The organism is Magnetovibrio sp. PR-2, from assembly GCF_036689815.1.
Taxonomy (GTDB): domain Bacteria; phylum Pseudomonadota; class Alphaproteobacteria; order Rhodospirillales; family Magnetovibrionaceae; genus Magnetovibrio.
On sequence record NZ_JBAHUR010000014.1, the window covers coordinates 1 to 57,671 of the forward strand.

Sequence of the window (57,671 nt, forward strand, 5' to 3'; positions counted from 1 at the left end):
CCAAGCCGAAGCGCAAACGGCGGCGCAACAAGCGCAACAAGCGCAACAGTTCAGTTCGCTTGCAAACACAGCCGCTGTTGCGCAAGAGCAGACTTTTCAAGAGGTCCAACAACAATCCGGCAACGCTGACAACGCCGATAATGCCGATACGGCAGATACAGCCGATACGACAGATGAGGGCCAAGACGACGGTCAAGACGACGGCCAGGGCGATAACCAGGGCGATGGACAAGGTGACGGCCAGGGCGACGGCTTAGGAGACGGCCTCGGAGATGGTCAGGGCGACGGCCTCGGAGATGGCCAGGGCGATGGCCTCGGTGATGGCCAAGGTGACGGCCTCGGAGATGGCCAGGGCGATGGCCTCGGTGATGGCCCCGGAGATGGCCAAGGCGAGGGTGATTTCGAATTTGACACAGGATTTGGCACGGACACCGATTACGGTCCGGACACTGGAACCGGCACGGATACTGGGGCAGACACGGGTACCGACACCGACACCGACACAGGTGGTGATGACGACGGTGGCGGAACCGACGATGACGATGGTGATGCACCGAACCAAGCGCCGACGGTGAATAGCGAAATCTTGTCTGATATTTTGGAAGATGCAGCGGCTTTCACGGGGACCGTGACGGGGTCGGACCCGGATAATAGTCCACAAGCTCTGACCTATGCCTTGGGGACTGTCACCGGCGGCAGTGTCACGTTGGATACAACAACGGGCGATTACACCTTTACCCCGACAGCAAACTACAACGGTTCAGCAGGGTTTTCATATACGGCATCGGATGGTGCAGCAACGTCTGATGAGGGCGATGTCAGCTTCAACATCACGGCCGTCAACGATGCACCGGACGTGGCGATGTCTTTTGTAGCGCCCTCGCCAGCCCCGCCCGGCAGTAGCGGGTTGGCCTTTGACGGGTCGAACGATTACGTTGAAATCTCTGACACCAACTACAACAATTTATCTTCCGGTACTGTCGAGGCCTGGGTTTATCTTGATGATTTCGACACCGCCAACATCGTCATGGCGAAGCAAGATGATAACGTCAATACCATGGGTGTGTTGGGTGTTGGCGGGACAGCCGGCAGTTCGTTTTCAAGCACGAGCCAAGGCGCAGTTACTTGGCATGGGCACAATACTGTTGCGGTGGCGGAAAGCACGACAGCCTTGACGGCGGGGCAATGGCATCACATTGCCGTGGTGTACAGCAATACAGAAGCTAGTTTCTATGTCGATGGTTCATGGTCGAACACGGTGAACGGCGACTATTCCATACCCGACGATACGAGCGCCAGCGTGACGACAGCCTTTGGCGGCATTATCGAAAGCGGAAACACACAGCGCGGCACCGAAGCCTTTAAGGGCTGGATGGCCGATGTGCGCATGTGGGATGTGGCACGCACAGCTGCGGAAATCTCCACCAATTACAGCTCGGCTTTAACGGGAAGCGAAAGCGGACTGATCGGCTATTGGAAGATGGACAGTGTGTCCAATGGTTTGATCACGGATTCCAGCACCAACGCCGACGATGGTGTCTTGGGCGGCGCGACGGTGGGCGACAGCGCGGAACCTTCGACGGACGGCATCTATAACGATAGCGTCAGCGAATCGGGCTCATTTACGTTTAATGGTGGGGTGACACATCTGAGTGCGACGGATGTGGATAGTACGGGCACCATAACTTATACGCTTACAGCGACCCCCTCATACGGAACCTTGACCCTCAATAACGTTACATTGAATGTGAGCGATACGTTCACACAGTCGGATTTGGGTTCTAATCTCGTCGCGTATGCTCACTCCGGTGGTTCAACGGCAGATGATTCGTTTAGCTTCACGGCCTCAGACTCAGAAGCCTCTCCGGCAACAAGCGGCACGTATACATTTACCATTGACGTCAATTCATTGGGGACGGGCACATATACGATTGCTTCGGGCGAGGTGTTGAGTATTGCGGGGAATATTACGCCGACAACTGTTGTTAATAACGGAACCTTTGAAGTAACAGCTGGCACAATCACGACACCTTCAACCGTAACCAACAATTCAACGTTGAATATAACGGGCGGGAATTTGAACTCGGCTATCACGAACAGTTCCGGTGGTGTTATCAACATTGATGCTGGTGCTCAATTTGGTTTATTCGGCACGAACATTTCCAATAGCGGCATTATCTATGCAACTGGGGCGGGGCAGGTCACATCACAAAATATTGCCAACAATTCTGGTGGTATCATTGATGTTGCTTCCGGTACGACGTGGCGCGTTGGAAATAACCTTGACCCAATCTTTAGCACAGGCAGCATTGTTCAAGGTCATGGGACCTTTTCCTTGGCAACGTTCAATGGTGCATCCACGACCTATAATGGGATTTGGAATCCGGGAACGGATGGAACCGTTGGCACGCTCAGCATGAGTTCTGTGGATACCTGGAATAACCGTGGCTTTCTCATGAGTTCCAGCACGGTTCTCAATATTGATGTTACCAGTGCTGATAGTGTGGCAGGGACTCAAGGAGGGGGTAACTACGATATCTTGGACTTTACAGTTAGTAATCCTGTTGTCGTAGATGGCACCTTAAATCTCAAGTCTGTTGGGTATACCCCAACCGCGGGAGATACTTTCCATGTCGTGGAATTTCCTACAAATGGTTACGGTAGCGGCACCTTTAGTTCGATCACCCACGATTTCACGACGGGTTATGGATTGGTCGCGACATACAATACAAATAACGTCATGTTGACCGTAGCCACTTCAATCGGCACAGCTGCCAATGATTCATTACATTCGTTTGCAGGCAACGACACCATTGATGGCGGTGCGGGCACGGATAACCTGACGGTTTTGGGGGCTGAGGCCAACTATACATACGGCTTTGATGCCGACGGGGTTTTGACCCTGACGAACTCAGGCGATTCCGACGGTGTGGATACGGTTTCGAATGTGGAAAGCTTGACCTTCACCGATGGCGGTGTCTCCATCACCACTGAAAACGATGAGTTTACCGTCAGCACCAACAACACGGGCCAGCAAGGCGGTTCGGCGATTGCGTTCTTGAATAACGGTGGTCATGTTGTGGTTTGGTATTCCAACCATATGGGGTCCAACGAAATTTACGGACAGCTCTACGATGCTGGCGGTGACACTGTCGGTTCTGAATTCCAAATCAACACAGCCGCCACCGGCAATCAGTTTATGGACGTGCCGAAGGTTCTGGGGCTGCATGATGGCGGGTTTGTCGTGTCTTGGAACGATGACACGATTGATGGCAGCGGCTGGGGCGTTGTGTCCCGGGTATATGATGAGACGGGGATGGGAGGCACCCAATATGTGGTGAACTCCACCACGACGGGGTCTCAGGAACATCCCGCCGTTGCACAAGTCGGCACGAATGAACTGGTTTACGTTTGGGCGGATGGCAACACGGCAACCGATGGCAGCGGTTCGGCAATTGTGGCCCAGCGTTACGATTTATCCGGCAATAAAACCGGCGGTGAGTACGTCATCAATAACGATGTAACAAGCTCTCAAGGCGCGCCGGAAATCACGGATTTGGACAATGGCGGTTATGTCGTGACTTGGCATGACGATAATGCTCTAGACGGCGATTCCTATTCTATCAGAGGGCGGATTTACGACAATTCCCACAACCCCTTGAACACAGGCTTCCAGGTCAACACCCACAGCACTCTGGATCAAACTTATCCCGATGTGGTGGAGCTGGAAAACGGCAACTTCGTGATTGCGTATACCTCCAATAACGTGGATGGAGCTGGGTCCGGGACTTACGGCATCGGCGCGCAAATCTTCACCAATGCCGGAGCGACGGTCGGCTCTGAACTCATTCTCAATTCTACAACGGCAGGAAACCAAGCCACACCGCGCCTTGCTGCGTTGGAAGGCGGCGGGTTCGTCGCCACGTGGGAAGACGGGACGTCCGGCAACGTTTATGCACGCATCTTTGATGCTGCGGGTGCTGGGCAAGGCAACGATTTCCAAGTCAACACCACGACCACCAACACGCAATCGCGCCCCAACGTTGCAGAAACGGCGGACGGTGGCTTTATCGTCACATGGCACACCGGAACCGATGGCGATGTTATGGCGCAGCGTTATGACGAAACGGGCAATAAGGTCGGTCATGCCACATTGACCGGCGATGCGGGTGACAACACGTTCCACATTGCTGCAGGGCAGCTCGGCCTGTCGGTGATTGGCAATGGCGGCAATGACGTTGTGAGCCTGAGCGGGACAGCTGCGGATACGAACATGGTCAAAGTGACGGATGCTGTTGTTTCAGGCGGTGACGCAGACGACATCGTTCTGTTTGGTTCCGCGCTCAGCACCGCGAACACAGATCTGGGCGCTGGCAAGGATACGGTCAAGTTAGGCGACTTCGCCAACACCGAAACCTTCCACAATGTCGAAGAGATCATTGGCGGTACGGCAAGCGATACCATCACCACTGCGACGGCGTGGGCCGTCGGGGACAACGCTGAAGTCGATGGCGGCTCGGGCGTAGATAGTCTCACCATGTCCACCGCGTCCGACAACACCGTTAAGGTCAGGGGTATGGAGTCCATCACCGGCGGCAGCGGCACGGATACGGTTACGTTGGAAGATGGCTCGGACACATTGTCATTGACCAATGTCGAAAATGTTTCAACCAGTGACGGTGATGACAGTCTGACGATCACCAATGCACAATCGGGCCTGTCCATCGATACGAAATTGGGCACCGACAGCGTGACCTTGGGCGATGGCGGGAACACCGTCACCATATCCAATGCCGAAAGCATTACGGGTGGCACCGGGGCCGACAACGTGACTTTGGGTGCTGCGATGAACGGCACGGTCGATTTAGGGGATGGGGCCGATACGTTGAACCTCTTTTCTGCGACCAACAGCATCACGATCACCAGTGTTGAAACCGTCAACGGTGCGGCTGGGCAAGACACGATTGTTGGCGATGCAAATGCCAACGTCATTTCGACCAATGCAGGCAACGACACCATTACCGGCGGTGGCGGTGCGGATAGTTTGACAGGTGGTATTGGGGCGGATGTGTTTAGGTATACAGCGGTTTCAGATTCCGTTGTTGGCAGCGGTGACAGCATTACGGATTTTGCCACGACCGAGGATAAAATTGATATTTCCTCGATTTCTAGCGGTTCGTTTACCCTTGGTACGATCACCAACGCAAGTGGGTTTACCGTTCAGGCGCAACAGACTGGATCTGTAGTCCAATTTGACATTGACGACGATGGTGTTGCTGACATGGAAGTTGATGTTGGCGCCACCACGCTCGCCGTTGGTGACTTCGTGGCTTAATCTTGGGTTGTCCCAAGAATGCTCGTGATTGTATTTCCATTGAGAAATCTTTCATTTCCTTTAAAATCTCCGCAATATGTGATGAAAATCACTTCGTGGTGGGGATGTGCTGCGTATGATCGAAAACATCGCAAGAGAAGCGATACGGTAGAACGCAGACGAATGGAGATGAGTTATGGACGGTTTAACGGATCAGAAAAATCTGGACGCCCGCCTAGAGGGTCATTTGGACACAAGTGTCGAAAACTTGAAATTGGTCAAGCTCGACGATGCCCAGGACGGTCAACTGGTTTTGCCCGGTGACGAAGCGTTTCTGGCGGCTGACTTCGTGCGCGATGGCTATGACTTGATTTTGGACGGCGGTTCCGACGTTGGCCTCATCTTTATCCCCGAATACTTTTCCAGCGATACACCCCCGGCCCTAAATTTGGGCGATGCGGGCATGATTTCTGCGGATTTGGCCGGAAAACTGGCCGGTCCCATGGCGCCTGCGCAAACCGCTCAGATCGGGATTGGGGCTCAACCGACGGTCACAACGGACACCATTGGTGAATCAATCGGCTCCGTCAACGATATTACCGGGACGGTCAACGCCACCCGCGTCGACGGCACCCAAGTGACCTTGGGCCAGGGCGATCCGATTTTTCAAGGCGATGTCATCGAAACGGCGGATGCCAGCAACGTCGGTATTGTGTTTGCGGATGACACGCTGTTCTCGCTCGAAGCGGGCGGACGCATGGTCATGGATGAAATGGTCTATGACCCGGACACGCAAACGGGGGTGTTTGAAACCACCGTGGTCAAGGGCGTGTTCTCGTTTGTCAGCGGCCAATCGGCTAAGGTCGACCCCGACGCTATGGTCATCAACACCCCAAAAACCACCATCGGTATTCGCGGCACGTCCGGCATCGGCAAAACCGGTGTCGAAGAAGAAACGGCCGACGCCGAAGGTCTTGCCGTTTTTGCCGCCGGTACGACGACAGGTGATGGGGCTGAACTGGCCCAAGCGCCCGGCCCGGTGGACTCGTTCGTTTTGATGCCCGATCCCGGCTCCAAATTCGTTGGTGAAGTGGTTATTGGCGGCAAAACTGTGAACACGCCGTTTGGCTCTGTGAACATCGGTGACGGCTTTGTGAGTGATCCTGTGCCGTTGAGCCCGGCGGAAGTGTTGAGCACCTTCGGCGGTGCCATGGTGAACCTGACCAACATTGCAACCAAGCATGCCGAAAACAAAACGCAGCAAGCTGAAAACGAAGCCCGCGAAGCTCAAGACCAAGCCGAGCAACAAAAACAAGAAGCCGAACAAGTCGAAGAACAAGCAGCTGACGCCGAAGCCGAAGCTGCCCAAGCCGAAGCAGATGCCGAGGCTGCTCAGGCCGAGGCCGAAGCCGCCCAAGCCGAAGCCGAAGCCCTAAAAGCCGCGGCAGAAGCCGAACAAGACGCCGCCGCAAAAGCTGAAGCCGAAGCCGCCGCCGCCGAAGCCGAAGCCCGCGCAGCCGAAGCCGAAGTCCAAGCCCAAGCCGAAGCCGAAGCCGCGCAACAAAAGGCGCAAGAAGCCGAAGCCTTGAAAGCCGAAGCCCAGGCGAAATTCGAACAAGCTCAACTGGCTGAACAGCAGGCACAAGAAGCGTTCCAACAACAAGCCCAGGCCAAATCGTTTCAAGAAGCTGTGGTCAAAGATGCTGCACTGCAAAAGCAGATGTTTACGCAGTTTGAACAAACAGGTGAAATTGCCCCCGAACTTGAACAACAGTTTGTGGAACCCGCTGAAGCCTCAGGCGAACAAGACGGGCCAAACAACCCACAAGATGGCGGTCCCGATGCTGGCGACCAAGCCGCTCAGGGGGCATTTGAAGAGGCCATAGCGTCTGGCGGTTCTGAGGAAGATGCCTTTGAAGCCGCAGCCCGTGCCGCTATGGAGGCGGGAGGCGACGAATACGACCCCAACGACCCTGCTGTTCTGGCGGCCCGCGCGGCTTACGAAGAAGCACTAGCCAATGGCGCAACCCCGGAAGAAGCTATGCTGGCTGCGCAAAAAGCGGTTGATCAATTCGAGGTTGAACAACAGCTTCAGGCCAACGCGACAGCTTCTGAGGCGGACAAAACATCTGAAGAGGATGAGGAAAAGACAGAAGAAGACGGTGAAAACGCGGGCCAAAATGAAGGTGATACCGGTTCTGACAGCAATTCAGATTTCTTCTCGAGCTTTGGTGAAACGGAATCTGAAACTGAAGAAAACACCTTTGCCAGCGGAACGCAATCGAGTGGAAGTAGCGCAGGGGCAAACTCCAGTTCAGCTGAGGAGGACACCACAAACAAAACCAAAGTCTCCACGGATGACGATTATGTGGAAACCGACTTCGACCAAACCTATACGATGCCCGATGGCGGCCACTACCAAAAAGGCGGGGACGCCAACACCAACTATTATTTCCACTGGGAAGGTTATTCTGCAGGTGGCGATTACACCATTGAAGACGATGCTGGGGGCTCAAACCAGATGTCGCTCGACACCATGGTGGATATGAAGTTTAAGATTACTGCGGACACGACAACGTCCGGTTCTATGATCGTGTGGGGAAACTATTCTGGCAGTGGGAACAGTTTTGCGGAAATTTCCTACACCGGCATTTCAAAATTCTTGTTGTCCAACGTCACCGTGAACAGTTTCGGCACCAATACGTACGCAACTGAAGAAGGCGGAGACATTCTTAAGCTTTCTGCCCTTTCTGCGGGACAAACCGCTTATGGCATTGCTTTAACGGATGGCGCTGAATCCTACACGATCACTGCGGGGGACCAAATCCTCTTTGCCAACGGGGGTGACGATGATCTGACGTTTGCTCAGACGGGCGATGGCGGCAAAATTTTGGGGAATGGCGGCGCGGATGACTTTTTCATCAACGAATTCACGGATGGGTGGGAGTTTTTAGGCGGATCGGATTCGTCGAATGACACGTTTACATACTCACACGCCTCTACCAACGTGACCGATTCTCTGTATGTCTACTTCGACGATGAAGAGGTCTATGTTCGCGACAGCGGATCCACCAAGCACAATAAACTTGAAATTGACAAGTACGACGACTTCACGGCGTCGAACCAAGCCGATCAAATCCATGTTTATGGCGGGTCCTACAACAAAATCTATGGCGGCACCGGTGATGACACCTTCAAAGCTGATGCGGACATGTTTACGTCCTCTAGCTTCAGCTTGTTAGATGGGGGGGCTGGCGGCGCAGATTCCTTGTCTGTCCAAGTCGCGAGCTCGACCGCTTTTGATCTTTCGGACTACGATGCAAAATTCACCAATTTCGAAACCGTGACCATCACGGGAAGCAGTGCCACGAACAGTATTAGCGTAACGGGTCAAACTTCAACGGCAACGACGTTTGTCGGCAGTAATTATGCCGATACCATGGTGGGTGGTTCTGCTGTGGATACGTTTGTCGGTGGGGCTGGCTTTGACACCTTAACCGGTAATGGTGGGGCCGATATCTTCAGCTACAGTGGTACAAGCCACGGCCAAGATACGATCACGGATTTCACCTCGGGAGCGGATAAGTTCAGTTTTGATAGCACCGCCTTTAGCGGATCGAATAACGCCGGCACGTTGGATAGCATTCACTTTGTATCGGGTTCGGGCGCTGTCGCTGCAGCTAGTAACGATTATTATATCTTCGATACCTCGACCCATATTTTGTATTACGATGCCGATGGCAACGGCACCGGCGCACAAATCGGAATCGCGGATCTTTCATCGAACGGCGGTTCCGTTGCCGCAACGGATATCGTGATGTCTGCTTAGGCCCAGACCGTTCGCTGGTTTCTGATGCGAATCCACTCTGAAAATGCATAGCTAGGCTGCACAAAACTCAAAAAAACCGAGTTTCTATAATTAGTTACACTTTGTTAGGGATTGTTCTTTATTAACGGAAGGTAACTGAATATATTGAGGCCAAGAGTGCCTCATTGGTGTGGTTAGGGTCTGTCGTGAATACCTTGAAATTGTTCAAAAGAACGCTGCTGGGCAGTGTCTTCGTTCTTGGGCTATCTGCACACGCAGAAGCCGGGCCGCTTTTGGACCAAATTACGGATTTAATGGCGACGCACGAACGTATTCGTGCGGCTGAAGCCGATGTCGCACAGGCGCGCTCCAACTTGGAAGTGTCAAAGGGGGATTACTTCCCAACTTTGAGCACCACGGCCCTTTGGGGCAGCGAGAAAATCGCCACCCGCAACAAAGGCAGCACCCAAACTGAAACATCGATGATGGCGAAAGAAGTCGATCTGACTTTGACCCAAAAGGTGTTTGATTTCGGCGTGACCGACGCCGCTGTGAACAGCTCAAAGCTCACGGTGGACCAAACCCTCGCGACATTGGAACAGACTCGTCAGGCATTGCTGCTTGAAGCGTTGAGTGCTCAACTCAACCTCGCCAGTGCCAAACGCGTCCTGGACCATCAGGAAAGTTCCGAAAGCTCCATCAAGCGTCAAACCGAACTGGAAGACGCGCGTGTGCAGCGCGGTTCCGGTTTTTCGACAGACGTCTTGCAAGCCAAAACGCAATTGGCCGGTGCCCAAGCCGCCCGCGTGCGTGCCCAAGGTGCTTTGAAGCAGGCTTTCAACCGCTATCGCGCGGTCTTCGGTTTCATCCCCGATAGTGTGGATGATTTGGAAATTCCGAATTTGGCTGGATTATCGCTGCCCCAAACGGAAGGTGAGATCGTGGATTTGGCCTTGAAAAACAATCCGCAGGTGTTGGTTCAAGCCATTGCTGCCGACATCGCGGATGCTGACGTGAGCAGCAGCTTTGCCAGCGGTTATCGTCCGGCGGTTGAGGCCATTGCCGAAACCAAGAAGAAAAAAGACGTGTCCGGCACGGCAGGGAATAAAACCGAGCATATGCTTAAGCTTGAAGCGACTTTTGACTTCAACTTTGGCTGGACCGCTTCAAACACCTTGCAGGCTGCCAAACACGGCCACTCGGCTGCGGCTAGCCGTTTGAAAGATACCCGCGACACCATCGAAGAGCAGGCCCGCAACGCTTGGCAAGCATTGGAAACGGCGATCGATAACGCTGACTTCTTGCGTAACCAAGCGAACATCGCTGGAGAATTCCTGGAATTGGCCCGTAAAGAACGCACTTTGGGCCAGCGCTCCTTGATTGACGTGCTGTCTGGCGAAACGGCTCACATCAACGCATTGGCTGCGGCGGATCGGGCGGAAACCGATGTTGCCATTGCCAAACTCACCTTGATGAATGTGATGGGCCATTTGGACACTTCCGTGATCCAGTAAGCATGCTAAAGTATGTCCCCTAAGGCGGTTTTTTCTTTTACTTAGCGGGAGTTGTCGTGCGCGAACTCTTCATCCGTTTGAAAGCTTACCCCTCCGTTACCGTTGAGTTGGCTGCGGCTTCGCTGTTCGCCAATCTGTTGGCATTGGCCTCGCCGCTGTTTGTTATTCAAGTGCTTAACCGGTATGTCGCCCATGGGGTGGATTCCACCCTGTTTACGTTGACGGCCGGCGTGTTGATTGCCATCGCCTTCGAAGTTGCCTTTCGCCAAATCCGCCTCACCATCGCAAACGCCTTGTCGCAACCCTTCGACCGCAGCAATGCCGAAGCCGCCTATGACAGCCTGACGCAAGCCCAGGCGGATGTTATGGCGAGGATGAGCGCGGGGCAAAAGCGTCAAGCCGCGGGGGCCGTTGACGCCGTTCAACAGGCTTACAGCGCGCCCAACATGGCGGCGTACTTGGATTTGCCGTTCTCTCTGGTCTTTTTGTTGGCCTTGGCTTTGTTAAGCCCGCCTTTGGCAGGGGTTGCGGTGATCTTCGTCATATTGGTAATTGTGCTGGGGTGGTTAAGCTTAGGGGCAATGAAATCTCCGACCGAAGCGTTGCAGGGCCAAATGAGCACGCGTCAGGGCCTGTTGGATTCAGCCATTATGGACGTCGACACGGTGCGTGCATTTAATGGCGCAGGTTTTTTGACCAAACGCTGGCGTCAAACACAAGACGCTTTGGCTGAAATTCGCGCCACAATTGCGACGCGCCAGGGGCGCTCTCAAAACTTCACCCAAGGAATCCAGGCACTGATGTCCACGTCCATCATTGCCACGGGGGGGATGTTGGTGGTGTCGGGAAACTTGGACGTTGGTTTGTTGATCGGAGCAAATATTTTGGCGGCCAGAACGTTGGCGCCGATTATCCGTGTCACACAAACAGCCAGCGTCATGGCCACCGCGAACACGGCCCGCACCACATTGGAAAATTTAATTAAGCTTCCGCGAGAATCTAAGCAGGGCTCGGCCCTGGGCAATTACAAAGGCGGCATGGAGTTCAAGGATGTGGCCTTCGTTTATGCGGGGCAGCCGACCCCCTTGTTTGAATCGCTCAACCTGCGATTAGAACCCGGTGCGCTGTTTGTCGTCTCGGGGACCAACGGGGCGGGGAAAACGACCTTGTCGCGCCTGCTGGCGGGTTTGTTGATCCCATCGCGCGGGCAAATTTTGGTTGATGGCGTGGATTTGGCACAGGTCGCACCGGAATGGTGGCGCCGTCAGATCATTTATTTACCGCAAGAGCCCAGCTTTTTCTCCGGCACGGTGCGAGAAAACATCTTGGCGTTCAACCCGGATTTAAGCGAGGCAGACCTCAATTCCGTTATCCGCGATGCGGGCTTGGAAAAGTTCTTCGCTGCGTCGCGCGAAGGTTTCGAAATGGCCTTGCGCGGTGGTGGCAAGAATCTCCCCGTGGGGATTCGTCGGCGATTGGCCTTGGCCCGTGCCATGGCCGTTGACGGCCGTTTGGTGATTTTGGATGAGCCATTAGAGGGCCTCGATAGTGAAGGCGCCCAGCAAATTGGACAGTTGATGAGTACCCTGTCGAAAAAAGGCTGCACGATTATTGCGTTTTCACACGATCCGAACATCATCAAAGGTGCGAAGTATATTTTGGATCTGAACTCCAAGCCTGTGCCGCGGGTGCTTCAACGCAATGAACAAAACGGCACGCCTTCCCCCACGACGAGTGCGCAACCCGCAGGGCAGGAGAGCGCTTAACATGAAAAAACCGGAATTGGACATCAGCCGCGAAACGCACTTGTTTTTGATCACCATGATTGGTGCGTTTTTCCTGTTTTTCATATGGTCGTTTGTCGGCCGCTTGGATGTGGTCAGCTTTGCCCAAGGCGAAGTCGTGCCATCGTCCCAAGTTAAAACCGTGCAGCACTTGGAAGGTGGCATCATCGCCGATATTTTGGTGCGTGAAGGCGACCGGGTGAAGGCCGGACAGCCTTTGGTCGCCTTGGAAGCCACAGCCAGCGGTGCCGACGTGCAAGAGTTGAGCGTACGCATGACGGCTCTCATCGCCGATATTGCCCGCCTGCAGGCCGAAGTGGACAATACCGAGATTGTCTTTCCCGAAGGTTTTGAAGCCGAACATTCTATCGCCGCACGTCAAGCCGTTGCCATGTATGACAACCGCAAGCGTCAGTTTGAAAACGATCTGGCGGGTCAGGTCGCTTTGATCGAACAGCGTTTGAACGAAAGCGGTGAAATTCAGGCGCGCCTGGCCAACACGCGCGAAAAGCTCACGTTGCTGCAAGAACAGGTCGCCATCAGTGAAGACTTGCTCAAAGACGACCTCACCAACCGCATGCTCCACCTGAACTTGCTCAAAGAAGTCGCAAACCTAGAAGGCATGATTTCTGAAGACACTTCGGCAGAAAAACGCCTGGCTGCGGCTATTGAGCAAGAGCGTCTGAGCAAGGAAGGTATCGAAAACCGTTTTCGGATTGAGGCGCGCCAGGAACTGGATGATAAAAAACGGTCTTTGGAAGAGTTCACTAACCGTGTGCGCAAGTTCGAAGACAGTTTCCAGCGCTCCGTCCTCACATCACCGGTCGAAGGTGTGGTGATGACCCTTCATGTTGTGACCAGGGGCGGTGTGATCCAGCCGGGTGGTGCCGTCGTTGATGTGGTGCCGATGGGAGACGCCATGGTGGTTGAGGCTCAGCTTCCCCCCCAAGACGTGGGCTACGTCCATGTGGGTCAGCCTGCGCGCGTGCAGCTGGCTTCGGCGGATGGTGGGCGCTTTGATCACTTGAACGGTACAGTGTCCCATATCAGTCCCGACACAGTCGAAACACAAGACGGCAGCACCTACTACAAGGTTCGCATCAAGACGGATCGTGATCACTTCCGCTCGGGTGGCGAAACCTATCGTTTGGTGCCCGGGGTCCAGGTGATGTGTTCCATCGTCACGGGCTCTCGCTCGGTGATGGACTATATGGCATCGCCTTTTATTGGGTCGTTCTCGACGGCGATGCAGGAACGCTAAAGCGCACTTTCCCCAAGGCCCACCAGAGCGCGATTGTCGAAAGGGCCGACACGTAACCGTCCAACGCATAGTGCCAACCCAAATGTACCGACCCGACGATGATCAGGCCGGCGTACCCCCAGGCCAGAAGGCCAAAGACACGGTGATAGGACTTTGCCAGCAGAGCCAACAAAACGACTTGCGCCACATGTAAGGACGGCATGGCCGACAAACCCTCAAATTGACCGTTGATGCCCTGGAAGGCTTGTAACAGGCTTTCTTGCAGCACAATTGCGGTCAGGGGCTCTTTGGCATGGAGCGCGTAGAGACGCTCCATCAAAGGGGCGAGGCCAAAATCATCGTCGTGGATGGCTTCGACATAACAAGGCCCTGCCGAAGCCAATGCAGCGGCAAGAAATGCGCCCAAGACAATCCACAACAAAGCATGCGCCACAATAAAACGCATGCGGCGTTCAGGGTTGGGGTCGAAATACAAGCACGCAAACGGTGCGGAGAAGATCACCACAAACCAGGTGCCGTAAACCCAGTCGATGAACGCCGTGCCCGTGTCAGAACCGAAAACTGCCCACGTGATGCGCCAAGGGTCAATGCCTCCATGAAGGGTTCTGTCCCAGGCGGCAAAAGTGCTATCCCACGAAAAGGGGTCGATAAACGGGATAATGGATTTGAACGAAACGAAGGCGGTCATGAACGGGACGAACAAAACGACAAACAGGCTTAGGCGCACGATCCGGCCGGGCTCAATCAAGGTTTTGAGCGCGCGCACCACTTGGGCGCTGAGCGGGTCTAAAGGATTGTGCCAAAACACGTTGCGCACCACCAACCAGATCGATCCGACCATGAACGTCAACGTGAAAAAGGCACCGACCCGATGAATCAGGTAAGGCACATAATGTGCGTTCACCAAGCTGTTGAAGTTGGCGTATCCGCTGAGCATGGCTGACGGCCGGTCCGTTAACGCTTGCACGGTGATTTCCGCGATGACGATGAAACTGGGGACCAAGATCAGCAGCGGTAGAAATTCCCGCATGGTGGCCCTAAGCCTCAACACATCAAAGTGCGCAAGCCATGTTTTTGAAAGGGTTGGTGTGTGTGTTTGTGGATCAGACATATCGCAGTTTGAATAAGGAATGGACGTCCGCACGTTAGCATTTCTGTGCGATTAACGACAGCTTGGTTCTCCTGCAAGAACGCGTCGGTAGACATCCCACTTGGCACCGGCAATGCCCCAGGGCTCAAACGCGCCTAAAAGCTGGTAGAGATGCTTTGGCGGCCCGTCGGAACTGTCTAAACAATAGGATTGGCGGGGAGACGCATCTGTGCGGGTGACCCGAACAAGCCAGTTGGGCGCGTCGGTGGAGATGTGGTCGAAACGGATATATTCGAATGTATGGTCTTGGTCGTGACGGTTGAGGTAATCCAGAACCATCTGGACACGGTAGGGATGATCGCTCGCGATGCGCACGGTGGAGGACGGCTCTGCGTTCAAAATCAGCGCATTCGCTTGGCTATATAGCCCGCGCCGTGTGTCTTGAAATTGAATGACGGACCACGCGTTTGCGCCGATGAAGGTTAAGAGAATGAGGCCGAACACCGCACTGGCCAGTGTGGACGCCCGGCGCAGTTCCGCCCCAACATCCGCACCAAACAGGCAGATGAACGCAAATTGCGGCAATACGTAACGGGCGAACGGAACGTCCGGTTGGTTGAGGGCTAAATAAAGTGCGGAAACCCCGCCCCATAGGGACAGATAAAGCCAAACGCGCGGGTTCGCGCGTATAAACAACCACAACAGACCGCCGACGATAAAGATCAGCAAAAGTCCGGAATGCAGCCGGGCCATGTCCGTGCCGAAACCGCCTGCGGAATAACTGACGATGTTGTCCCATGCCCCAATAAAGCAGCCCTGGTCCGGACAGAACCAGGCCCGTCCACCGAACCAATCGACGCTGGCCTTTTGTTTCATGCCGTATATGACCAAGCCGAAGATCAGGCCTAAGACACCTGCGGACGGTGCGCCGAAACGCAGGGTTTGGTGCAGCGATAAAAAAAAGCCGTTGCCTGCCTGCATGCGCCCCAAGCCGAAGGCGACGGTCATGAAAAAGACGATGGGCAGAATGGCGAAATGCGACAGGGTCCCCAGCCCCACGGCCAGGGCAAACAGCCAGCGATACGGGCTGGTTTCATGTTCGGCGCGATCGACGGCGCCAAAGGCGATGAAGCTGAACAGAACCATCAGACCGTAGCCCCGGGCTTCTGATCCAAAATGGACTAAGGGATACAGAACGGCGGCTAGCAACATGGCCGTTAACACCCGTCCAGGGCCGCCACGCGCAACCGCCCACCCGGCGGCGATGATGGATAGCGTCCCGCCCACGACCGACAACAGGCGGTACTGCCAAGGTTCGCGGTCCGGTCCCGCCAGGTAAAGATAGAGGGTGTTCAGCGGGTGATTGTTGTCGTGGATGACGGCCCAAAAGGCTTCGTGCCACGCGGACATGGTGGCGGCTAGGTTCAGGGACCAAATCTCGTCTTGCCACAAATCACCGCCGGCACTTTGCAACCGAAGGGCAAAGCCCATGAGAACGATCAGCACCGCTAAAAGAGCGTGCTTGGCCGTAAATGGGTCTTGCAGGTGTTTTGGGCGATGCGACGCCATGTGTGTCCCTTCCTCTCCACCTTCGATAGAGAAGCGGAAGGACTACGGAATTGCAAGTGTTGATAGCTTTTGCTGCGGCTTAACCGACCACATCGTCTCCAACGAACGGGTTGGTCGCGCGTTCTTCGCCGAACGTACCTGCGGGACCGTGGCCGGGAATGAACGTGATGTCGTCCCCCAGCGGCCAAAGCTTGGTGGTAATGGACGCAATCAAGTCCTGGTGGTTGGAGCGATCAAAGTCTGTGCGGCCGATGGAGCCTTTAAATAAGACATCACCAACTTGAGCGATTTTTTCGTTCTTGTGGACGAAGATAATGTGCCCCGGTGTATGGCCTGGGGTGTGGTACACGTCGAGCGTCTCAGCACCAAACGTGATTTGATCGCCTTCCGCAAGCCAGGCGTTGCCGGAGATGTTCTCCCCGTCCGTGATGCCGAACTGGGGGCCGCGCTCGGTCACGGCTGTGGTGAGGTATTCGTCGTCGTGGTGCGGGCCGATGATGGGCGCTTCGGTGTGTTCCGCCAACTTCATGGCACCACCCACATGATCGAAGTGCCCGTGGGTGAGCAAAATCTTTTCGATCTTGATGCCTAAGCCTTCCACCGCGTCTTTCAGCGCGTCGACATCCCCACCGGGATCAATGACGACGCCAACCATGGTGTCTTCGTCCCACATAACGGTGCAATTTTGTTCAAGAGGGGTCACGGGGATGACGGCGACTTTGAGGGTCATGACAGGGAAACTCCAGATATCCGAACGACGAGCAGGTCATATTAGCCACTATATAGCGGTCTTATGGCGCGGCGGCTATTGGATTTTCATGTGAACAACGCTTACAAAAATTCTTTGAGCAAGTTGTCGAGATCTTTTAGGCTAAAGGGCTTTTGCAGGACTTTGGTCCCGCCGGCTTTTTTTGCCACTTCCAGATAATCATGGGTCAGTGTGCGCCCGCTCCGACCTCTTTGGTGGTGTAGAACGGATCGAAGATGTGATCAACGGTTGTTTTGCTCATGCCGACGCCTTGGTCTTGAACGGTGAGCTTGGCATAGGGTTCGGATGCTTTGAGATCAAAGATAGGGTTGCAGACCTCAGATCCATCAACATCGGACAGAGAAATCGACATTTTTCCCTTTCCATCAATCATGGCGTCGCGGGCATTTGTCGCCAAATTCATCATGACAGAAGTCATAGCCGATTCATCAATCATGGCATCGGCGCTTATGTTCGAAAAGTTGTATTCCAAGCGAAGCGTAGAGGGCAGGGCCGGGCGGACGACGTCTAGGATGCGCTCCATCATGTCTTTAACATTGACCTGCTTGCGGTTGGGTTCGGCTTCGCGCGCGAAACTGACCAGGGGTTGCAGGACATCTCGGGCGCGCTCGGCGGCTTCGATGACCTTCTCGAACCGCTTGGCTTGTCGGCTGCCTGGCTCTAAATCCTTTTGGATCACTTCAGAAAGCCCAAGCACAGGCATGAGCATGTTGTTGATGTCGTGGGCAATGCCACTGGCCAGCTGACCGATGGCGGCGACCTTTTGGGCTTGGAACAGCTGGTTTTCGATTTGTACTTTTTCTGTGATGTCGACTATCGACACAGGGATGGAGCGAAACCCTTCAATGGTTTTGGGAATTCGGTAGGTGATAATGGCGTCAATGGAGGCGCCGTCTAGGGTTTTGAAATTGGCCTGAGCTTTAAATTCATCGTCTTCATCCCAGATGGCTTGCAAAGACTGTTGAAAGACCTGAATGGCGTTGTCACCAAACGTCTTGTGAGCGGTCGACCAGTTGTTGCTTTAACTGCTCGCGTTCTTGAGCCTCCAGAGGCATCCAGCGCCTGATGAGAATAAAGAGGACAAGGATGCCCGCCGCCACGTTTACCATTTTGGGTAAAATGATCAGTTCAGGCTGGCCCAGGAGCTCATGAATGGAGGCCGGTAAAAGACCAAATAAGGAGTTGAAAAACAATCCGAAGTAGACGCTTTCAAATACGGTGCGAAAGGCGTCGATGGACAGAATGAACAATAGCAGAATAAGCAACTTATTGGTCGAGGGAACTTTTCTCAACCGAATGAGGTAAATGCTCAAAATCACGAACCAAAGGATCGTGAGAACCCAGTATGACATAGGCGTAATGAGCTCAAACATGATCCCTCTCGACAATGTTTGAAAGTCGGCTGTGTGCTTCCCCTTTTCAAATGATATGATTAATTTGAGCGTTCTGCAAATTCAATCGCGGGCCCTAGTGCTTGAGGACCGCTGCGTTCTTGCCCTGACAGCTGAGGGAAGAAAAGTAAGTCGTGACATCATCGATGTCTTGCTCGTTCAGCTGAAAGGTTTGATTTTGCATAATCGGGTGTGTTCGTTTAGCTTCGGTCGCGTGGATTTGGTCGTTCATGGCGCTCATGCGGAACAGTTTGATCTGTTTCTTTAGGTATGTCTTATCCTGTCTGGCCAAGTTAGGGATGTAAGCACTTGCGCTGACGCCGTCTGTTTCATGACAACCAAAACAGCGCGATGCAATTTTGGGTGCTTCTGCCTGAGTTATCTTGGATGAGCGATTGCTCTGATCAGAAGGTTGGCATGGCATCCGAGTGAGGCTGTCCACCAGCAATCCGATGTCGTCATCGCTTAACGTAACGGCAACCAAAGACATTTTGGGGTCGCGGCGTGCGGGGAACTTTTCGCGCAGGTTTGCGAACTGGGCATTCTTCAGGTGAGAGGATGCGCCTTGGAGGGTGTGCTTAAAATTGCGCAATTGACGGCGCAGATATTCGGACTTTTGTCCTGCGATGGTGGGGAAGCCTGGCTCTTTGCTGATGCCACCTGCCCCATGGCAGTGAAAACAGTCTTGAAGGATTTTTGATATGCCCGCTTGGCCGGTTTGAAGGTCCTCTGCGTGTGCCGTCATGACGAGGCTCGAGAGGGCTAATCCAATGACAATAATGACAATTTTTCGCATGTGCTTCTCAACATCCTAGAGTCGAAAGGCAACGATACCTCCCCCCTTGGATTCGCGCAAATCTGTTGAAGTTTGCTGTCCGTGGAGCTTAACGCATTGATCTTAAAATACGCTATGTCTGTTTATATGATGTATGGCGATTGTGTTGGGGGGCGTTGTCGTGGCAATTCTTACCAGCTGGCATCTTCGACAATGGAAGAAATCAGGGCTTGGATTTCTTCGACGGCTTGCTCGGACCCTGGTTTTCCCGTGGGGATTTTATAGGTGATGTGAACCTCACCTGGGTTCTCAGGTAAGGTGTAAACCCCGATGGTGAAGGGGCACAAAACGATGTTCGCGGGATCAATGCGGGCCAATTTTTGTGAGATGGCGGCAGAGCAGAATTCGTAAATCTCAGCTTTGTCGTACACGCCTTTCGTATAGCCAAAAGCAGGTCCGGTTCGGTTCAGCATATCGCTGGCGGGCAGGACGTGGGCAATGTTGATGCCTTTGCCAATGATGGCTTCCTTCACCGCAGAAGAGGTGTCCTCAAACGTGCCCTCAACCGTCGTCGAGACGATGGTCGTTTCACCGGCGTGGGCCATGGGAGAAACGACAAAAAGGGCGAGTGCTAAAATAATACATACGGATTTCGTCATGACGTTTCCCAGTCAAACCATGGATTGAATGCTCGAAGGTGCTACTATCTGTGCACATGTGATAGTGTAATTCCGCTTAGAGATCTTTAGCAACATTGCAAGGCCCCAAACATGGAACTCGCCCCCTTTACGCCCTACATGAGCAAGCCCACACCCGAAAGCCGTCAGGCGCTTTCGCGCCAGCTCATGAACCCGGCCGACGACTTGACCGACCAGATTATCCAAGGTCTGGTTGAGATCATCGCCATGGAAGGCCCGACATTGTCGCTGCGCGCGTTCACGCTGTACGCCAAAAAAGGCGGCTTGAGCAAACTGAGTGGGGAAGCGGTGCGCCGCTTCATGATAGCGTTGAAAAAGGGTGTCAAAGACAAAAAGATCCTCATGGAACTCGACACCAATACGCAAAACCCGCAAGCCCTGTTGTGGCTGCCTTCTATGAAGCGCGTCGTCCTGCGCGAATACGCCAACCGTGGGTTCGACGAGATTCCGGCATCGGAATTGGCAGAGGTCATGGTTGAAGTCGCGGCGGAAGTCGGCGAAGACAAGGCGAAGCTCTACGACGCCATGGCAAAATTCTATGGCCTCAACCATCTGCCCAAAAGTGCGCCAGCGCGTCTGGATGTTGTTTTCAAAGAATACCTGACCTGATGGCCGTTAGGGCTTTTGGGTGACTTCAGCCCACAAATCATACGCCCCCGATTTCGTGATGGTGGCTTCGACCATGTCGCCGGGTTTGAGGTCCGTTGCGCCATCCAAAAACACTTGGCCGTCAATCTCGGGGCTATCGGCGTATGAGCGTCCGACCGCGCCGTCTTCGGTGATGTCATCAATCAAGACCTCCATGGTCTGGCCGAGGCGATCCAAAAGTTTGCGCTCCGAAATCTCTTGGCTGAGCTCCATCACGCGTTCCCAGCGGCTGAGTTTGTCGTCCGCGTCCACGTGATCGGGCAGGTCGTTGGCTTGTGCACCTTCGACGTTTTCGTATTGGAAGCACCCAACCCGGTCCAGCTGGGCGTCTTCTAAGAAATCCAGCAGGGTTTCGACGTCTTCCTCGGTTTCGCCGGGGTAGCCGACGATGAAGGTCGAACGGATGGCGATGTCGGGGCAGATGGTGCGCCAGTCCTCAATGCGTTCTAAGACTTTTTCCGCATGCGCCGGGCGGGCCATGGATTTTAAGACGTTGGGGCTTGCGTGTTGGAAGGGGATGTCCAGATACGGCAAGATTTTACCGTCCGCCATCAGCTCAATCACGTTGTCCACGTTGGGATAGGGATAGACGTAGTGCAAACGCACCCACACGCCCAATTCGCCCAAAGCTTCGGCCAAGTTGAACATGTCCGCCGTCACACCGCGTCCGCGCCAATCGCTTTGGGCGTAACCCAGATCAAGGCCATAGGCGCTGGTGTCTTGGGAAATGACCAGCAGTTCTTTGACGCCGCTGTCAACCAGACGTTCAGCTTCCGCCAGGACGTCGCCCACCGGGCGGCTGACGAGCGGCCCGCGGATGTCGGGGATGATGCAGAATTTGCAGTGGTGATTGCAGCCTTCTGAAATTTTCAGATAGGAATAATGGCGCGGCGTCAGCTTCATGCCTTCGGGCCCGACCAAGTCCACAAACGGATCGTGCAGGGGCGGCACGGCGTCGTGCACGGCTTCGACCACCTGTTCGTATTGGTGTGGGCCGGTGACCGACAAAACATTGGGGGCGACTTCGCGAATGGCGTTTTCGTTGTTGCCCAAACACCCGGTCACAATCACGCGCCCGTTTTCGGCCATGGCTTCGCGGATGGCTTCCAGGCTTTCTTCGCGGGCACTGTCGATGAAGCCGCAGGTGTTGACCAAAACCACGTTGGCGTCTTCGTAAGCCTCCGTGATTTCATAGCCTTCGGCCCCCAGCTTGGTGAGGATGCGTTCCGAATCGACCAAGGCTTTGGGGCAACCCAGCGAGATGATTCCAACTTTTGGCGGCGTTTTCTGATCCATCAAGACTATATATGACCTCTGTTGAGGGCTGTAAATAGCCGCTTTTTTGGTTTTTGATTGACCGAAGCCGTGAATACGGGCGTAATTTTTCCTTCATCATAGTCCGAGTTGTGGTCCTGGGGGGATCCGGGCTGAAAAGATTTCGACATTGAGGGAAGGAGCGCCCCGAACATGCAATGGCTTGATGACTACTTTGGCGTAACCGCCAGGGGCAGCACAATTCGCACGGAAGTCCTGGCGGGTCTCGCCACGTTTTTGACCATGGCTTACATCATCGTCGTCAATCCGGCGATTTTGTCCGACGGCGGGCTTGATTTTGGGGCGGTTTTTGTCGCCACCATCATTGCCGCCATCGTCGGCACCACCATTATGGGGGCTTGGGCCAATTGGCCGGTGGCCTTGGCGCCCGGCATGGGGCTCAACGCCTTTTTCACCTACGGCATTGTGCTGGGCATGGGACAAACTTGGTCCGTGGCTTTGGGCGCCGTGTTCGTCAGTGGTGTGCTGTTCTTGATCCTTTCGCTGACGGGGTTGCGCGAATGGGTGATCAACTCAATTCCGAAATCCTTGAAGCTCGGCATTGGGGCGGGCATCGGCATGTTCTTGGCGATTATCGGCTTGAAAAACGCCGGGGTTGTTGTGGCCAACGATGCGACCTTGGTGGGCTTGGGTGATTTTGTCAGTTATCCGGTGCAGCTGTTCTTGCTGGGCTTTGTGATCATGACGGTGTTGGATCGTCTGCGGATTCCAGGCGGCATTGTCATTGGCATCATTGTTGTGTCTGTCATCGGCTGGGTCACGGGAACGTCCGATCTGGCGGGCATTGTCGGTCCGGTGCCAAGCCTTGAGCCCACCATGTTCAAGCTCGACATCACAGGCGCGCTAACGGCAGGCATGATCGGTGTGGTCTTTGCGTTGCTGTTTGTCGACTTTTTCGACACGGCCGGAACACTGACCTCGGTCGCCAACATTGCCGGAAAAATCGGTGAAGATGGCAAGATTGAAAACATCGGCAAAGCCGTGATCAGTGATTCCGTCGCCACCTGCGTCGGCGCGCTGTTCGGCACGTCCAACACCACGTCCTATATCGAAAGCGCTGCGGGCATCAAAGAAGGCGGGCGCACGGGGCTCACGGCCATTGTGGTCGCGATCTTCTTCTTGCTGTGCTTGGGCTTTGCGCCTCTGGCCAAAAGCATTCCGGCCTATGCGACGGGTGCGGCGTTGGTGTTTGTGGCCACGCACTTCATGCGCAACGTTTTGGACATCGATTGGGATGATGTGACGGAATACGCACCGGCTGTTCTGGCTGCGATTTTGATGCCGCTAACGTTCTCCATCGCCAACGGCATCGCCATCGGCTTTATCGTCTACGCCATCGCCAAAATCGCTTCGGGCCGCACGGCGGACGCCAATCCGGCGGTTTTGCTGGTCGCTGCTCTTGGTGCTGCGCACTATATCTTTGGGTAATGGAAATGACAGAGAAGTACTTCATTTCTGCCAATGAGCTTTTGGAAGATTCCTTCAAGCTCGGCCACCAGATTTTCGACGATGGGTTTCGGCCCGATTACATCGTCGGGATCTGGCGGGGTGGCACGCCGGTGGGCATCGCGGTGCAAGAGCTGTTGGAATATCGCGGTGCCCCGTCGGACCACATCTCCATTCGTACCTCCTCGTACACAGGCATCGAACAGCAATCGGATGACATCCGCGTGCACGGTTTGCACTACATCATCGAAAACGCCAATGCCGAAGACAGCATGCTGATCATCGACGATGTGTTTGACAGTGGACGCAGCATCGATGCGGTGATTAAGACCATTCACAAGCTGTCACGGGCCAACACGCCCAGCGTGATAAAGACCGCAACGGTGTACTACAAACCGACCAAGCGCAAAGTCGATATCACGCCCGATTACTATGTGCACGAAACGGACAAGTGGTTGGTGTTTCCCCACGAGCTTGACGGTTTGACGGACGCAGAAATCATGGCGAACAAACCAGCCGCAAAGGGCTAATCCCCCCGCTCAGAAGTGTGCTAAAATACGCACATGGGACAGATGCTGAGCTTGCTCAAGGAAGGAGACCGCCGCACCACGGGCCGTGTGATGGACGCCGTTCGTCTGGCCGTGGGCAAATCCGAATACGTGGATGAACTGGTGGACCTTCTGGCCCATTCCAACCCAGCCGTGCGCATGCGTGCGGCGGATGCGCTGGAAAAGTCCACGGTTCAGCATGCTGATTTGTTGGCAAAGCACAAAGACCACCTGTTGGAGGTGGCGGAAATCGCCACCCAAAACGAAATCCGTTGGCATTTGGCGCAAATTCTCACGCGCTTGGATTTGCACGCTGAAGAAATGACGGACTTGGCAGAGGTCTTCGGTCGCTGGTATCGCCGCGCCGACAGCCGCATCGTCAAGGCCTCCGCCCTCCAGGGGCTGGTTGATTTGGCGGTGCGCGATCAGATGTTTTTGGACGAAGCGTTGCAGATGGTGGACGAAGCCTTAAAAAGCCCCATCCCTGCGTTGAGTGCCCGGGCGAGAAAGCTCATTGGCACATTGCACCGGCTCAAAGCCGATTAACCCTTGATTGGCGCGCCCTTTGGGCTACAAATAGCGCCTCAATTTCAAAAGATGGACGAACATTATGAGCTCCAAAGGCGATAAAAAAAGCATCTACAAACCGCGCCCCATTTCCGGCTTCCTGGAATGGCTGCCTGAAGTGCGTCTGGTGGAGCAACGCTGGCTGGATGAAATCCGCGATGCGTTCGAAAGCTATGGGTTTAGCTCCATCGAAACCCCGTCCGTCGAAGAAGTCGAAGTTCTGGCTGCCAAAGGGGGCGACGCAGACAAAGAAATCTACGGCCTGCGCCGCTTGGCCGCCGAGCCGGGCGAAGAAGACGGTGGCCGTCTGGCCCTGCACTACGACCTGACCGTGCCCATGGCGCGTTATGTGGCCCAGCACTTCGGCGATTTGGTGTTCCCGTTCAAACGCTATCAGATGCAGCGCTGCTGGCGCGGCGAACGCCCCCAAGAAGGCCGCCTGCGTGAATTTTATCAGTGCGACATCGACGTCGTCGACATGGACGAAGTCTCGTTGCACTTCGATGCTGAAATTCCGGAAATGACCTTGGACGTCTTGCGCCGTTTGGACGTCGGGCCGGTGCACTTGCACATCAACAACCGCAAAATCTTGCAAGGCTTATACCAAGGCCTGGGCATCGAAGACGTGGTGAACGCCATTCGCATCGCCGACAAAATGGACAAAATCGGCCCCGAAGGTGTTCTTGACGGTTTGATTGAAGAATTGGGCCTCGCCGAAGACGTTGCGCAAAAGTGCGTCGATTTGGCTGAGATCAAAACCGACGACACCAGCTTCGCCGATCAAGTCCGTGCCTTTGGCATTGATAACGAACAGTTGGAAGCGGGCCTTGAAGAGCTCACGTTTGTGATGCTTGAACTGGCTCACCTGGAAAAAGGCACGGTGATCGCCGATATGTCCATCGCGCGCGGCTTTGATTACTACACCGGCACGGTTTACGAAGGCAAACTGGCGAACTACCCAGACTTCCCCACCGTATGTGCGGGCGGGCGGTACGACAACTTGGTGGGTTCGTATTCGCGTCAGAAATTGCCGGGCGTTGGGATTTCCATCGGCTTCTCGCGCATTTTCTCCAAGCTGGTCAAAGAAGGCCACATCGACATCGGCGCCAAGTGCCCGACCGACATCATGGTCGCGTGCTTGTCGGGAACGTCACGCACGGAACTGGGCAACACGGCACGGAAACTCAGGGACCGCGGCTACAAGGTCGAGATGTATCACGAAGCGAAATCCTTGAAGGCACAAATGAAATACGCCTCGCGCAAAGGCATCCCGTTTGTGTGGTTCCCAGCGAATGCTGAGCAGCCCAAACACGAAGTCAAAGACATGGAAACCGGCGAACAAACCACCGCCGATATCGAGAGCTGGATTCCTTAAACCAAGACAGCCTTTAAGCTTTCTTCACTGGGTGCAAACCAGTAGCTGCCCGTCTGCGGGGTTGAGAAGCTCAAAAGGTGGTCGGTGACGCCGCCGTGGTCCATGCCCCACATGCTGGCGAGCACGTTGTCAAAGCGGGACTGCTCGCAGCAAAAGGCTAAGAAATAGAGACCGTGTTCGCTGGCTGTCCCGTAGGGGAAGCTGCGGCGATACATTTTTTGGGCGATGCCGCCCACTTTTAAATCTGTGCGCGACACGTGGGAATCTTCGGGTTGGGCGTCGCCTTCGAGCTCGATGCTGTCGGGTTTGGTGCGGCCGATGACGCGTTCTTGATCCCCTACCTCCAGCGCATTGAACTTCGCTAAATCGTGTGCCCACTTTTGGGAAAAGACGATGGCACCGCCCGCGCCCGGTTCACCTTCGGGGACCAGGGCGGCTTCGCGTTTGGCCGCATCGTCTTTGGGGTTGGCGCTGCCGTCCACAAAGCCCGTCAAATCGCGGCTGTCGTGATAGACAAAGCCCGGCACGTCCAGTTCGCGGGCGGCCTCAGCGCTCAACACGGCATCGATGGCGAGCACAGCGTCCAAGACCTGATCGCGTTCTGGTGCATGGACCCAAACGAGAATGTCGCGCTGGGTGGCAGGGGCTTGAGCCTTGGGGCCGTTTAGCGGTTGAAAGTCTGTGAAGCCAGACGGCATATGGTCGCGTCCCATTTGCGCCCACAACTGTGGCCCGAAGGCAAAGACAGCCTCGGCGTCAGCTCTCTTGGCGGCGTTGATGGCGCGGGTTAAAGTCGTTGGCGAAAGGGAGCCGCTGACAGCGTATTCCAGCGCGTGAAGATAGCGGTGGCCTTCAACAAAAATTCCGTTTTGTGGTGTGCTCATATTTTTTGGGCCCTTATTGACTGGGGATGATTTTTCCGGGATTGAGAATGTTGTTGGGATCCAACGCGCGTTTGATCTCGACCATCATATCGACGGCGTTTTGGCCCAGCTCTTCTTGTAAGAATTTGGTCTTGCCCATGCCGATGCCATGCTCGCCCGTGCACGTCCCACCCAAAGCTAAGGCCTGGCGGACGATGGTCGCATTGATGTTTTGTGCTTCATCGGCTGCGGCACCGTCTTCGGGGTCGAACAGCAACAAGGTGTGGAAGTTGCCGTCACCCACGTGGCCCAAGATCAAACCTGTGATGGAGCTTGTGGACAAGGTCTCTTGCGTTTGATGAATGCAGGCGGCCAAGTTTGAAATCGGCACACACACATCGGTGGTGAGTGACGTGGCGTTGGGCACGATCTGCAGGCCTGCGTAATACATGTTGTGGCGGGCGGTCCACAGTTTGGTGCGCTCTTCGGGCTTTTGGGCCCATTGAAATTGTGAGGCGCCTAAGTCTTCTGAAATGGATTTAAGCGTTTCAACCTGTTCTTGAACGGCTGTATGTGAGCCTTCGCCTTTGCCGTGGGTTTCTAAAACGGTTTTGTTGTCCGATAGCCTTTCACCGAACAGCTGGTCCAGCTCGGCGCGAATGTCTGTAATCGGGGAAGGGGAGGTCGTATCCATCAGCTCAATTTCTCAGCGTGAAGGTGTTGCGGTCAACAGTCCGGTTAAATCTTGAATGCGCCCGTTGGCCCAGTCGTTTTTGCGTTTGAGGTCTTCGACTTGATAAGCCTGTTCGCTCAGCGTGCGCATCATGCGGTCGTATTCGTCGAAGGGAACTTCTTGTGTAGAGAAGTGTCCCCGGCTGAACACCACCGGGGCATCGGTGCGGGGGATGATGCTGATCACATAGGGGGTGTTGATAACTTGAGCATGCATTTGGCGCACATCGGGCGGGATTTCGATGTAGGTGACCTCAACCGTCCAGTCGGTGCGCCGGATTTCAGAAATCTTCGCATGAGTTCCGGCAGAATTGTGCGTGCCCAAAAACACAGCGATGATCATATCGCGGTTGAAATCGATGTCTGCATCCCAGCTCAATTTTCTTTTGTGGGTGAATTCACGCCACTCGTGACCTGTGCGGATCACGTACACCCCCGGGGTGCCAGGCGTGTTCAGTCGCCCTTCAACCGTTTTTGTGGGCTGAAGGGTTTGGGAGGTGTTGGTGGGCCCTGCGGCCAAAGAGGTTGTCGCGCAAGCCAGAACAAACACACTGAGAAGTGCCGAAATCAATCGCAACAAGACCAGGTTCCCCCCTCAATTTGGGTCGTCGCGCAGCCACCGCCGGATGACGCGTACACTTTTGTTTGGATGATCTTTGACGATGGTAGCAATCTTTTCCTTCAGCTCCAATTCTCGCTTTAGGCGTGTAGGATGGCGTTCCAACACGTTGGACAACTTCTCGCTATTGAGTTTAGGAGGCTCGATCATAAATATGTATGTTTGCGTTTGGGTGATATCGTCCTTTTCACCATCATGCAGCTTTCTAGCTTGGAGTCCAAGCGGTTGGTTCTGTTGTTTGAGAAAAAGGGCCTTTTGGCTTGTTTTGAAAGGAGTTGAGGGGGGCAGAATCTTCCGATGTTACAATCTAGTTGCATCATCTACAGGAAATGCATGTCGAAAAATCTGATAATTCAAGCAATAAAGGGTTGTAATTGTTGAGGGTTTGAACGGGGCGTATTTTTTTGAGGACAAACAGTTGGATTCACCCCTATGATTGCAAATGTTAAAGGGTACTTGTTAATCATGGAAGGTTCTTAAAAATGAGTGCAGTCGCAAACAAAAAAGCAGCTCCGCGTAAAACTAAAGATGGACCGACACCCATTGATGCGCATGTGGGAGGTCGTATTCGTGCTCGTCGCGGTCTCTTGGGCATGAGCCAAAAAGACCTGGGACAAAAAGTAGGTTTGACGTTTCAGCAAATTCAAAAATACGAACGTGGCGCCAACCGTATCGGTTCTGGCCGCTTGTTTGAGTTCAGCCGTATTCTGGGTGTTCCCATTTCTTATTTCTTCGACGAAATGAGCACCGAGCTCAAAGCTTACGCAGAAAAAGGTGCCAAAAAAGGCAAAGCGATTCCTGCGAACGCTCCAGATGCTGAAATTCTGGACCGTCGCGAAACTTTGGAATTGGTGCGCACCTTCTATCAAATCGAAGACACCGTTGTGCGTCAGCGCTTCTTGGATTTGATGCGTGAAGCCGCACGCGTCTGCCGCAAAGCTTAAATAACGCTTCGCGTTTCTAACGATTTGAAGGCCGCTGGGGGAAATCCCGGCGGCCTTTGTCGTTTGCACTTGGGGCTCATTCGCGGTTTAATTTTGAGGTGTTAGGCCTGAGAAAAAGGACGCGCCATGAACGACCTGGATATCGCCCGCAAAGCCCAGCCGAAGCCCATCGAAGATATCGCGGCCAAGCTTTCCATCCCCGATGACGCATTGCTGCGCTATGGGCGTGACAAAGCCAAAATCGATTTGGACTGGGTTGCCCAGACCAACGGCCAACAAGACGGGCGTTTGGTGTTGGTCACGGCCATCACGCCAACGCCTGCGGGGGAGGGGAAAACCACCACCACCGTGGGGCTTGGCGATGCGTTGTCCAGGCTCGGCCACAATACAGCCATTTGCCTGCGCGAGCCCAGCCTTGGTCCATGCTTTGGCATGAAGGGCGGTGCGGCTGGTGGCGGCTATGCCCAAGTCATTCCCATGGAAGACATCAACCTGCACTTCACCGGGGATTTTCACGCCATCGCGGCCGCCAACAACTTGCTGGCCGCAATGATCGACAATGCGGTGTATTGGCGTAAAGACTTGGGGCTGGATAACCGCCGCATCAGTTGGCGGCGATCGGTGGACATGAACGACCGCTCGCTGCGCCAAATGGTCACCAGTTTGGGCGGTGTGCCCAACGGGGCCCCGCGTGAAGGTGGCTTTGACATTACGGCGGCGTCGGAAATCATGGCGATCTTGTGTTTGGCGACGGATTTGGCCGATTTACAGCGCAGGCTCGGCAACATCATCATCGGCCAGGATATGGAACAGCGCCGTTTTGTGCGAGCGTCCGAAATCAATGCCCAAGGGGCCATGACGGCGCTTTTGAAAGACGCGCTGAAGCCCAACCTAGTGCAAACTTTGGAAGGCACACCTGCGTTTGTGCACGGCGGCCCGTTCGCCAACATTGCGCACGGGTGCAATTCTTTGATGGCGACCAAGACGGCACTGAAGTGTGCCGACTTCGTGGTGACGGAGGCCGGCTTTGGCGCGGACTTAGGGGCAGAGAAGTTTTTTGACATCAAATGCCGCAAAGGAAACCTCAGTCCCGATGCCGTGGTCTTGGTGGCGACGTTGCGCGCGCTGAAGATGCAAGGCGGCGCGAAAAAGGGTGCGTATGCCCAGCCCAATGAAGAGGCCTTGCTGAAAGGCTTTGAGAACCTATCGCGTCACGTGGAAAACCTGCAACACTTTGGCGTGCCCTTAGTCGTGGCGCTCAATCAGTTTGCAGAGGACGCGGACGACGAAATCGATCTGCTGCGCCAGCACTGTGCGGAGCTGAGCGTCGGGGCGGTCGCGTGCACCCACCACGCCGACGGCGGCGCGGGGGCGGAGGCTTTAGCCAAAAGTGTTGCGGAGTTGGCGGGGTCGGATACGTCTGAGTTTCGCACCATCTATCCCGACAACATGCCGCTGTGGGACAAAACCCGCACCATCGCGCGCATGATGTACGGTGCACAAGGCGTCATCGCGGACAAAAAAATCCGCGCCAAATTCAAGATGTTTCAAGACGACGGCTTTGGCGATTTGCCCGTGTGCATCGCCAAAACCCAATACAGCTTTTCCACCGACCCAGACCTTTTGGGCGCGCCCTCCAATCACGTGGTGCCCGTGCGCGATGTGCGTTTGTCGGCGGGGGCGGAGTTCGTCGTGGTCATCTGCGGCGACATCATGACCATGCCCGGCCTGCCCAAACGCCCGTCAGCGGAAGACATCCAGGTCAATGCGGATGGGGAGATTGAGGGGTTGTTTTAATGCATCTATATGTTGTGAGATTCGAGGGCTGTCCAAAGGCAGGCCAAACCGGGTTTTAGTCCAAAAACATCAAAATATTCGTCCCGCGCATGTTATTTACCCTTTGCTACCCTCTGTAAGAACTGACTTTTTCAGTTGAATATCAATTAAGGCAAGTTGAGTTGTCTTAATTGACTTTTTTGAGTAGGGGGCTCGGAGTTTTGTTGTGAGGTGTTGGTGTTTTTTTTAAGTACATCCTATAGTAGTTTTTTCTTAATGACTGGTGGGCTTTCAGAGGGTGTTGAAAAATGGTTGGTAAGAAAGATGGTGGGTGGGCTGCTGTTTCAGCAGTAATTACACATGGAACCGCAAAACAGGTGTTGAGGCCTCGTGTGGTGCCTACAGGAAAACAAGAAAAAGAAATTTTTTGGGCAGAGCAACTACTAAAGAAACTTTGCCCAGAAAAAACATCCTATGAAATACGCGTAAACGATGATGATTCTCATGGGCAATCAGATGCCATTGTGAGGATTCGAGACCATGAGATCGGTATTCAAGTAACAGAACTTACGTCGCAGAATGTGAAACGCCTACAAGCTATCAAGGCAGGATTTATCTCAGGGGTTTACTGTTATTTGCAAAAAAATGATCTTAAAGCAGATACTCCAACACTTCTGAACTGTCATTTTAACTTGTCTCAATCTGAATTTTCGATCTTTACCCCTGGTAAGGCTGATACATTTGTTGAGGGTGTTTTAAAGCAGGCTCTAAATGACGATCTCAGCTTTAATGAGATTGGACCCGTTAAATTGTCTAAAGTGGGCATTGGATCGGCCCCGTCTTATGTGGGGGCGGTCAACAATATTTCTGTCAGTGTTGATTTTGATAATTTGCCAATTTCAGAAGAATTAGACCGAGAGCTCATAGACGGCATTGTCGAGAAAAAGGCGAGCTCAAAGTCTGAAGTTTTGCTGGTATGGAGTGTTGAATTTTGGCGGCGTAAAAAAACATGGGACGAAGCGATTCTTGAATATATGAAAGAACGTTTTAAAACGACGGACTTCGAGTATGTCTATTTTATTGAAAGCATGGATATCGATGGGCCTTTTGAGGTTAATTTGCATGCATCTCAATTATCCGAAAAATCTTTGGATCAAGTTATCTGTAGAAGATAATGGCATCAGATAGAAATCTCTTTTGTCTTCTCTGCATTAATGAAGCTGGGGGCACTTCTAAGCGGAAAGAGAAGGCGATAGCTAAATTGTTTCTGGTTCATGCGTTCTGGATTTCTTCGCTTCGCTCGCAATGATGAATAATGACTGTCATGCGCGGGCTTGACCCGCGTATCCACGTCTGACCCCCCAGAGTTTGTGGTGGGCAAAGACGTGGATGGCCGGATCAAAGTCCGGCCATGACACATTTACTTTTGTCACGAACTTCGAAATTGAGTTGATGCCGGGTGGTTAGAGAACGATGTCAGCTGCGACGTAATCCACCCCCTGCGCCACCGCCACCGCTTCACACGTCACCTGCCCAGCCATAACATTCAAACCGTTCCTCAAGTGTTCATCATCGCGCATGGCTTGCTCCGCCCCCTTGTCCGCAATGTTCAGGATGAAGGGCAGGGTGGCGTTGTTGAGGGCATAGGTTGACGTGTGCGGAACCGCGCCGGGCATATTGGTGACACAATAATGCACCACGTCGTGCAGCACATACGTGGGCTCCGCGTGGGTGGTGCCGTGGGACGTTTCGAAACAGCCGCCTTGGTCAATAGCGACATCGACGACGACCGAGCCTGGGCGCATGGCTTTGATCATGGCCTCAGATACCAGCTTCGGTGCCGCCGCACCGGGGATCAACACACCGCCCACCACCACGTCGGCGCTGAGCACGTGCTCTTCCAAGGTTTCGCGATTGGAATAGAGCGTTTTGATGCGCGCGCCAAACCGCGCGTTGAGGGCACGTAAGGTTTCGTTGTTTTTGTCCAAGACCACGACCTCCGCACCCGTGCCGATGGCCATGAGAACCGCGTTGGCACCGACCGTGCCGCCGCCGATGACCGTGACTTTGGCTGGCGCAACCCCAGGCACGCCGCCCAAGAGCACACCGCGCCCGCCCGCTGCGCGCTCCAAAGCATGGGCGGCGACTTGGATGGACATGCGGCCCGCCACCTCACTCATGGGGTGGAGCAGGGGCAAATCGCCGCTGGGTGCGGTGACGGTTTCGTAAGCGATGCACGTTGCGCCACTGGTGATCAGGTCGTTGGTTTGCTCAATGTCGGGGGCCAAGTGCAGATAGGTGAACAGGGTTTGCTCAGCGCTCAACTGTTTGCGCTCGACCGCCTGGGGTTCTTTGACTTTGACGATTAGCTCCGCTTTGTCCCAGACTGTGGCCGCGTTGGGCGCAATGTCGGCGCCCGCGTCCACGTAGTTTTGATCCGATGCGCCAACGCCGAGCCCGGCGTGGGTTTCGATCAAGACGCGGTGGCCCAAGTGTAGGGCTTCGCGCACGCTGGCGGGCGTCATGCCGACGCGGAACTCGCCCATTTTGATTTCTTTGGGGACGCCGATGAGCATGGATGTCTCTCCCAAATGTCACGGATTGCCTCTTTTAAGTATGAACTCATGTGGGGTGGTTTCAAGGACTACCGACCAAAATCCGACAACTTTGGGTCTGTCTTGCGCTTGTCAAATGTTCATGTTATGTTCTTTTTTATCGGAGCAAATCGGTTCAGAGGAAAAGTGTCATGTTATCCCATCTTTTTGGTCCCAATACGTCTCGTGCGCGCCGGGCCTATGCGCCCTCGACCTGCGGCTCAGAACGTGGCCCCAACGTCAGCTTGCAAGAGGAGCCCATGGTGGCCCCCGCAGGCGGTGAGGGGGCGCGCTGGGTGTCTTTGGGCGACGGTCAGGTGTGGCAAACCAACACGCGGACCAAGCGTGACTTGCCCATTGTCGCAAGCCCCGTACATGCGGGCTTCCCGTCCCCGGCGGAGGATTACATCGAAGGCTCGTTGGATCTGAACCGCCATTTGGTGCGCCACCCCGCAGCGACGTTCATCGTGCGGGTGCAAGGGGAATCCATGACGGGCGCAGGTATATATCCGGGCGACTTGTTGGTGGTGGATCGCAGTCTTGAGCCCCGGGACGGTCATGTGGTCATTGCCGTGGTGGACGGCGACTTGACGGTGAAGCGCCTGAAGGGCCGTCCAGGCCTTTGGCATTTGGAGGCCGAGCATCCGGATTTCCCCACCATCCCCATGCCCACAGGCGAAGATGGGGACGGGGAGACCTCTGCCATTTGGGGCGTGGTCACCAATGCGGTACGAGACTTGGTGGCGTGAGGAAAAGGTTCTGACGTGTGTATTGAGCAGATGCCCCCCTCACCCCGACCCTCTCCCCCCTATGGGTGGAGAGGGGGATATGGCTGGGGTGCGAACAAAGACCCTCTCCCAGCGGGAGAGGGAGGGACCCGACGTGTTAACGGCGGGAGGGTGAGGGAGAGTTGGATATGACAAAGCTCTTCGCCTTAATCGACTGCAACAACTTCTATGCGTCCTGTGCCTTAGCGAAGCGGCGTAGCCGCGTGCGTTTTTTTATGCGTGAGCAGGGGAACAGGCCATGACCAAGCTGTTTGCCCTCATTGACTGCAACAACTTCTATGCGTCCTGTGCCTTAGCGAAGCGGCGTAGCCGCGTGCGTTTTTTTATGCGTGAGCAGGGGAACAGGCCATGACCAAGCTGTTTGCCCTCATTGACTGCAACAACTTCTATGCGTCCTGCGAACGCGTATTTCGCCCCGACCTGGAAGGCAAACCCGTGGCCGTGCTGTCCAACAACGACGGCTGCGTGGTGGCGCGTTCGGCGGAGATCAAAACCATCGGCATTCCCATGGGGGCGCCGTATTTTAAAGTGCGCCGGGTTTTAGACGACCACAAGGCGTTCGTGTTTTCGTCGAACTATGAGCTTTACGGCGATATGTCGTCGCGTGTCATGTCGGTGCTCAGCCGCTTTAGCCCAGACGTGGAAATCTATTCCATCGATGAAGCGTTTTTGGGTCTCGACGGGTTCGAAGATTGGGACTTGGAAACGTATGCCCGCGAACTGCGCGAAAAGGTGAAAAAATGGACCGGCATTCCCGTGTCCGTCGGCATCGCACCCACCAAGACGCTGGCCAAGATTGCCGCCGAGCGGGTGAAGAAGGACAAACTGCCCGGCGGCGTCAATGTCTTGCGCACCCGCGATACGATTGTAGACGCACTGGCCAATACGCCCGTGGGCGACATTTGGGGTGTCGGGCGGCGCTGGGGCAAGCGCTTCCCGTCGTTGGGGGTATACACGGCACTCGATTTCGCCAACCAGTCCGAACACTGGGTGCGCAAAAAAATGGGTGTGACCGGCGCACGCACGCAGCTGGAGCTGCAAGGCCAGGTGTGTTTCGATATCGACAATCAACCGACGGACAGAAAATCGTGTGTGTCGTCCCGGTCGTTCGCCAAAACGGTGGAGGATTTGGATCAGTTGAAAGACGCGGTGGCGACTTTTGCAGCGCGCGCGGGTGAACGCTTGCGCCAAGGCGGTTTGGTGGCGGCGCAACTGAACGCGTTTGCGGTCACCGACAGGCACAACCCCCACGCCGCCCAATATCACGCCAGCGCGACAGTGGCGCTGCCCAATCCGTCGAACCTGACACTCGATTTGACCCGGGCGGCGTTGCAGGCCTTTGTGAAGGCTTACCGTCCGGGCTTTCGTTATAAAAAAGCGGGGGTGATGTTGCTCGAGCTCGCACCTGCAGGGGAAATGCAGCCGACTTTGTTTGCGCGCTCAGAAATGGATCAGGAAAAGGCCCTGCGCCTGCAAGATGCGCTGGACCATCTGAACGGCGCGCAAAGGGGTGGGCGCGATCTGGTGCGCGTCGGCGCGGGCGGCATTGAGCCTGAAACCAAAACTGGGGCGAAAAAAGGCTGGCATTTGCGCCGCAATTACAAATCGCCGCGCTACACCACCCAGTGGAGCGAGCTGGCAACCGTTCAAGCTTGTTAAATGGAATTAGCGACCAACATTGGTCTTGTAGATCTTGGTCATGGTGATGGCCAGGTGATCTTCGACCACGACCACTTCGCCGCGTGCGATCAGGTTGCCATTGGCTTTGATTTCAATGTCTTCGCCGACGGTGCGTTCCAGTTGCACCACAGCGCCACGACCCATCTTCAACAGCTGGCTTACCTTCATATTGGTGGTGCCCAAAACTGCTGTGACTTCGAGAGGCACATCTAAAAGTGCCTTATCTTCGTCTTCTTCGTTGATGCCGTCTGCCATAGTCCGCGAACCTGCGAATCGTTTCCAAGAGCCTCAGTATAGCTCCAGAAGTCTTAAACGACCATGAATCGGGTGAAAGAGGTGGTTTGGTGCGATCACGCTTTGGTGAACAAGTTGACGCGCATGGGCTGATCGAAGGTCGAGCCCTTGTCCGTCGGCTCACCTAAACGTTCGAAATTACTGCGCAGTTGAGCATCAAAATCTTGAACAGCTTGTTCGTGTTCGGGATTGATGCGCAGCATGCGTTCGACGAAGCTGTCGTAATCTTTGTGAAAGGCGGGATGAATGTAAGTGAATTCATCGTCTTGGCTCAGCGCAAAGGTTTCCGACTTTTGCAGAGTCTCATAGGCTTTTGCGCGCACCACGGTTTCATCGTGGACAGGTTGCATCAGTTCAAAGTGCGGGCCGTCGGCGACAGGCTCGCAGACATAGAGCTTGCCGGACGATTTCAGCACCCGCGCAGCCTCGCTCAAAGCTTGGTCCATGCTGTCCATGGGCACGTGGTGAAGCGAGTTAAAAAACACTACAATGTCGATGGAGCCGTCCGAAAACGGCAAGTCTTCGGCACGCCCGTCATGAAACACTTCATCGCCCACGGGTTTTTCTGCGTGCGCTTTTTCCAGCATTTCTGAACTGCATTCGACACCAATGACTTTGGCGCCATGACGCGTCATCAAACGCACCAAATGGCCTTCACCACAACCGATGTCGATGATTTTCTGACCTTGAAGTTCAAGGGTTGCGGTCAAAGCTTCAGAGTTTGAACGGCGGTGAGCGGTCATGGGGAGTTGGTCCGTAGGGATAAAGATGTCTGGAAAATATGGGGCCTAGATGCCCGAGCGCAATAGGCCATAGGTAGGAGGCGAAATATTTAGCGAGGATGTGAGCCAAAAGCAACGTAGATCGTCAATTGACACCGTTTTTCGCGTGGCGCAAACGCCAGGAGGCCAATTGCTCTTGGCGGCGCTGGGCAAACAGCTCTTCGCGGCTTTGCCCCTGAGGCTGCATCAGGTGCGCGCCGGGTTTCAAAGCGTTAAGACGGTTGGCGATTTCTTGGCCCGGGCGCATGCCATTGCGGCGGATTTTGAACGAGCGGTTGATGCGCTTGCTGGCGTCAAGCTGAGGTTTGCCAGACGCCGTGACGATGCTGTCCAGCGTGCCGGGTTCGGGTGCACGAACAGGTGCAGGTTCAACGGTTTTAGGTTCGGCGATGGCGGTGCGAAATTCTGCCGATGTGGTTTTGTGCCACAGGGCCGTGACCTTTTTGATGTATTTTTGATTGAGTTCCGGCGTGAACGAATGGTAATCCCCTGCGGCCTGCATCCAAGAATGAGATAGCGCCTTGCGCTCGCTGAGGAACTTGGCCGCGTAGGCGGCGTTTTTGCGGGCGTCAAAGGCTTGTTCGACACTGCCGAACGCCTTGGGGTGATATTTCAGGTTGATCTGCATACAGCCGACATCAATGTTTTCGACTCCGTCGGCCTGCAATGATTTCACGAACGCAATAGCGTCCAAGCGATTGGGCAGAAAATACCCCTTGCCCCCGGTCGTAACCGTCCACGGCCAGGCAATATTTTCCCCCTGTCCGGTGGTTGGGTTTTTCATCCAACGGCCACTTTCCGCTAAGGAAATGGCGTGCAGCAGACCTGTTGGAATATCTTGCTTGCGCTCTTGGCTTTGCACCACGATAGAACATGTTTTACTGTATTTATCAAAGGTCTGCGGGGCATCCGTCAAAGGTGCGGAAAAGGCCTGATCCGCCAACAGCAAGACCATGCCAGCAACCAAACCGGCCTGAATGGGGCGGTTCAGCGCGAACGAAAAGAGGGGTGTAGCTTTGATCATCATACCCAAAATACTGCAATGGGCATGCCAGCTTCAGGCAACCTTTGAGGGGCCTATTCGGTGGGGCCGCTGTTGTCGGGCAGGGTGTCGCTGCCAAAGCCCAAGGGGCGCTGCATGATAATGGTGTCAACCCAGTCGCCGAACTTGAAGCCGGTGGATTTTAAGTGTCCGACTTCTTCAAAGCCTTGGCGTTTGTGCAGGTTGATGGATGCGAGATTATCTGCGCCACCAATCACCGCGACCATTTGGCGATAGCCCAACTGGGTGCAGCGCTCGATCAAGCCGCTCAACAAGGCCGAGCCAATGCCTTTGCCGGTGGCGGCAGGATCGACATAGATGGAATCTTCCACCGTATGGCGATAGGCCGAACGGGGGCGGAAGCTTCCGGCATAGGCAAAGCCGTGAACTGTGCCGTTCCATTCCGCCACAATGTAGGGCGCGCCGGCGTTGATGATTTTTTGGCGGCGTTCCGTAATCTCTTCGACGCTGGGGGCCATTTCTTCGAAGCTGGCTTTACCGGTTTCAACGTGGTGGGCATAAATGCGGTGAACGGCTTTGGCGTCTTCGGGTCGGGCGTTGCGGATGGTGATGTTGCTCATCTGGGCCTCACCGGGTCAACGTTGCAGGGTCAACGCTACACAGAGCTTCGACCATATGGGTGAGGTTGTCGGCCAGTTGTTCGAAGCCCTGGCTGCGCGAAATGGTGAGTTCGTCCATATACAAGGCCCGATTGACCTCGATTTGCAATGTGTGGTGGTTGTCTACGGGACGGCCATAGTGGCGCGTGGTGTAGCCCCCGGCATACGGTGTGTTCAACACCACCCGATAGCCCATATCGCGCAGGACTTGATGGGCCAAGCTGGTGACGCGCGGGCTGCACGACACGCCGTTGGCGTCGCCCAGCACCATGTCGACGCGGTTGTTGCCGTGGTCGCGATCCATCGGCCCGCCAATGGACGGCATGGAATGACAGTCGATCAACAAATAGGTGCCAAACTTCTCATAGGTGCGGTCCAGCAAACCTTGCAAGGCTGTGTGGTAGGGCTTGTAGCAATGCTCAACCCGGCTTTGAGCCTCGGCAAAGGGGATCTTGTTTTTGTAAATTTCCGTCCCGTCCGTCACCACTTTCGCAACCGTGCCCAGCCCGGCGTAGACGCGGGGGCTTGAGGTGTTGATGTAGTTGGGCAGTTCTCCATCGAACATGGCGGGGTCCAGTTCCCACGGTTCGCGGTTTGGGTCTGCATAGGCACGCGGAAAATGGGCACGCAGCAAAGGCGCGCCAAAGTTCGGGGCTTTTTCGTAAAGCTCATCCACAAACGCGTCTTCAGAGCGGCGCAGAGACACCGGGTCCAACTGGCTAGCCGCGACAAAGGAGGCAGGGTAGTCTCGGCCGCTATGGGGCGAGGCGAACACCACCGGGCAGGTCTGGGCTGCCGGTTCGATGATGTCAAAAGGCGTTTCGACCTCTTTTTCCATCAATTGGGCGCTGTTGGGTACCATGAAAGTCCAAAACGTAGCGTTTGCGAGGGTGGGAGCGAGGCTCCAATCGTTTGTTTTATTGGTGTTACAGGCTGCTTTACCCCGTGGCAATGCTAAATTGAGCGAAGATTTCACAAACGCGTCATAAAGTCGGGATTTGGGGGTTGCCAAGCGGCCATGTTCGGTTTAAAAACCCGCGTCCGCCGCACTTTGCGGTGCTACCGATTAATAATCGGGCGCGTAGCTCAGCGGGAGAGCACCTCGTTGACATCGAGGGGGTCACTGGTTCAATCCCAGTCGTGCCCACCATGAAAACCCCTAGGGAAACCTAGGGGTTTTCTTTTTGCGCTTATGTCTGGGTAGCTATTGGGTAGCAAAATAATCTGAAAAACGCGCAGCAAAGGCACACCAGATAACCATTTGGGGTACGGGCGCGATGATTTACGGTTCCCAAAAGTCAGCTTCTTCCTCAAAGTCTCTATTTGGGTCGTCTAGAGGCCGGAGTGTCATCTTCACTGTGCTGATTGGTCCCTCAGGCCATTCGGGGATATCTCCTTCGGGGATATGGTCTCCCCCACCTCCGCCATCGCTGGAAAGATGCTGGGCAGTGTCAGGTATGAAGCCAACAAAGTTATCATTCCCTCGTAGGATCTTGGGCTTCGATTTTAGGATTGCTTTTTTGGCTGTTACTCTTAAAAGTTCATCTACCGTAAATGACCAATCGTCTGAACCATGAATGATAGCCTTACGAGCATAACTGCTATCACCTACTGCCATTCCAGCTAAATAGGCAGAGAGATCAACCTGAGAAACAAATTGATGGTTGGTTTTGACTGGCAACCAATGCCACCAGCCTTTTGAGGCCGATTTTAGTTCGATGCCACCGTATTCGGCTGTAAGTCTGGGATTTCCGGCTATAGGGGTTCCTGCCAAGTCACGTGCCCTAGGGTCGTAACCACTATCAACGAATGTGAAACTCGGCAACCATGCAAGTAGCTCATGTTGAATCCATTCATTTCTATACGGCTTAAGTTTGCCGCGCTTAAGCATTTTGGCTTGGACGAGCACTGCTCGCCGTTCACGTTGCCGGGCATGAGTGTCCACATAATCTATCACTATGAGGAGGTCTGCGAGTTCGCACCGGCCATCAGGGGGCGGCGGACTAGGCGCAAATGGTGATGGGACTCGCTTGAACGACACATGCGGCCTAGAGTGACAGAAGACTGATGTGAGATTAATACGATAGCCATGCGCCTTGAGTGTAGGCGACCAAGCAGCGGCAATTTCATCGAAACCATCCAGTGTCATGGTACGCACTGCACTGACCTCACCTTTTGGTGCAGAAGATCGAGCACCTCCAGAAGTAAGTACCTTGTTGATTGTGGAAGCTGCTGTTGTTGCCAAGGGGAAAAACAAAGAAGAAGGAAGCACAATATCTCCAGAAATTATCTCAATTAATTTGGGAATGGCCGACAAAGTCTGTCGATCATTTCTTCTGTCCTGTCGCATACGACAAGTTGATCATCAAGCACACGAAGGTAGTGGTGGCTTTTGCGGACAGCATCAGCATTATCCTTGTCGATATGCCGCTCGACCTGCTCTTTCAATCGATGGATTATTCCCCTGACAACGTCCACTTGCATTTTCTCTTTGTTTGGGTCGAACTGGACACCAAAACCACCGATTGCGAATGAGTGATTCAGCCTCTCGAAAGGGAAGATTGCGTACAGTTCGCCGTCGTTCTTCACCTGACTATCAAAGATCTTCTTCACACAATCGTCGCTTTGTGAGTTTACGTAAGCAACTACCGAAGAGTCGATTTCGATGAAGGGGGTGCCTCGATCATCAGCATTTTGTTGAAAGACAGCCACATGCTTCTCACGCGAGGCGGCAGTATTTAAACCAGTGCCAATTTGGTGATCGTTGGTATGGAGGATTTTGCCACGGGTGATATAGCCCCGAATCATCAATCCCTTGGTGAGAAGTGCTAAACAGGCTGTAGCACAATGAGCAAGCAGGTTAATGACACCGGCAGATGAAATTTCCGCTGATATGATGGCACAATCGGATGCTTGAGTTACTCGAAAATCAATATTGTGTTGCTGCCGCGGTGCCTCTGGGCATGTCGTCGGTCCATACCTTTCAAAATGGGCCTGATCGTCCGATGTGCCTAAGGTGTCCACGGCTTCCTGAAGCTCAGACATAGACGGCCCATTACCAGTCTCTGACCTCTCAACATGTGACTGGAAGCCAACGATATCTAGGTATGCAATGAATTTGTCCTTAGACGTTTCATCAGCCATTCAATACAAACACCGGAATAGTTGGGTTAAACCAGTGTGGCGAATTTTCCCATTCGTCGAGTAAATAACGGGCTAGGGAATCCTGATCATCAAAGGTCAGAGCTTGGCCTAATTGATCACCGAGTTCCGCTAGTGCTTCGTTACGATCCTTTGCTACAGCAAACAAGACCTTTCCCGGCTCAACCTGAAGACTATAATTTGGCATAGCACTCACTTGACTAGATTTACGATGAGTGGATTTCATTTCGCAGCAAACAACCAAGAATGGCATGATTCTGTAACTATGCGCAATCCGTGAACATCGAAAAAATAAAGCTGCAATGTATCGTTTTAATCTGGCATGCAAAAGAAAGCCCCCAACCAGTTGGTGGGGGCTTTAGCGTATTGAGGTTCTAGTCCAGAGTGATTTTATTGTCGCTAGGCAAGTCATTTTGCCACCAAATGACTAAACCAATGGTAACTGTGTACGACAACAACGGCGGGACCAGCAAGGTAGTAGGCTGCTTCGAGAAAGTTAAAGAAGGTGATGTTCATGGTACGTCTCCTAGTCTGTACCGCCACCTCCCTTGACCTGTTTCAGGGCTTCCCGGATGGGACGGTTTTTAAATCCACGTTTGCTCAGATGTTGAGCGGTTCGTTCTTCAATTTGCTCTATGAGAGCTATGTCTTCGATTTCCGGCATTATCTCGATCACCGACCGTCCGTATGCGAAGACGACTTGATCGCGTGATGGAATGCCCATCTCTTTGGCTTTGGCCCGTTGGCGGCGCTTGCGTTCTGCCGCAGTCATGGGCTTTGTGCCTATTGATTTTCGTCCTGCAGTCATCTTGTCCTCTCCTGAGTTGATAAAAATACTATACGTGACATTGTCACGATAAGCAAGAAAAAAGTGACCGTGTCACGAAAAAAGTTACGACAAGCCGTGATTGGATTTAAATTGATCTGCGTTCAGGCGATAAAGGCCGCGCAGCCCAACACCACGCACTTGGATGCCTCCAGACAAGGTGTCCTCGTAATCGAAGTGATGATGGCCATGCACGATGTGTTTCGCGTACAGACACCCCGCCAAAGTGCCGATTGCACGAGATCCATATTTGTGGCTTTCAGGCGCTTCGTGCGTGACGAGAATATCGGCCTGTTTTCCAAGAAGGTTCGCATACTCTGACGGAAAAATGCTTGAGCGGTGACGTAACGGCAATCCACCACGCCACAGGTGATGTTTGGGGAGTGTCGAGACCATCTCATCACCTGAAAAATACCATACACCTTGATTGGGATTGTCTGGGTCCCACACCTTGCCCCGAAAGACCCCGCCTAGCCCTGCGATCTTAATGTCACAGATTTCCAACACGCGGCCATGGGCGTTTATGTCTGCCAATCCGGAATGAAACAGGTTGTCATGTGCACCCGGTTGATCCGTGTCATGGTTGCCGGGAATCCAGTGCACCGGAATGCCACGGTCCAAAATGGGTGCGAGCTCTTCGTCCAAAGGTTTGTGTGCTTCCATATCCCCCAACAGGACAATTGCACCCGGCGGCTTTCGTGCGACGGTGTCGATGAGCGGTTGGAATTTTGAATGGGGATCACCGTAAAAAAGGATATCTGTCATTTCTCCGTCCTCCGGTCTGTTTTGTTATTGTTTTGGCGTCGGGCAATCGTCTTGAGAACGGACTTGATTTCCAAAAGCCGATGAAAACCCGGCGCAGGATATTTGGAAAGTGCCAGTTCCTGTGCCGCAGCAATCCACCAATCCAAATTGTCGACTGTGAGCCAATGAGAGAGGCTGGCTTTTGCTTGCTGCAGAAAACCCGGTACATGCGCCGTATAAAGTTCAGCGCCGTCGTAAGGGCCGACCTGACCGGGTTTGCCTTCATCTATATGTGGTGGGGACATTGCGTCAGCCCAAGCAGCATCCACAGCACGATCAACGTCAGACTTCGTCTCGGGCTTTGTGCCTTGCGTATAATGTTCAAGTGCGTCCTGTGTCATCTCACACCTCCACCAGCATCAATGGGTCAAAGTGATCGTTGGGCTCGTAGCCCTCGTATCCACGGGGATTACAGACAACACGCGTGCCGCCAACTTCATAATCAAATGACACATGCGTGTGTCCATGAACCCAAAGTGAAATCTCATGTTCCGTCAGCATCTCAGTCAGATCTGAAGCGTACGCAGGTGTCACGGCATCACTTCTGTAGCGTCCCGGGACACTATTCGGATGTGGACTGTGATGCGTCATCACGATCGTTGTTCCGTCAAATGGCTTTGACAATTCGTCGTTCAGCCATATGCGACTTAGAAAATGCCGCTTTTGGGCGTGATCAGGTCTGAACTTCGTGTAAATGCCTGCTTTGCCACCGACGTCTTCGGTAATTTTACGAAAGTCGTTCATCATGTCGCTGGCGGCAGCCTTTGCCTGTGCAGGGTTTCCATAAAGAGCGAAGTCAGTCCAAAGCGTCGTGCCCAACACGCGCAGTTTGCGGTCGTGCACTTCTAACTCAACGGCATCTTTTTCCAGATAATCAACCCGTCGGGATTTTTGACACGTTGACCGGAAGGCTTTGATCGTCTTTTCGATTTTGTGCGAATAGAATTCATGATTGCCAGCGACCCAAGCCACACGCACGTTGAGGCGTTCAGCCCATTCACAGATCCAAGTTGCTGTTTTGGGGCCAGCCCAAGTATCGCCAGCGAGCAGAACAAGATCGATCTCGTTCAGTGTCGATGTAAATTTGGGGCCAACGGGAGATTGTGTCCGCTCAAATTCGAGATGCAGATCGGACACCACAAGGATTTTGATGGTTTTCGATTTGAATGTAGACATGACAGACCTCTCAGTGAGCAGACCGTCATGCTTTTAGGTCATGAGTAGCGACTGCTCAGAAAAAATAAAACGTTGGGGTTACGAGCTGATATCCGCTCGACTTTGGGTCGGGCCGGTATTCGACCATCGTGATAATCAGTCGTCGGCATGATCAATTCTCCTTCTAGGAACCAATGTCGTTGTTTAATGTTGATGTCATTGCTTCTCGCCACGCGGTCTCAAATGCCTAATCGACTTCAGGTTTATCAACTGAAGGCATGTGGCGCTCTGGACGGCGCAAGCGCATAGTCGACCTCTGCCAACACGTCATCAATTTAATTGGGTTGTTCACGCTGCATGCGTTCTCGTCGCCCCAAAAGTTTTTGGACCATACGAATGACGGTGCGAACGTTTCCATACTTAGCAAAGATGCCTTCCAAAAACATCACCTCAGCTTCACTGAGATCAGGGATGAACCTATGATCAACACCGACTTCATCTGCAAAATCAGACCTAACCCCACCGATGATGGCGCGAAGATGTTCGGCTTCGGGTTTCGGCGTTTCGATCACGCGAAAGCGGTTCAGGAACGGCAGCGGCAAATGCGCAATGTCGTTGGCCGTGGCGACGAAATTGACGTAGGACAAATTGACGCCTGCCATCAGACATTCGTCAAAGTATCCGGCTGCATTCTCCCGTTCCGTCATCATCAGCAATGTGGCGACCGGGTCGCCGTTGCGGCCATCGGCCTTGGTTTTATCTACTTCGTCAAAGACAAGAATGGGATTAGCGACTTTTGTCTCTGCGATTTTGTTGACGGGATAGCTTGGATTGGCAGACGACCAACCAAAACCTGTCCCCCTCAACATCCGGTCGTCAGCCGCACCGGAAAGACTAAGCATGTCGGACGGGATGCCAAGAACCTTAGCCAGTCTTTGGACGAAACGTGTCTTACCTGTTCCCGGCGCGCCATGGATGAGCAAGGGCGGCAGACTGTATTCCCGCTGGCCGTACGATTGGCGAAGCACAAGGTCTTTACAGATGAGATCAATTGGTTGCTCCATCCAAGGAAACTCAGCCAACAACCGGTTACGTAGTTCGTCAACGGACACTTGCGGTTCCAGCAATTTCAAGGGTTCACGCATGACTGCAAAATCTTTCAGAATACGTCGGCGCTCCCCAGACATGGCATCCGCAGAGGGCATGTTAGGTGCCAAGATCACATGGCCGTCCGGTACATATTGATCGTCGTTGGCAGGCGTCATTTCGGTTGCATCAAGGCCGTCCAGCCGTGTGTGCAGATATTCATCGAGTGTGGAAGTATCCACCTCATTCAATTCAGCCTGTGCACCAGCGCGAAATGCACGCACGAGCAACCGGGCTGCTCCACAGTCTGTGTCACGAGCGACCAGACCCGCCAAACGCGCCAGTACGGCGGAGCTCAATTTGTCATGAACAAGATACGAGAGCGCGCAGAACTGATCCGCATCGCCTGCAAGAGCTTTGTCCAAATCAGGGCTGTTATCATCACCGTCAAAAGCCCAGCCGTCACCGGCCTTTCGGTCTGCGTCGAGAATCTTGACGATCTGTTCCAAATCGTCCTCGTGCAAACTGTGTTCGAGCTCAGGAAGAATTTGGTTCGGCTCAGCACCTTCACGGAAAGCGTCACCCCACGGGTTCGCGTAAACTCGAATGACTGCCATCAGGTCATCGATGGATGGTCCGTTTAGTGTGCCAAACAGACGTACCAAAATAGCTTTGTGTGTGGCTTGTAGGTATGCGAGTTCATGTTTCGATAACTGCAGTTTTTTGTGCAGAGCGTAGGCCAGCATCAGGGCCGCGAGACGGATGTGCCTTTCCTCGACAGCGCACGACACCCAAAAAAACCAGCGGACGTGCTTGGCATCTTCGATGTTGGCTCGTGCGTATTCCCCACCGGCTTCTTTGAGAGCATCCTTCAAACGCCCCGTCGGCATGGATCGCACATGGGTTTGGGTTGCGGGTTCTGCGAACAGTCGAATGATCTCAATGCAGTCATCATCCGACATTGTTTCGAGCGCCAGCGCTACGGCTGACGCGATTTCGTTGGGTGTCATCATGTCTCACACTCCACTTAGCCTTCACAAACGCGAACACCCGCTGGAAGCGGGGGCGGACGTCATATGCGAAGGGTACGGAACGTGATCATGAATGAAGTGTGCCTGTGCCAGATTTTCGGAGGGGCTCAAAACGGCGCCATTTTGGATATAGAAAACGGCGTAGTTTTGAAACTGTTGGAACCATCATAAAGGAACTAATTAAATCTTTCAAGAGATAATTAGTTCCTTTATGGTGGGGTGCTCAACGTGACTGGAGAATATCGTATGCTCACCGCCCCCCAAATCCGCGCCGCCCGAGCGCTTCTGGACTGGACGCAGCATGAACTCGCTGAACGATCATCTGTGTCCATATCTGTCGTGAAAAGAATGGAAGTCGAGGGGCACGACCCGCGCACCAGCACTGTGCAGGCAATTCAGTCCGCACTGGAAAAAGGTGGTGTCGTCTTTGTTCCATCAGACGATCATGCAGGCGAAGGCGTGCGCATGAAGACGCCATAAAACGAAGCAACTATTTGCTTTTTTTCGAGGCTTTCGTCTTGCACGTTTTGGCGATTGCATCCACGGCAGGTGCAACAAGCTCCAAAGCTTCTATGGGCATAGCCGAAATTGCCGAATTGATTTTGTCGATCTGCTTTTGCTTCGACTTCGGGGCTTTGTATTCCTCATACCCGAGCAGGATGTTTGGCGAGGTTTTCAGCACACCGCATATGCGCAACAGAGTCTGGTAGTCCGGCTCACGGATATTGTTGACGTAATTGCTATAGCGCGTTTGGGATAGCTCAAGACGTCGCGCGACTTCCGCATCTGAAAGCCCCAAGTCCTGCGCCCTAGCGCGCAATCTATTACCAAAATCAACAGCCATACCCCTTTGTCGCCGGATGATGGCCTTATTTCCAGCCACTAATCGTGTTGTTAATATAACACGTAATGTGTTACACATGTTTCGCTTTCCAATGGTCAGCCTCCCCGATACAGGAACAAACGTTTAACAATATGGAGTTTGATTTATGACAATTCAGACACAGGTTTTAGCAGAGCCGACAAAGTTCAGCCTTGGCGGATTCACTCCTTTATTGCCTGCAGTTTATTTATTGCTTGTATTCTCAGTGTTGGGAATCCCGCTCATTTTGGTCATTTTGATTGCACTCAAATTCTTGGAGAAGAAGCAAATCAGGGAAGTTCAAGAAAATGGCCTGCGGGCTTTTAAGAGCTTTGTTGGCGATCAAGCAAAATACATGGATGTAACTGAGGCAATCAGCAAAAAGAAAAACAGATGCCTTTCGCCGGCCGGTCTTGCCACTGATGGCAATAACATTTTTGTTTTGGATGATGGGGTCGGAGCGAAGATTCCGTGGGACCACGTTCGCAACTGGGGCTGGACCACGAGTGATGCGCCTGTGCGGTATGGGCGAACGGGATTCGGTGGTGTTGAAGATGTCGCTGTTAATCAACAAGAGGCTGTAAAAGCAATCCAAAGCAGCGGCTTCTTCGTATCCGTCTCTGATGTGGAAAAACCTCGATGGCAGTTTATGACGAAAGATGAAGACCTTCTCAACAAATGGATGGAAATCTTTACCCAAATTGATGAAGAGGCTCAGGCGAAGACAGCATAGAAATATCCTTAGACCTCTCTTTTGATATTGACTTTTATCCTCGCGCTAGGTATATATACTTATTCGGTTTGAGTAGGCCTTTGTATTCCGTAGCCCTGCTTGTGCATTTCCTCAGGTCGATTGGGAATGCATCAAAGGCGAGCAGGGCAAGGTTGAGACCGAGCAAAGGATAACTCCAATCTAGATTGGTTCACAAAAACTGATCGACAGTACAGACACCAAGGCCGCTAAGCGTGCAGCGCTTGATGAAATCTCGGACCGTCGTGCTGAAACTGATGAGACGAAAGTGGTGCTGGTTATACCCGGCGGTGAAACGGAACGGACGTTGACTTGCATGCCACCGTATTCTTTGCACCAGCGGTAATAACTCTGTTCGGAAATGCCCAGTCGGCGACCGGGTCGTGACAAAAGACGGTACGATGGTCGTCAATTCCATCACATCAGAAAATGCCGCCCCTTCAACGCCGCTGTACAATTTCAAACTTACAGGCAATAAGCCCCACTATGTTGAATGTGAAGGAACATATTGGGACGATGGTTATGATCCGTACATGAGCACTTAAAGGCGATACAATCCGTGCTGGAAAAAGGCGGTGCCGAGTTTCTGCCGCCCTCACCTGAAATGGGGGAAGGTGTTAGATTCGCGCGCCCCCCCTTCAACAACTCAATAATTTTTTTCATATAGCCTTGTCCCTTGCCAGAGCCCGGGCCACCCTAACCAAATGGAAACTAGGAAAGGGCGCGAGATGAGCAATTTTCCAAAACAGACCAGGACCACACAAACGGAAGAAGACTACTACAAGACTTGTGAAACATTGTTTCTGCGTCACATGCGAGAGTGCCATCCTGAGAGCGAGCGCTTCGACCCTATTGCATTTGTTGAATGGCTTATTTCTTTGAAGCCAACACTCAAAGAGGCATCCTTTCGCAATTACAAGGCTTCGGTTTTGTTCGGGCTCAAGAATTTTGATGATGGGTCATCTTGTTTGGAGGAAGCAATTACAATCCTTCAACGCGAACCGCAGACAGGATGCCTGAAGGGGAAGTCGTATAAAACATCCAACAAGAAGGAAAAGAAATACCCGCCGAAGATTTTGGATCGCGTGCTGGATGAGTTGCTTCGCGATATTGGGAAATACAAATACAACCCTCAGCTAGTCTGCATTTTGATCGCTACCATTGCGGTAGGACTGCGCCCCGTTGAATGGGGAAAGACAGATATCCAGCAAAACGAAGAGACAGGGGAAAGGCTGCTCATCGTCAAAAACGCAAAGGCCACGAATGGTCGAGGAAATGGCGAAGATAGAGAAATCAACATCACCAATTTGCCGCCAGAAATCCATAAAGCCATCGAATATATTGTCGAGTTTGCAACAAACAGTGAAAACTGGGGACTGGAATATGATCGGATCTCCTGCCTACATGCCCGTCTACAAAAAAAGATTCGTCCGCGTGCAAGGACGAGCTACACGATCTATTCGGCACGCCACCAGTACATCGCAAACCTGAAACACTTAGGCGTCTTTGACGATATAGCCGATCTGGTTGGTCACAAAGGAAAACGAACGGCAACTGAACATTATGGCCGTAAGCAAGCAGGTAAACTCAAAATCAGCAAACGACTTGATTATGAGTTATCGGTCGAGACGCGACCTCGCCCGGCAATGGGAAAGGCTAGAAAATCGGGGATGGAGGATGTTTATAAAAGACAGGCCACCCGTGAAAGCCGCCTTTTTGAACCACGATAGACATTACGCCATTTCAAGATTACGCGAAGTACAACCTATCATTTTTGTCAGACTTGTCATGCTCACTTACGTGCGTTACCGTTCTTAACTTCGGTGGACAGCGCAAATAGGGGGCAGTCAAATGCATTGGGGAAGCGGTTTCAGCGCACTTTTTCTTATGGCTATAGCTTGGTCATTCTCGCCTGTTTCAGATGCACATGCGACAGACTTAAATGACGTACTCCGTGAAGACGCACCCGGTATAGGCGGCTCTCAGGCATCGGTTTCCACTCAAAATCCCGATGCTGCTTTGGCCGTGGTTGCGCAAAAATATCAAGGCGCTGTTGGCCTCGTAACGGGAATTGGCGCGAAAGGAAAACGCATCCCGATCGGCACCGCCTGGGCCGTGGGGCCGAGCCGCTTTGTAACCAACGCGCACGTTACGGAATCCGTCAAGAAAATCCTAGAGGCTGGCATTGATGTTTATGTCTTGCTGAATCGTTCGCGAACAGCAAAATTAAAAGTTATCTCTTTTTCTCAACATCCCAAATATGACGAAATACGTGTCAAAAAAACGGGGGCGAAGGCATTCGGCAACACTTACGATGTTGCGTTCATAGAGGTGGCTGGCAAAACCGACACCTATTTCCCCGTAGCCCATGAAAAGGAATTGCGTAGCATAACACCGGGATACCGCGTGGCCTATTTGGGCTTTCCAATGGAGGGTCTGGCCAACGGAAATGTAGACGTCTCGAACCCTTTGGCCACCATGCAGTCTGGCATTGTTTCATCTATGAGTGATTATTATTTTGGTGACAGTGGTTTTAAGAACAATGTCATCATTCGCCACAACCTTCCCCTTTCTGGCGGGGCGAGCGGAAGTCCACTGTTCAACGTACGTGGAGAAGTCATCGGCGTGATCTCAGCAGGGAATATGTCACGTTCTATTGAAATCGACGCCAAAACCAAGGATGTCCGGCTAGGCCGCACACCAAGCGCTGCCATGGTGAACTTTGCGCAACGCATCGATTTGGTGCATGAAATTCCGGGATTTAGGGCTCCTCAAAGTCGACCCGCCACCTCAAAAGGCGCTGGAGATAAAGGTTTCAAGTGGTAAAACACCGTACAATCCATCATTTCTATCAGTCTTCACACGTTTTTTACTAGTTGATATAGTGGCAGCAGTTTGTCTAGGTGAGATTTCACTAGAACGCTGGAGGGTGACATACGTACAATTCTTCAAAATGTGGTTCTTGGCATTGTGGCATTCGCGTTGTTGGCGCCGTTGAGTGCCATTGCTGAAACGGGCCGTGGTCTTGAAATCCGTTTAAAAGCTTCAGAGAAGAAAAACGCCCCTTATTCGGGGACTATGCAGCTTTATGGGGACTCGCACGCACTTGTCATTGGGATTGATCGGTACGTTGGAGGCTGGCCTCGCCTAAAGAATGCTGTCTCAGACGCACGTGCCGTCGCAGCTGCACTAAAAAATCAGGGGTTTAACGTAACGCTTAAGACTGATCTAAAGTCAGATGAATTGAGCAAAATATTAAAAGAATTTTTTGCCATCAAAGGTGCAGATCCAGAAGCTCGCCTGTTCTTTTGGTATGCAGGCCACGGACATACCATTAATAATGAAGGTTACTTGGTTCCTGCCGATGCCCCTGCAGATACGAGTCCTGCTTTTAAAGTTGCAGCTCTACCCATGCGAGATTTCGGATCATTAATGCGTTTATCGGAATCTAAACACGTATTATCTGTTTTTGATTCCTGTTTTTCTGGAACCATTTTCCAAGCTCGCTCAGGCGCGGCGCCAAAAGCTATTACCCAGAAAACTTCCCGACCTGTCCGGCAATTTATTACCGCAGGGGATGCCGGTCAGTATGTGCGGGACGATGGTAGTTTTCGTGAATATTTTATCCGTGCAATAACTGGGGATGAGGATTCCGATTTTAATAATGACGGCTATGTCACAGGTGAAGAACTCGGCCTGTTTTTGAACCAACAAATCACCTCCCTGACGACAGCGGCACAAACCCCGCAAGTCGGCAAACTTCATGACGTGCGTTTTAACCAAGGTGATTTTGTTTTTGCTTTGCCAGAAGAAAAAAGCTCTGCGCACCTGCAATCTGTTCCAGCGCAATTCAATCCTGAAGTTGTTTTCTGGCAATCGATCCAGAACAGTAAAACTGGTGAGGACTACTGTGCTTATCTGAGCACCTATAAGGACGGTAGTTTTGCGGCACTTGCTAAAGCACGTGCCAAACAGTTCTACGGGACTTGTTTGACCGGGGAAAAAAAACAAACGGCTTCATTATCACCGTCAATTCCTGTCGAACGTCCTCCTGCTATTCCCTCTAACTCCACCTTTCAAAGTTTAAACCAGACCATGTATACGGCGAAGAATTCACGTGTTCGTGAGACCCCTTCAGGTAAGCAGATAAGCACTTTGCTTGCAGGTAACAAAACTAAAGTTATAGGTAAAACTGAACATCGGGGAGAGGATTGGTACAAAGTCCGTTTGCAGAATGGGACTGAGGGTTTCATCTATGGGTCTTTATTGACGGAAAGCTATCAGGCCCCGCGAAGTAATGATCGTCAAGAAATCGGTCGTGTAACTGAAACTTATCCTAAATACGGGTATCTAGTCTTTAGAGATATGACAGGTCGTGCAAATGGGATGAGCAAAATTTATGCGCAGATATCAGCGGGTAATGTTGTAGAGCTTTCCATTGAAAAGCGGGTGGGTAACTTGGTGTCAGCCATTCCGAAAAAAGGGATGGATGGAATTCGCGTTGGAACGAAAATTGTAAAATAGTAGCTTGCCAAAGTCTGATAGTTCGTGAGGTTTTGCCAGAGACTAACAGTCATCAGACACAACATTGAAACGTAGAAGATGGACCCAGAAGCCATCAACAAAACTGTTGCAAAGATGCCTGAAAGTGGGGTGAGTCTATTTAAGGCCGCTTTTAAATCCATTGGCGGGAAGCACAGTGATCATCGAGAATTGCACCGTAAATAAGGGGATGATCAACGCGCTCACTGCTCCCCCTCTGGCTCCGATGATTGTTGTTGGATACAAACCAGAAACCACTTTATACAATGAGCGTCATCTTCCTCCTGCTATTTATGATAGGTTGTATTATCTTTTATGTTCCGTATTGTATTGTTTCTATACTGATTAAGTTTGAATTGCGGGGGCATTATGAGTGGAAAAAGTTTTTTAAAGTTAATTGCTTTGGGTTTAGCCGGGGGTGGTTTGGTTGCATGTCAGACAGTTGCGCCAGTTCAAATCGACTTAGAGCGTGTTGAATTAATGCCTCATAGTGTTGCCAAAAAAATATTAGTAGACGCAAGAAAAGACCCTCTTTGGCGGGAGCGCGTATCTAAGGATCAAAATCGCCCATCAGGCGCTTGCTATTTTTTTGAAGAGGGTGTTATGGGCATCCTCCATGACGAAGGGAAAGGCAATTTTATTAATAATGATAAACGCCCATACTCTGAACTAAGTGCTGTAATTGGACAATTTGAAGAAATAATGATTACTGACCTGAGGTATGGGCAGCAGATGCCATGCCGAGTTTCTGTGTGGAATCCCAAAAACCCTGACAGCAAGCGCCTTGTTGAAGAAATGGTGTCTGCAATGAAATCTCTAGGGGTAAGGATTAATCAAAAATCCACTTACTGCGGATCCTATGTAAAATTTCATAGTACTGGTAATTACTTCATTGTGAATGAATGTAGTGATTAAGTGTGGCTGCTGCTTTGTGACTTACAGAAATTGAGAATTTTGAAGTATCTATGGAGGACGGAATGCGCTTAAAAACTTTCTTAATCTTATCGAGTGTTTTATTGACTTTAACAGCATGTGGCACCCAAAAAATTGATATTAACAGAAGCCAGTTGATGCCTGTTGATGTCGCTAAAGACGTATTGACTCAATACTATGGTTCAGAGTGGGTAAAGTCTCCAACGCTTGAAAGTGATGGTCCAAGATGGTGCGAAAAAGGGAAGAAAAAATCGATATCCTATAGTGATATTAATGATGCCGTCTATGTGTATGGATACGGTTTTTCCATTTCGGATGCGGGAGAGGGATCAATTAAAATGGGCCTAAATTGCATTTATATGCACAAAGTAAATGTTAACGGAAAGCGTTTCCCGGATGTTGCGGCAGCTTTGACATCACTTGGTGCAAATATCCAAAGTGTGTATTGGGCTCGCTAGTAGCAATAGAATTTCATTTAGGGTCCTGATTCTCTTAAATCTTATAGCCGATCAAGGTCGAGGAATGGAGTGCGGCAAGAAAGTTGTTCTCTTTTGCTAATTCGTGGCCCAACCCATCCAGATTTATCCGGGCAGTCCATGGGAAAATGGATTCAACGGAACGCTGCGGCGCGAAGTGCTGAATAGGGAATGGTTCTCAACCATCAAACAGGTCCAAGTGGTCATCAATACGTGGCTAAAACAGTACAATCACATACGCCCACATCAGGCACTCAACATGAGACAGCCAGTACCGGAAATTCTTTTACAAGCTGGTACATAAGATGTGGGCTTTACAAGCTGATGATCTCTGCATGGTTACAGAGATCATCATCCCCTTTCAATTTTAACAGGCTTTTCGGATGATAACACCTCATGTTATGGTTGCGTTCTTCACGTTTTAAAACGTGAAATGCTCAGGGGGGCGTATGCACCGATTTGTTGTTTTATGTGTAACGATTTTGTTGGTTTCGCTAACCGTCACAGCTCTGGCAACGGACTCTCGTGGTCTGTCGATAGAACTCCGTGCCTCGACGGCTGCCAATGCCCCCATTGCCCAAACTGTGCAGCTCTATTCCAAATCCTATGCCTTGGTTATCGGTAACGATGACTACACCAACGGTTGGCCACGTTTGTCCAATGCGGTGAAGGATGCGCGTTTGGTAGCAGAGGCTTTGGAAAAGCGCGGTTTCCTTGTTCAGTTTGAACAGGACTTGGATGCCCAGGCCTTGAAACGGGTGATGGAGGACTTTTTCATCGACCGCGGTGCAGACCCGAACGCACGTCTGTTCGTCTGGTATGCCGGGCATGGACACACGGAACGGGGCAATGGCTATTTGGTGCCTGCTGACGGACCATTGCCTCAGGCCAATACCAAGGGTTTCCGGCGCAAGGCCGTATCCATGCGCGAAATCGGGGCCATGGTGCGTGAAGCCGACGCCAAGCATGTCATGGCGGTGTTTGACAGTTGCTTTGCCGGCACCGTGTTCGAAGCCGCCCGCGCCGCGCCACCGCCCGCCATCACGCGGGTGACGACTGAGCCCGTGCGTCAATTTTTGACATCGGGCGACGCCGGACAAACGGTATCGGACGACGGCAAGTTCCGCCGTCTGTTTATTGAGGCCTTGGAAGGCAAACGCGCTGCCGACGCCAACGGCGACGGTTATTTGACCGCCAGTGAATTGGGCCTGCACCTCACCGACAGCGTGTCCAACTACACCTACAACAAACAAACGCCCCGCTACGGCAAACTGCGGGACCCCGACTATGACCGGGGGGATTTTGTATTTCGTTTCGCATCCGTCTCGCCGTCCGCTCCAAAGGTGGCCTTGCCTGCGTCACCAACAGGAGGTGGGTTGAGTTTCGATGATTTGAATCAACAAGCCGACAAGCTAGAAGCCTCCAAACGAGAATGGGGCGCTTGGCAAAAGAAGATGAACAAGGATTACGACAAAGTCGTCGCCTATCTTGGTCGTGATGTGACGTTTGATTTAAAAAAGGCTGCGTTGGAACGGTTCGTGAAGGGGTATGAGACGGATAACCCTTACAGCGACAGCGACGAATCCCTGCGCCAAAATGCCAAGCGCCAACTGGCGGCCCTAGTTCCACCGAAGCGTCCCAAACCGACCTCTCCGGTTCGCAAAACCGGGGGCGGTAACAACGCTGGCGAGGTTTTTCAGGACTGCCCAGACTGTCCTGAAATGGTGATTGTTCCTGCTGGCAGTTTCCGTATGGGTGATTTGAATGGTGATGGCGAAAGCAATGAAAGTCCCGTGCACACGGTAAACATTGGTTACAGTTTTGCGGTTGGGAAGTACGAAGTGACGTTTGGCGAGTGGGACGCTTGTGTGAGGGACGGCGGTTGTGAAGGTGGCGGAGACGCAAAGAACAAGCGCCCCGCGCATGATGAAGGCTGGGGCCGAGGTTCCCGTCCGGTAACTAATGTGAGTTGGAACGATGCGCAGAAGTATGTGAAGTGGTTAAGCCGGAAGACAGGCAAGCGTTACCGTCTTCTCTCTGAATCGGAATGGGAATATGTTGCTCGAGCTGGAACGCATACCAAATATCATTGGGGCAACGTCATTGGTAAAAACAATGCTAATTGTGACGGTTGCGGCAGCCGCTGGGACAATGCCAGAACAGCTCCTGTTGGTAGTTTTCAACCTAATGCGTTTGGCCTACACGACACTTTGGGAAATGTCTGGGAATGGATTCAGGACTGCTACGTTGACAATTATAGAAGTGTACCAACTGATGGTAGAGCTATGGAGAAAAAAGGATCGTGTGATCGTGTTGGTCGTGGGGGTGGGTGGAGTATCTCTCCATCGGAATTTAATTCGGCCTATCGTGGTTGGCTTAACCCTAAAACACGGTTTAGCGGCATAGGCATCCGTCTCGCCAGAGACCTATGAACCTGATCTTATCTGGCTCTGCATTATTCTGGACCATGAGGTCCACGCAAGCCAAATCATCACGCCCTATTGTGATTTAGTCATTAGAGGTTGTCTGAGAGATATCCAAAAACGTGTTTACGTTCTCCATATCCACTGCAGTCAAACACCGAGATATGAAGAGGGAAGTTAGCATGCGTCCCGTACTTGCCGCCTTTTTAATGTTATTCACTGCCGCGTGCGCCAACTCGCACGGAGCCTCTACGTCTTCGGCTTCGGGAGACGGTTGGGCGAACGGGCCCACGGGCCGTGCCGGGCCGAACATTTTGATTTTGGGTCAAGACGGCGATCCACAATCGGTGGCGCGCAATAATTCCGCGTTTGGCCGGGTGTTGAATGCCGTGTCCAACGAATTGCATGACGAAGGTTTTCGCGTTTACGACGAAACCACTTTGACCATCGATACACATATGCAGCATCGCATGCGGCGTATGGATGCCGAGGTGATTGGCATCGCCCGGTCCATCAAACACACGCCCATTGACGTTGCGGTTTTGTACACCCTCTATGCCCATGGTCAGGACCGGGCCTATGCTCAAAAAATGGACGTGCGTGTGATGGGGCGTTTGATTGCGGTGCGAACCGGTGAACGGATCGGCAATTTCGAAGCTGCCCTGCCCACACCCATCGCCATTTCCCCCGATTGTGACGGTGCCTGTATGGATGAAGCCCTAGGCGATCATGCCCATGAACTGGCTCAAGAGCTAGGTGCAGTGTTGGCCGCGCGCATTCGGGCGCATGTGAGCGGAAGTCCTCGCGTTTCGGCTGAGCAATCGCCGAAAATAGGCTTGCCCACTTCGTATACTCTGACGTTTGAAGGCTTTAGCGCACAAGATATCGACCGAATTGAGCACGATTTGACGCAATTGGAGGGCTATGCTCACCACCGGTTGCTGCGTTCGGGCTATCAACTCGTGGTGTATTGGTACGAAACGGCGGGCAAAGA

Annotated in this window: 52 protein-coding genes and 1 tRNA gene (1 of these 53 running past the window's edge); 26 read left to right on the forward strand and 27 right to left on the reverse strand. The window is 53.0% G+C overall.

Annotated elements, in window-relative coordinates:
* The 5 genes from V5T82_RS14790 to V5T82_RS14810 all read left to right on the forward strand — a co-directional run.
* Nucleotides 1–5,335, forward strand: a 5,335-nt coding sequence (locus V5T82_RS14790) for a beta strand repeat-containing protein (protein ID WP_332896434.1), incomplete at its 5' end; no start/stop codon positions are given.
* Nucleotides 5,336–5,510: 175 nt separating this feature from the next.
* Nucleotides 5,511–9,143 carry a hypothetical protein gene (locus V5T82_RS14795; RefSeq protein ID WP_332896435.1) on the forward strand — a complete coding sequence of 1,211 codons (3,633 nt, stop codon included), beginning with the start codon at nucleotides 5,511–5,513 and terminating at the stop codon, nucleotides 9,141–9,143.
* A 185-nt stretch (nucleotides 9,144–9,328) separates the two neighbouring features.
* A complete protein-coding gene (locus V5T82_RS14800) occupies nucleotides 9,329–10,636 on the forward strand; it encodes a TolC family protein (protein WP_332896436.1) in 1,308 nt (435 codons plus the stop codon).
* 56 nt (nucleotides 10,637–10,692) lie between these two features.
* Nucleotides 10,693–12,402 (forward strand): peptidase domain-containing ABC transporter, encoded by a 1,710-nt coding sequence (locus tag V5T82_RS14805; RefSeq protein ID WP_332896437.1) that lies wholly within the window; start codon nucleotides 10,693–10,695, stop codon nucleotides 12,400–12,402.
* A gap of 1 nt (nucleotide 12,403) precedes the next feature.
* Nucleotides 12,404–13,681: an HlyD family type I secretion periplasmic adaptor subunit gene (locus tag V5T82_RS14810; protein WP_332896438.1), complete on the forward strand. Its 1,278-nt coding sequence runs from the start codon at nucleotides 12,404–12,406 to the stop codon at nucleotides 13,679–13,681.
* Here the strand turns inward: V5T82_RS14810 and V5T82_RS14815 are convergent.
* From V5T82_RS14815 to V5T82_RS14845, 7 genes are all read right to left on the reverse strand, one after another.
* Nucleotides 13,644–14,711, reverse strand: coding sequence for a phosphatase PAP2 family protein (locus tag V5T82_RS14815; RefSeq protein ID WP_332896439.1), 1,068 nt, complete (start codon nucleotides 14,709–14,711; stop codon nucleotides 13,644–13,646). The two genes, V5T82_RS14810 and V5T82_RS14815, sit on opposite strands and share 38 nt — an antisense overlap.
* A gap of 132 nt (nucleotides 14,712–14,843) precedes the next feature.
* Nucleotides 14,844–16,340 carry a glycosyltransferase family protein gene (locus V5T82_RS14820; protein WP_332896440.1) on the reverse strand — a complete coding sequence of 499 codons (1,497 nt, stop codon included), beginning with the start codon at nucleotides 16,338–16,340 and terminating at the stop codon, nucleotides 14,844–14,846.
* Between the two features lie 79 nt (nucleotides 16,341–16,419).
* A complete protein-coding gene (locus V5T82_RS14825; protein ID WP_332896441.1) occupies nucleotides 16,420–17,070 on the reverse strand; it encodes an MBL fold metallo-hydrolase in 651 nt (216 codons plus the stop codon).
* A gap of 205 nt (nucleotides 17,071–17,275) precedes the next feature.
* Nucleotides 17,276–18,064 (reverse strand): two-component system sensor histidine kinase NtrB, encoded by a 789-nt coding sequence (locus tag V5T82_RS14830; protein WP_332896442.1) that lies wholly within the window; start codon nucleotides 18,062–18,064, stop codon nucleotides 17,276–17,278.
* Nucleotides 18,065–18,092: 28 nt separating this feature from the next.
* Nucleotides 18,093–18,482: a hypothetical protein gene (locus V5T82_RS14835; protein ID WP_332896443.1), complete on the reverse strand. Its 390-nt coding sequence runs from the start codon at nucleotides 18,480–18,482 to the stop codon at nucleotides 18,093–18,095.
* A 94-nt stretch (nucleotides 18,483–18,576) separates the two neighbouring features.
* A complete protein-coding gene (locus V5T82_RS14840) occupies nucleotides 18,577–19,245 on the reverse strand; it encodes a c-type cytochrome (RefSeq protein WP_332896444.1) in 669 nt (222 codons plus the stop codon).
* A 221-nt stretch (nucleotides 19,246–19,466) separates the two neighbouring features.
* Nucleotides 19,467–19,934 (reverse strand): DUF302 domain-containing protein, encoded by a 468-nt coding sequence (locus V5T82_RS14845; RefSeq protein ID WP_332896445.1) that lies wholly within the window; start codon nucleotides 19,932–19,934, stop codon nucleotides 19,467–19,469.
* A 111-nt stretch (nucleotides 19,935–20,045) separates the two neighbouring features.
* Here V5T82_RS14845 and V5T82_RS14850 point away from each other — a divergent pair, with 111 nt between their 5' ends.
* Nucleotides 20,046–20,582, forward strand: coding sequence for a hypothetical protein (locus V5T82_RS14850; RefSeq protein WP_332896446.1), 537 nt, complete (start codon nucleotides 20,046–20,048; stop codon nucleotides 20,580–20,582).
* A gap of 6 nt (nucleotides 20,583–20,588) precedes the next feature.
* Here the strand turns inward: V5T82_RS14850 and rimO are convergent, their stop codons facing one another.
* Nucleotides 20,589–21,917 (reverse strand): 30S ribosomal protein S12 methylthiotransferase RimO, encoded by a 1,329-nt coding sequence (gene rimO / locus V5T82_RS14855; RefSeq protein WP_332896447.1) that lies wholly within the window; start codon nucleotides 21,915–21,917, stop codon nucleotides 20,589–20,591.
* A 171-nt stretch (nucleotides 21,918–22,088) separates the two neighbouring features.
* Here rimO and V5T82_RS14860 point away from each other — a divergent pair, with 171 nt between their 5' ends.
* The 4 genes from V5T82_RS14860 (at nucleotide 22,089) to hisS (ending at nucleotide 25,892) form a co-directional block, all read left to right on the forward strand.
* Nucleotides 22,089–23,384 (forward strand): NCS2 family permease, encoded by a 1,296-nt coding sequence (locus tag V5T82_RS14860; protein ID WP_332896448.1) that lies wholly within the window; start codon nucleotides 22,089–22,091, stop codon nucleotides 23,382–23,384.
* Between the two features lie 5 nt (nucleotides 23,385–23,389).
* A complete protein-coding gene (locus tag V5T82_RS14865) occupies nucleotides 23,390–23,932 on the forward strand; it encodes a phosphoribosyltransferase (RefSeq protein ID WP_332896449.1) in 543 nt (180 codons plus the stop codon).
* Between the two features lie 42 nt (nucleotides 23,933–23,974).
* Nucleotides 23,975–24,496 (forward strand): hypothetical protein, encoded by a 522-nt coding sequence (locus tag V5T82_RS14870; RefSeq protein ID WP_332896450.1) that lies wholly within the window; start codon nucleotides 23,975–23,977, stop codon nucleotides 24,494–24,496.
* 64 nt (nucleotides 24,497–24,560) lie between these two features.
* On the forward strand, nucleotides 24,561–25,892 hold the full coding sequence (gene hisS / locus V5T82_RS14875; protein ID WP_332896451.1) for a histidine--tRNA ligase: 1,332 nt from the start codon (nucleotides 24,561–24,563) through the stop codon (nucleotides 25,890–25,892).
* Here hisS and V5T82_RS14880 read toward each other — a convergent pair.
* Genes V5T82_RS14880 through V5T82_RS14895 form a run of 4 tightly spaced genes read right to left on the reverse strand, consistent with a single transcriptional unit; the run spans nucleotide 25,889 to nucleotide 28,256 of the window.
* Nucleotides 25,889–26,776, reverse strand: a complete 888-nt coding sequence (locus tag V5T82_RS14880; protein ID WP_332896452.1) for a Dyp-type peroxidase — start codon at nucleotides 26,774–26,776, stop codon at nucleotides 25,889–25,891. The genes hisS and V5T82_RS14880 overlap by 4 nt on opposite strands.
* A gap of 13 nt (nucleotides 26,777–26,789) precedes the next feature.
* Nucleotides 26,790–27,449 carry an FAD-binding oxidoreductase gene (locus tag V5T82_RS14885; RefSeq protein ID WP_332896453.1) on the reverse strand — a complete coding sequence of 220 codons (660 nt, stop codon included), beginning with the start codon at nucleotides 27,447–27,449 and terminating at the stop codon, nucleotides 26,790–26,792.
* Nucleotides 27,450–27,461: 12 nt separating this feature from the next.
* The gene (locus tag V5T82_RS14890; protein WP_332896454.1) at nucleotides 27,462–28,067 is read right to left on the reverse strand and encodes a protease complex subunit PrcB family protein; all 606 of its coding nucleotides are present in this window, start codon (nucleotides 28,065–28,067) and stop codon (nucleotides 27,462–27,464) included.
* A gap of 15 nt (nucleotides 28,068–28,082) precedes the next feature.
* Nucleotides 28,083–28,256, reverse strand: a complete 174-nt coding sequence (locus V5T82_RS14895; protein WP_332896455.1) for a hypothetical protein — start codon at nucleotides 28,254–28,256, stop codon at nucleotides 28,083–28,085.
* A 332-nt stretch (nucleotides 28,257–28,588) separates the two neighbouring features.
* Here V5T82_RS14895 and V5T82_RS14900 point away from each other — a divergent pair, with 332 nt between their 5' ends.
* From V5T82_RS14900 to V5T82_RS14910, 3 genes are all read left to right on the forward strand, one after another.
* Nucleotides 28,589–29,050, forward strand: coding sequence for a helix-turn-helix domain-containing protein (locus V5T82_RS14900; protein ID WP_332896456.1), 462 nt, complete (start codon nucleotides 28,589–28,591; stop codon nucleotides 29,048–29,050).
* A 126-nt stretch (nucleotides 29,051–29,176) separates the two neighbouring features.
* Complete coding sequence (locus V5T82_RS14905) at nucleotides 29,177–30,847, forward strand: formate--tetrahydrofolate ligase (protein ID WP_332896457.1); 1,671 nt, start codon at nucleotides 29,177–29,179, stop codon at nucleotides 30,845–30,847.
* A gap of 287 nt (nucleotides 30,848–31,134) precedes the next feature.
* Nucleotides 31,135–32,001, forward strand: a complete 867-nt coding sequence (locus V5T82_RS14910) for a hypothetical protein (protein ID WP_332896458.1) — start codon at nucleotides 31,135–31,137, stop codon at nucleotides 31,999–32,001.
* Nucleotides 32,002–32,289: 288 nt separating this feature from the next.
* Here V5T82_RS14910 and ald read toward each other — a convergent pair whose 3' ends face one another.
* Nucleotides 32,290–33,402, reverse strand: coding sequence for an alanine dehydrogenase (gene ald, locus V5T82_RS14915; protein WP_332896459.1), 1,113 nt, complete (start codon nucleotides 33,400–33,402; stop codon nucleotides 32,290–32,292).
* Nucleotides 33,403–33,572: 170 nt separating this feature from the next.
* Between ald and V5T82_RS14920 the strand changes: the two genes are divergently transcribed.
* A complete protein-coding gene (locus tag V5T82_RS14920; protein WP_332896460.1) occupies nucleotides 33,573–34,169 on the forward strand; it encodes a LexA family protein in 597 nt (198 codons plus the stop codon).
* Between the two features lie 387 nt (nucleotides 34,170–34,556).
* Nucleotides 34,557–35,867, forward strand: coding sequence for a Y-family DNA polymerase (locus V5T82_RS14925; RefSeq protein WP_332896461.1), 1,311 nt, complete (start codon nucleotides 34,557–34,559; stop codon nucleotides 35,865–35,867).
* 6 nt (nucleotides 35,868–35,873) lie between these two features.
* Here the strand turns inward: V5T82_RS14925 and fliN are convergent, their stop codons facing one another.
* From fliN to V5T82_RS14950, 5 genes are all read right to left on the reverse strand, one after another.
* Nucleotides 35,874–36,143: a flagellar motor switch protein FliN gene (fliN, locus tag V5T82_RS14930; RefSeq protein ID WP_332896462.1), complete on the reverse strand. Its 270-nt coding sequence runs from the start codon at nucleotides 36,141–36,143 to the stop codon at nucleotides 35,874–35,876.
* 95 nt (nucleotides 36,144–36,238) lie between these two features.
* Nucleotides 36,239–36,925 (reverse strand): class I SAM-dependent methyltransferase, encoded by a 687-nt coding sequence (locus tag V5T82_RS14935; protein WP_332896463.1) that lies wholly within the window; start codon nucleotides 36,923–36,925, stop codon nucleotides 36,239–36,241.
* A 124-nt stretch (nucleotides 36,926–37,049) separates the two neighbouring features.
* Nucleotides 37,050–37,991 (reverse strand): lysozyme family protein, encoded by a 942-nt coding sequence (locus V5T82_RS14940; protein WP_332896464.1) that lies wholly within the window; start codon nucleotides 37,989–37,991, stop codon nucleotides 37,050–37,052.
* Between the two features lie 50 nt (nucleotides 37,992–38,041).
* Nucleotides 38,042–38,587, reverse strand: a complete 546-nt coding sequence (locus tag V5T82_RS14945) for a GNAT family N-acetyltransferase (protein WP_332896465.1) — start codon at nucleotides 38,585–38,587, stop codon at nucleotides 38,042–38,044.
* 7 nt (nucleotides 38,588–38,594) lie between these two features.
* Nucleotides 38,595–39,488, reverse strand: coding sequence for an N-formylglutamate amidohydrolase (locus V5T82_RS14950; RefSeq protein ID WP_332896466.1), 894 nt, complete (start codon nucleotides 39,486–39,488; stop codon nucleotides 38,595–38,597).
* Nucleotides 39,489–39,701: 213 nt separating this feature from the next.
* Here V5T82_RS14950 and V5T82_RS14955 point away from each other — a divergent pair.
* Nucleotides 39,702–39,776: transfer RNA gene (locus V5T82_RS14955), tRNA-Val, on the forward strand.
* A 132-nt stretch (nucleotides 39,777–39,908) separates the two neighbouring features.
* Here the strand turns inward: V5T82_RS14955 and V5T82_RS14960 are convergent.
* The 8 genes from V5T82_RS14960 to V5T82_RS14995 all read right to left on the reverse strand — a co-directional run bounded on the left by V5T82_RS14960 (nucleotide 39,909) and on the right by V5T82_RS14995 (nucleotide 46,672).
* Nucleotides 39,909–40,943 carry a hypothetical protein gene (locus V5T82_RS14960; RefSeq protein WP_332896467.1) on the reverse strand — a complete coding sequence of 345 codons (1,035 nt, stop codon included), beginning with the start codon at nucleotides 40,941–40,943 and terminating at the stop codon, nucleotides 39,909–39,911.
* A complete protein-coding gene (locus V5T82_RS14965; protein WP_332896468.1) occupies nucleotides 40,922–41,671 on the reverse strand; it encodes a hypothetical protein in 750 nt (249 codons plus the stop codon). The genes V5T82_RS14960 and V5T82_RS14965 overlap by 22 nt, the downstream gene beginning before the upstream one ends.
* Nucleotides 41,672–41,762: 91 nt before the next feature.
* Nucleotides 41,763–42,041: a hypothetical protein gene (locus tag V5T82_RS14970; RefSeq protein WP_332896469.1), complete on the reverse strand. Its 279-nt coding sequence runs from the start codon at nucleotides 42,039–42,041 to the stop codon at nucleotides 41,763–41,765.
* 273 nt (nucleotides 42,042–42,314) lie between these two features.
* On the reverse strand, nucleotides 42,315–42,560 hold the full coding sequence (locus tag V5T82_RS14975) for a hypothetical protein (protein WP_332896470.1): 246 nt from the start codon (nucleotides 42,558–42,560) through the stop codon (nucleotides 42,315–42,317).
* 120 nt (nucleotides 42,561–42,680) lie between these two features.
* Nucleotides 42,681–43,379, reverse strand: a complete 699-nt coding sequence (locus V5T82_RS14980; RefSeq protein WP_332896471.1) for a metallophosphoesterase family protein — start codon at nucleotides 43,377–43,379, stop codon at nucleotides 42,681–42,683.
* Nucleotides 43,376–43,759, reverse strand: coding sequence for a hypothetical protein (locus tag V5T82_RS14985; protein WP_332896472.1), 384 nt, complete (start codon nucleotides 43,757–43,759; stop codon nucleotides 43,376–43,378). The genes V5T82_RS14980 and V5T82_RS14985 overlap by 4 nt, the downstream gene beginning before the upstream one ends.
* Before the next feature lies 1 nt (nucleotide 43,760).
* Nucleotides 43,761–44,594, reverse strand: a complete 834-nt coding sequence (locus V5T82_RS14990) for a metallophosphoesterase (RefSeq protein ID WP_332896473.1) — start codon at nucleotides 44,592–44,594, stop codon at nucleotides 43,761–43,763.
* Between the two features lie 314 nt (nucleotides 44,595–44,908).
* Nucleotides 44,909–46,672 (reverse strand): AAA family ATPase, encoded by a 1,764-nt coding sequence (locus tag V5T82_RS14995; RefSeq protein ID WP_332896474.1) that lies wholly within the window; start codon nucleotides 46,670–46,672, stop codon nucleotides 44,909–44,911.
* Between the two features lie 246 nt (nucleotides 46,673–46,918).
* Here V5T82_RS14995 and V5T82_RS15000 point away from each other — a divergent pair, with 246 nt between their 5' ends.
* Nucleotides 46,919–47,170: a helix-turn-helix domain-containing protein gene (locus V5T82_RS15000; protein ID WP_332896475.1), complete on the forward strand. Its 252-nt coding sequence runs from the start codon at nucleotides 46,919–46,921 to the stop codon at nucleotides 47,168–47,170.
* 10 nt (nucleotides 47,171–47,180) lie between these two features.
* Here V5T82_RS15000 and V5T82_RS15005 read toward each other — a convergent pair whose 3' ends face one another.
* Nucleotides 47,181–47,534 carry a helix-turn-helix domain-containing protein gene (locus V5T82_RS15005; RefSeq protein ID WP_332896476.1) on the reverse strand — a complete coding sequence of 118 codons (354 nt, stop codon included), beginning with the start codon at nucleotides 47,532–47,534 and terminating at the stop codon, nucleotides 47,181–47,183.
* 145 nt (nucleotides 47,535–47,679) lie between these two features.
* Between V5T82_RS15005 and V5T82_RS15010 the strand changes: the two genes are divergently transcribed.
* From V5T82_RS15010 to V5T82_RS15045, 9 genes are all read left to right on the forward strand, one after another.
* Complete coding sequence (locus V5T82_RS15010; protein WP_332896477.1) at nucleotides 47,680–48,285, forward strand: DUF4755 domain-containing protein; 606 nt, start codon at nucleotides 47,680–47,682, stop codon at nucleotides 48,283–48,285.
* A 746-nt stretch (nucleotides 48,286–49,031) separates the two neighbouring features.
* On the forward strand, nucleotides 49,032–50,033 hold the full coding sequence (locus V5T82_RS15015) for a site-specific integrase (RefSeq protein WP_332896478.1): 1,002 nt from the start codon (nucleotides 49,032–49,034) through the stop codon (nucleotides 50,031–50,033).
* Between the two features lie 121 nt (nucleotides 50,034–50,154).
* On the forward strand, nucleotides 50,155–51,129 hold the full coding sequence (locus tag V5T82_RS15020) for a trypsin-like serine peptidase (protein WP_332896479.1): 975 nt from the start codon (nucleotides 50,155–50,157) through the stop codon (nucleotides 51,127–51,129).
* Nucleotides 51,130–51,273: 144 nt separating this feature from the next.
* Entirely contained in the window at nucleotides 51,274–52,827 is a 1,554-nt protein-coding gene (locus V5T82_RS15025; protein ID WP_332896480.1) for a caspase family protein, read from the forward strand.
* A gap of 387 nt (nucleotides 52,828–53,214) precedes the next feature.
* Nucleotides 53,215–53,760, forward strand: a complete 546-nt coding sequence (locus V5T82_RS15030) for a hypothetical protein (RefSeq protein ID WP_332896481.1) — start codon at nucleotides 53,215–53,217, stop codon at nucleotides 53,758–53,760.
* Nucleotides 53,761–53,822: 62 nt separating this feature from the next.
* Nucleotides 53,823–54,236: a hypothetical protein gene (locus V5T82_RS15035; RefSeq protein ID WP_332896482.1), complete on the forward strand. Its 414-nt coding sequence runs from the start codon at nucleotides 53,823–53,825 to the stop codon at nucleotides 54,234–54,236.
* Nucleotides 54,237–54,339: 103 nt separating this feature from the next.
* A complete protein-coding gene (locus tag V5T82_RS18280; RefSeq protein WP_442917804.1) occupies nucleotides 54,340–54,558 on the forward strand; it encodes an integrase core domain-containing protein in 219 nt (72 codons plus the stop codon).
* A gap of 145 nt (nucleotides 54,559–54,703) precedes the next feature.
* Nucleotides 54,704–56,686: an SUMF1/EgtB/PvdO family nonheme iron enzyme gene (locus V5T82_RS15040; protein WP_332896483.1), complete on the forward strand. Its 1,983-nt coding sequence runs from the start codon at nucleotides 54,704–54,706 to the stop codon at nucleotides 56,684–56,686.
* A 173-nt stretch (nucleotides 56,687–56,859) separates the two neighbouring features.
* Nucleotides 56,860–57,671, forward strand: partial view of a hypothetical protein gene (locus V5T82_RS15045; protein WP_332896484.1) — the 5' portion only. Its footprint extends 100 nt past the window's final position; 812 of the gene's 912 nt are visible here — the first part of the coding sequence; it begins with the start codon at nucleotides 56,860–56,862; the stop codon falls past the right edge of the window.

Excerpts from the sequence above, each read along its gene's own strand:
- V5T82_RS14995 (WP_332896474.1), bottom strand. The coding sequence starts at position 46,672 with ATGATGACACCCAACGAAATCGCGTCAGCCGTAGCGCTGGCGCTCGAA.
- V5T82_RS14835 (WP_332896443.1), bottom strand. The coding sequence starts at position 18,482 with ATGTTTGAGCTCATTACGCCTATGTCATACTGGGTTCTCACGATCCTT.
- ald (WP_332896459.1), bottom strand. The coding sequence starts at position 33,402 with ATGCTCATCGGCGTCCCCAAAGAAATCAAAATGGGCGAGTTCCGCGTC.
- V5T82_RS14845 (WP_332896445.1), bottom strand. The coding sequence starts at position 19,934 with ATGACGAAATCCGTATGTATTATTTTAGCACTCGCCCTTTTTGTCGTT.
- V5T82_RS14900 (WP_332896456.1), top strand. The coding sequence starts at position 28,589 with ATGAGTGCAGTCGCAAACAAAAAAGCAGCTCCGCGTAAAACTAAAGAT.
- V5T82_RS14970 (WP_332896469.1), bottom strand. The coding sequence starts at position 42,041 with ATGCCATTCTTGGTTGTTTGCTGCGAAATGAAATCCACTCATCGTAAA.
- V5T82_RS14945 (WP_332896465.1), bottom strand. The coding sequence starts at position 38,587 with ATGAGCAACATCACCATCCGCAACGCCCGACCCGAAGACGCCAAAGCC.
- V5T82_RS14870 (WP_332896450.1), top strand. The coding sequence starts at position 23,975 with ATGCTGAGCTTGCTCAAGGAAGGAGACCGCCGCACCACGGGCCGTGTG.
- V5T82_RS14795 (WP_332896435.1), top strand. The coding sequence starts at position 5,511 with ATGGACGGTTTAACGGATCAGAAAAATCTGGACGCCCGCCTAGAGGGT.
- V5T82_RS14895 (WP_332896455.1), bottom strand. The coding sequence starts at position 28,256 with ATGATCGAGCCTCCTAAACTCAATAGCGAGAAGTTGTCCAACGTGTTG.
- V5T82_RS14905 (WP_332896457.1), top strand. The coding sequence starts at position 29,177 with ATGAACGACCTGGATATCGCCCGCAAAGCCCAGCCGAAGCCCATCGAA.
- V5T82_RS15030 (WP_332896481.1), top strand. The coding sequence starts at position 53,215 with ATGAGTGGAAAAAGTTTTTTAAAGTTAATTGCTTTGGGTTTAGCCGGG.
- V5T82_RS15010 (WP_332896477.1), top strand. The coding sequence starts at position 47,680 with ATGACAATTCAGACACAGGTTTTAGCAGAGCCGACAAAGTTCAGCCTT.
- V5T82_RS14820 (WP_332896440.1), bottom strand. The coding sequence starts at position 16,340 with ATGGCGTCGCATCGCCCAAAACACCTGCAAGACCCATTTACGGCCAAG.
- V5T82_RS14940 (WP_332896464.1), bottom strand. The coding sequence starts at position 37,991 with ATGATGATCAAAGCTACACCCCTCTTTTCGTTCGCGCTGAACCGCCCC.
- V5T82_RS14975 (WP_332896470.1), bottom strand. The coding sequence starts at position 42,560 with ATGACTGCGGCAGAACGCAAGCGCCGCCAACGGGCCAAAGCCAAAGAG.
- V5T82_RS14920 (WP_332896460.1), top strand. The coding sequence starts at position 33,573 with ATGTTATCCCATCTTTTTGGTCCCAATACGTCTCGTGCGCGCCGGGCC.
- V5T82_RS14815 (WP_332896439.1), bottom strand. The coding sequence starts at position 14,711 with ATGCGGGAATTTCTACCGCTGCTGATCTTGGTCCCCAGTTTCATCGTC.
- V5T82_RS15020 (WP_332896479.1), top strand. The coding sequence starts at position 50,155 with ATGCATTGGGGAAGCGGTTTCAGCGCACTTTTTCTTATGGCTATAGCT.
- V5T82_RS14950 (WP_332896466.1), bottom strand. The coding sequence starts at position 39,488 with ATGGTACCCAACAGCGCCCAATTGATGGAAAAAGAGGTCGAAACGCCT.
- V5T82_RS14885 (WP_332896453.1), bottom strand. The coding sequence starts at position 27,449 with ATGGATACGACCTCCCCTTCCCCGATTACAGACATTCGCGCCGAGCTG.
- rimO (WP_332896447.1), bottom strand. The coding sequence starts at position 21,917 with ATGGATCAGAAAACGCCGCCAAAAGTTGGAATCATCTCGCTGGGTTGC.
- fliN (WP_332896462.1), bottom strand. The coding sequence starts at position 36,143 with ATGGCAGACGGCATCAACGAAGAAGACGAAGATAAGGCACTTTTAGAT.
- V5T82_RS15035 (WP_332896482.1), top strand. The coding sequence starts at position 53,823 with ATGCGCTTAAAAACTTTCTTAATCTTATCGAGTGTTTTATTGACTTTA.
- V5T82_RS14985 (WP_332896472.1), bottom strand. The coding sequence starts at position 43,759 with ATGACACAGGACGCACTTGAACATTATACGCAAGGCACAAAGCCCGAG.
- V5T82_RS14840 (WP_332896444.1), bottom strand. The coding sequence starts at position 19,245 with ATGACGGCACACGCAGAGGACCTTCAAACCGGCCAAGCGGGCATATCA.
- V5T82_RS14880 (WP_332896452.1), bottom strand. The coding sequence starts at position 26,776 with ATGAGCACACCACAAAACGGAATTTTTGTTGAAGGCCACCGCTATCTT.
- V5T82_RS14990 (WP_332896473.1), bottom strand. The coding sequence starts at position 44,594 with ATGTCTACATTCAAATCGAAAACCATCAAAATCCTTGTGGTGTCCGAT.
- hisS (WP_332896451.1), top strand. The coding sequence starts at position 24,561 with ATGAGCTCCAAAGGCGATAAAAAAAGCATCTACAAACCGCGCCCCATT.
- V5T82_RS14965 (WP_332896468.1), bottom strand. The coding sequence starts at position 41,671 with ATGTCTGAGCTTCAGGAAGCCGTGGACACCTTAGGCACATCGGACGAT.
- V5T82_RS14850 (WP_332896446.1), top strand. The coding sequence starts at position 20,046 with ATGGAACTCGCCCCCTTTACGCCCTACATGAGCAAGCCCACACCCGAA.
- V5T82_RS15015 (WP_332896478.1), top strand. The coding sequence starts at position 49,032 with ATGAGCAATTTTCCAAAACAGACCAGGACCACACAAACGGAAGAAGAC.
- V5T82_RS15005 (WP_332896476.1), bottom strand. The coding sequence starts at position 47,534 with ATGGCTGTTGATTTTGGTAATAGATTGCGCGCTAGGGCGCAGGACTTG.
- V5T82_RS14860 (WP_332896448.1), top strand. The coding sequence starts at position 22,089 with ATGCAATGGCTTGATGACTACTTTGGCGTAACCGCCAGGGGCAGCACA.
- V5T82_RS14980 (WP_332896471.1), bottom strand. The coding sequence starts at position 43,379 with ATGACAGATATCCTTTTTTACGGTGATCCCCATTCAAAATTCCAACCG.
- V5T82_RS14925 (WP_332896461.1), top strand. The coding sequence starts at position 34,557 with ATGACCAAGCTGTTTGCCCTCATTGACTGCAACAACTTCTATGCGTCC.
- V5T82_RS14865 (WP_332896449.1), top strand. The coding sequence starts at position 23,390 with ATGACAGAGAAGTACTTCATTTCTGCCAATGAGCTTTTGGAAGATTCC.
- V5T82_RS14935 (WP_332896463.1), bottom strand. The coding sequence starts at position 36,925 with ATGACCGCTCACCGCCGTTCAAACTCTGAAGCTTTGACCGCAACCCTT.
- V5T82_RS15040 (WP_332896483.1), top strand. The coding sequence starts at position 54,704 with ATGCACCGATTTGTTGTTTTATGTGTAACGATTTTGTTGGTTTCGCTA.
- V5T82_RS14910 (WP_332896458.1), top strand. The coding sequence starts at position 31,135 with ATGGTTGGTAAGAAAGATGGTGGGTGGGCTGCTGTTTCAGCAGTAATT.
- V5T82_RS14810 (WP_332896438.1), top strand. The coding sequence starts at position 12,404 with ATGAAAAAACCGGAATTGGACATCAGCCGCGAAACGCACTTGTTTTTG.
- V5T82_RS14825 (WP_332896441.1), bottom strand. The coding sequence starts at position 17,070 with ATGACCCTCAAAGTCGCCGTCATCCCCGTGACCCCTCTTGAACAAAAT.